This is a genomic window from Neptunitalea chrysea, from assembly GCF_027924145.1.
GTDB lineage: Bacteria > Bacteroidota > Bacteroidia > Flavobacteriales > Flavobacteriaceae > Neptunitalea > Neptunitalea chrysea.
Genome location: NZ_BRVP01000010.1, coordinates 1 through 57671 on the forward strand (window position 1 = coordinate 1; position 57671 = coordinate 57671).

55 protein-coding genes and 1 pseudogene (1 of these 56 running past the window's edge) are annotated in these 57671 nt (G+C 33.1%); 22 read left to right on the forward strand and 34 right to left on the reverse strand.

The genetic code is table 11. The features are described 5' to 3' along the window. Positions 1–22 precede the first annotated feature (22 nt). Positions 23–1075 carry an endonuclease/exonuclease/phosphatase family protein gene (locus tag NBRC110019_RS08385; protein WP_281753990.1) on the reverse strand — a complete coding sequence of 351 codons (1053 nt, stop codon included), beginning with the start codon at positions 1073–1075 and terminating at the stop codon, positions 23–25. Positions 1076–1198: 123 nt separating this feature from the next. Between NBRC110019_RS08385 and NBRC110019_RS08390 the strand changes: the two genes are divergently transcribed. The 6 genes from NBRC110019_RS08390 (at position 1199) to NBRC110019_RS08415 (ending at position 9255) form a co-directional block, all read left to right on the forward strand. Continuing rightward, positions 1199–4018 carry a carboxypeptidase-like regulatory domain-containing protein gene (locus tag NBRC110019_RS08390; protein WP_281753992.1) on the forward strand — a complete coding sequence of 940 codons (2820 nt, stop codon included), beginning with the start codon at positions 1199–1201 and terminating at the stop codon, positions 4016–4018. 16 nt (positions 4019–4034) lie between these two features. Continuing rightward, a complete protein-coding gene (locus NBRC110019_RS08395) occupies positions 4035–5387 on the forward strand; it encodes a DUF5689 domain-containing protein (RefSeq protein ID WP_281753993.1) in 1353 nt (450 codons plus the stop codon). A gap of 162 nt (positions 5388–5549) precedes the next feature. Then, on the forward strand, positions 5550–5921 hold the full coding sequence (locus NBRC110019_RS08400; protein ID WP_281753995.1) for a BlaI/MecI/CopY family transcriptional regulator: 372 nt from the start codon (positions 5550–5552) through the stop codon (positions 5919–5921). 7 nt (positions 5922–5928) lie between these two features. Further along, a complete protein-coding gene (locus NBRC110019_RS08405; RefSeq protein WP_281753997.1) occupies positions 5929–7389 on the forward strand; it encodes a M56 family metallopeptidase in 1461 nt (486 codons plus the stop codon). A 210-nt stretch (positions 7390–7599) separates the two neighbouring features. Next, positions 7600–8733 (forward strand): tetratricopeptide repeat protein, encoded by a 1134-nt coding sequence (locus tag NBRC110019_RS08410; protein ID WP_281753999.1) that lies wholly within the window; start codon positions 7600–7602, stop codon positions 8731–8733. A 45-nt stretch (positions 8734–8778) separates the two neighbouring features. After that, entirely contained in the window at positions 8779–9255 is a 477-nt protein-coding gene (locus tag NBRC110019_RS08415; protein ID WP_281754001.1) for a hypothetical protein, read from the forward strand. On the opposite strand, the gene NBRC110019_RS08420 is transcribed toward NBRC110019_RS08415, so the two are convergent. The 8 genes from NBRC110019_RS08420 to NBRC110019_RS08455 form a co-directional block, all read right to left on the reverse strand. After that, positions 9252–10247 carry a hypothetical protein gene (locus NBRC110019_RS08420; protein ID WP_281754003.1) on the reverse strand — a complete coding sequence of 332 codons (996 nt, stop codon included), beginning with the start codon at positions 10245–10247 and terminating at the stop codon, positions 9252–9254. The two genes, NBRC110019_RS08415 and NBRC110019_RS08420, sit on opposite strands and share 4 nt — an antisense overlap. 29 nt (positions 10248–10276) lie before the next feature. Further along, complete coding sequence (locus tag NBRC110019_RS08425; protein ID WP_281754005.1) at positions 10277–10891, reverse strand: hypothetical protein; 615 nt, start codon at positions 10889–10891, stop codon at positions 10277–10279. Between the two features lie 55 nt (positions 10892–10946). Then, positions 10947–11927, reverse strand: coding sequence for a hypothetical protein (locus NBRC110019_RS08430; RefSeq protein WP_281754007.1), 981 nt, complete (start codon positions 11925–11927; stop codon positions 10947–10949). A 291-nt stretch (positions 11928–12218) separates the two neighbouring features. Further along, positions 12219–12788 carry a Crp/Fnr family transcriptional regulator gene (locus NBRC110019_RS08435; RefSeq protein WP_281754008.1) on the reverse strand — a complete coding sequence of 190 codons (570 nt, stop codon included), beginning with the start codon at positions 12786–12788 and terminating at the stop codon, positions 12219–12221. Next, complete coding sequence (locus NBRC110019_RS08440; protein WP_281754009.1) at positions 12788–13816, reverse strand: SDR family oxidoreductase; 1029 nt, start codon at positions 13814–13816, stop codon at positions 12788–12790. Before NBRC110019_RS08440 ends, NBRC110019_RS08435 begins: the two co-directional genes overlap by 1 nt. 199 nt (positions 13817–14015) lie before the next feature. After that, positions 14016–14510 carry a hypothetical protein gene (locus NBRC110019_RS08445; protein ID WP_281754011.1) on the reverse strand — a complete coding sequence of 165 codons (495 nt, stop codon included), beginning with the start codon at positions 14508–14510 and terminating at the stop codon, positions 14016–14018. Positions 14511–14641: 131 nt separating this feature from the next. Then, the gene (locus NBRC110019_RS08450; RefSeq protein WP_281754014.1) at positions 14642–15040 is read right to left on the reverse strand and encodes a response regulator; all 399 of its coding nucleotides are present in this window, start codon (positions 15038–15040) and stop codon (positions 14642–14644) included. Beyond that, the gene (locus tag NBRC110019_RS08455) at positions 15027–16532 is read right to left on the reverse strand and encodes a sensor histidine kinase (protein ID WP_281754016.1); all 1506 of its coding nucleotides are present in this window, start codon (positions 16530–16532) and stop codon (positions 15027–15029) included. The genes NBRC110019_RS08450 and NBRC110019_RS08455 overlap by 14 nt, the downstream gene beginning before the upstream one ends. 681 nt (positions 16533–17213) lie before the next feature. Between NBRC110019_RS08455 and NBRC110019_RS08460 the strand changes: the two genes are divergently transcribed. Next, a complete protein-coding gene (locus tag NBRC110019_RS08460; protein ID WP_281754018.1) occupies positions 17214–18698 on the forward strand; it encodes a cellulose synthase family protein in 1485 nt (494 codons plus the stop codon). 86 nt (positions 18699–18784) lie between these two features. Here the strand turns inward: NBRC110019_RS08460 and NBRC110019_RS08465 are convergent, their stop codons facing one another. The 3 genes from NBRC110019_RS08465 to NBRC110019_RS08475 form a co-directional block, all read right to left on the reverse strand. Beyond that, positions 18785–19693: a geranylgeranylglycerol-phosphate geranylgeranyltransferase gene (locus NBRC110019_RS08465; RefSeq protein ID WP_281754019.1), complete on the reverse strand. Its 909-nt coding sequence runs from the start codon at positions 19691–19693 to the stop codon at positions 18785–18787. A gap of 54 nt (positions 19694–19747) precedes the next feature. After that, positions 19748–20686 (reverse strand): mevalonate kinase family protein, encoded by a 939-nt coding sequence (locus NBRC110019_RS08470; RefSeq protein WP_281754021.1) that lies wholly within the window; start codon positions 20684–20686, stop codon positions 19748–19750. Positions 20687–20755: 69 nt separating this feature from the next. Next, on the reverse strand, positions 20756–21841 hold the full coding sequence (locus tag NBRC110019_RS08475) for a diphosphomevalonate decarboxylase (RefSeq protein ID WP_281754023.1): 1086 nt from the start codon (positions 21839–21841) through the stop codon (positions 20756–20758). 282 nt (positions 21842–22123) lie between these two features. Between NBRC110019_RS08475 and NBRC110019_RS08480 the strand changes: the two are divergent. Next, a pseudogene (locus NBRC110019_RS08480) lies at positions 22124–22408 on the forward strand (DUF4260 domain-containing protein); the annotation flags it as partial. Then, entirely contained in the window at positions 22405–22740 is a 336-nt protein-coding gene (locus NBRC110019_RS08485; RefSeq protein WP_281754025.1) for an MmcQ/YjbR family DNA-binding protein, read from the forward strand. The pseudogene NBRC110019_RS08480 and the gene NBRC110019_RS08485, both read left to right, overlap by 4 nt. Positions 22741–23034: 294 nt before the next feature. Here the strand turns inward: NBRC110019_RS08485 and leuS are convergent, their stop codons facing one another. Beyond that, the gene (leuS, locus tag NBRC110019_RS08490) at positions 23035–25905 is read right to left on the reverse strand and encodes a leucine--tRNA ligase (RefSeq protein ID WP_281754027.1); all 2871 of its coding nucleotides are present in this window, start codon (positions 25903–25905) and stop codon (positions 23035–23037) included. Between the two features lie 219 nt (positions 25906–26124). Between leuS and NBRC110019_RS08495 the strand changes: the two genes are divergently transcribed. Beyond that, the gene (locus tag NBRC110019_RS08495; protein WP_373876996.1) at positions 26125–26340 is read left to right on the forward strand and encodes a patatin-like phospholipase family protein; all 216 of its coding nucleotides are present in this window, start codon (positions 26125–26127) and stop codon (positions 26338–26340) included. Between the two features lie 103 nt (positions 26341–26443). Further along, positions 26444–27280 (forward strand): patatin-like phospholipase family protein, encoded by an 837-nt coding sequence (locus NBRC110019_RS08500; RefSeq protein ID WP_281754028.1) that lies wholly within the window; start codon positions 26444–26446, stop codon positions 27278–27280. Between the two features lie 150 nt (positions 27281–27430). Here the strand turns inward: NBRC110019_RS08500 and NBRC110019_RS08505 are convergent, their stop codons facing one another. Then, the gene (locus NBRC110019_RS08505) at positions 27431–27871 is read right to left on the reverse strand and encodes a hypothetical protein (protein ID WP_281754029.1); all 441 of its coding nucleotides are present in this window, start codon (positions 27869–27871) and stop codon (positions 27431–27433) included. Between the two features lie 73 nt (positions 27872–27944). Further along, positions 27945–28283, reverse strand: coding sequence for a hypothetical protein (locus NBRC110019_RS08510; protein WP_281754032.1), 339 nt, complete (start codon positions 28281–28283; stop codon positions 27945–27947). A 298-nt stretch (positions 28284–28581) separates the two neighbouring features. Between NBRC110019_RS08510 and NBRC110019_RS08515 the strand changes: the two genes are divergently transcribed. The 5 genes from NBRC110019_RS08515 (at position 28582) to NBRC110019_RS08535 (ending at position 32039) form a co-directional block, all read left to right on the forward strand. Continuing rightward, a complete protein-coding gene (locus NBRC110019_RS08515) occupies positions 28582–29463 on the forward strand; it encodes a cell division protein FtsX (protein WP_281754033.1) in 882 nt (293 codons plus the stop codon). Positions 29464–29482: 19 nt separating this feature from the next. Further along, the gene (locus NBRC110019_RS08520) at positions 29483–29740 is read left to right on the forward strand and encodes a DUF3098 domain-containing protein (protein WP_281754034.1); all 258 of its coding nucleotides are present in this window, start codon (positions 29483–29485) and stop codon (positions 29738–29740) included. A 39-nt stretch (positions 29741–29779) separates the two neighbouring features. Beyond that, a complete protein-coding gene (locus tag NBRC110019_RS08525) occupies positions 29780–30565 on the forward strand; it encodes an undecaprenyl-diphosphate phosphatase (protein ID WP_281754035.1) in 786 nt (261 codons plus the stop codon). Beyond that, on the forward strand, positions 30566–31258 hold the full coding sequence (gene truB, locus NBRC110019_RS08530; RefSeq protein WP_281754036.1) for a tRNA pseudouridine(55) synthase TruB: 693 nt from the start codon (positions 30566–30568) through the stop codon (positions 31256–31258). A gap of 67 nt (positions 31259–31325) precedes the next feature. Further along, positions 31326–32039, forward strand: coding sequence for a hypothetical protein (locus NBRC110019_RS08535; RefSeq protein ID WP_281754038.1), 714 nt, complete (start codon positions 31326–31328; stop codon positions 32037–32039). A gap of 37 nt (positions 32040–32076) precedes the next feature. Here the strand turns inward: NBRC110019_RS08535 and NBRC110019_RS08540 are convergent, their stop codons facing one another. Both NBRC110019_RS08540 and NBRC110019_RS08545 read right to left on the reverse strand, forming a co-directional pair. Beyond that, positions 32077–32682 carry a thioredoxin family protein gene (locus tag NBRC110019_RS08540; protein ID WP_281754041.1) on the reverse strand — a complete coding sequence of 202 codons (606 nt, stop codon included), beginning with the start codon at positions 32680–32682 and terminating at the stop codon, positions 32077–32079. A gap of 122 nt (positions 32683–32804) precedes the next feature. Continuing rightward, complete coding sequence (locus tag NBRC110019_RS08545) at positions 32805–33044, reverse strand: hypothetical protein (RefSeq protein WP_281754043.1); 240 nt, start codon at positions 33042–33044, stop codon at positions 32805–32807. Positions 33045–33168: 124 nt separating this feature from the next. Here NBRC110019_RS08545 and NBRC110019_RS08550 point away from each other — a divergent pair, with 124 nt between their 5' ends. After that, the gene (locus NBRC110019_RS08550) at positions 33169–33735 is read left to right on the forward strand and encodes a DNA-3-methyladenine glycosylase I (protein WP_281754045.1); all 567 of its coding nucleotides are present in this window, start codon (positions 33169–33171) and stop codon (positions 33733–33735) included. Here the strand turns inward: NBRC110019_RS08550 and aat are convergent. Continuing rightward, positions 33725–34372, reverse strand: a complete 648-nt coding sequence (aat, locus tag NBRC110019_RS08555) for a leucyl/phenylalanyl-tRNA--protein transferase (protein WP_281754047.1) — start codon at positions 34370–34372, stop codon at positions 33725–33727. The two genes, NBRC110019_RS08550 and aat, sit on opposite strands and share 11 nt — an antisense overlap. Before the next feature lie 233 nt (positions 34373–34605). Next, on the reverse strand, positions 34606–34989 hold the full coding sequence (locus NBRC110019_RS08560) for a DUF3127 domain-containing protein (protein ID WP_281754049.1): 384 nt from the start codon (positions 34987–34989) through the stop codon (positions 34606–34608). Positions 34990–35131: 142 nt separating this feature from the next. Between NBRC110019_RS08560 and NBRC110019_RS08565 the strand changes: the two genes are divergently transcribed. Next, entirely contained in the window at positions 35132–36301 is a 1170-nt protein-coding gene (locus NBRC110019_RS08565) for a sensor histidine kinase (protein ID WP_281754051.1), read from the forward strand. Positions 36302–36309: 8 nt separating this feature from the next. On the opposite strand, the gene NBRC110019_RS08570 is transcribed toward NBRC110019_RS08565, so the two are convergent. The 5 genes from NBRC110019_RS08570 to greA form a co-directional block, all read right to left on the reverse strand. Next, positions 36310–36798 carry a hypothetical protein gene (locus NBRC110019_RS08570; protein WP_281754053.1) on the reverse strand — a complete coding sequence of 163 codons (489 nt, stop codon included), beginning with the start codon at positions 36796–36798 and terminating at the stop codon, positions 36310–36312. Then, positions 36771–37199, reverse strand: a complete 429-nt coding sequence (locus NBRC110019_RS08575; RefSeq protein WP_281754055.1) for a hypothetical protein — start codon at positions 37197–37199, stop codon at positions 36771–36773. The genes NBRC110019_RS08570 and NBRC110019_RS08575 overlap by 28 nt, the downstream gene beginning before the upstream one ends. A 545-nt stretch (positions 37200–37744) precedes the next feature. Continuing rightward, complete coding sequence (locus tag NBRC110019_RS16895; protein ID WP_373876997.1) at positions 37745–38479, reverse strand: MBOAT family O-acyltransferase; 735 nt, start codon at positions 38477–38479, stop codon at positions 37745–37747. Positions 38480–38733: 254 nt separating this feature from the next. Further along, positions 38734–39123 (reverse strand): HIT family protein, encoded by a 390-nt coding sequence (locus NBRC110019_RS08585; protein ID WP_281754058.1) that lies wholly within the window; start codon positions 39121–39123, stop codon positions 38734–38736. Between the two features lie 72 nt (positions 39124–39195). After that, positions 39196–39672, reverse strand: coding sequence for a transcription elongation factor GreA (gene greA, locus NBRC110019_RS08590; RefSeq protein ID WP_281754060.1), 477 nt, complete (start codon positions 39670–39672; stop codon positions 39196–39198). 165 nt (positions 39673–39837) lie between these two features. On the opposite strand from greA, the gene NBRC110019_RS08595 reads away from it, so the two are divergent. Next, positions 39838–40281: a hypothetical protein gene (locus tag NBRC110019_RS08595; RefSeq protein ID WP_281754062.1), complete on the forward strand. Its 444-nt coding sequence runs from the start codon at positions 39838–39840 to the stop codon at positions 40279–40281. Between the two features lie 148 nt (positions 40282–40429). On the opposite strand, the gene NBRC110019_RS08600 is transcribed toward NBRC110019_RS08595, so the two are convergent. After that, entirely contained in the window at positions 40430–42610 is a 2181-nt protein-coding gene (locus NBRC110019_RS08600) for a TonB-dependent receptor (protein ID WP_281754064.1), read from the reverse strand. 272 nt (positions 42611–42882) lie between these two features. Between NBRC110019_RS08600 and NBRC110019_RS08605 the strand changes: the two genes are divergently transcribed. Beyond that, complete coding sequence (locus NBRC110019_RS08605; protein ID WP_281754066.1) at positions 42883–45348, forward strand: ATP-binding protein; 2466 nt, start codon at positions 42883–42885, stop codon at positions 45346–45348. Here NBRC110019_RS08605 and NBRC110019_RS08610 read toward each other — a convergent pair. The 6 genes from NBRC110019_RS08610 to NBRC110019_RS08635 all read right to left on the reverse strand — a co-directional run bounded on the left by NBRC110019_RS08610 (position 45330) and on the right by NBRC110019_RS08635 (position 51165). Continuing rightward, positions 45330–46694 (reverse strand): sigma-54-dependent transcriptional regulator, encoded by a 1365-nt coding sequence (locus NBRC110019_RS08610; RefSeq protein WP_281754068.1) that lies wholly within the window; start codon positions 46692–46694, stop codon positions 45330–45332. The two genes, NBRC110019_RS08605 and NBRC110019_RS08610, sit on opposite strands and share 19 nt — an antisense overlap. Before the next feature lie 114 nt (positions 46695–46808). Then, a complete protein-coding gene (locus NBRC110019_RS08615) occupies positions 46809–47105 on the reverse strand; it encodes a hypothetical protein (protein ID WP_281754070.1) in 297 nt (98 codons plus the stop codon). 183 nt (positions 47106–47288) lie between these two features. After that, complete coding sequence (locus NBRC110019_RS08620) at positions 47289–48854, reverse strand: DUF4301 family protein (RefSeq protein ID WP_309297644.1); 1566 nt, start codon at positions 48852–48854, stop codon at positions 47289–47291. Between the two features lie 309 nt (positions 48855–49163). Then, the gene (gene pnuC, locus NBRC110019_RS08625; protein WP_281754072.1) at positions 49164–49781 is read right to left on the reverse strand and encodes a nicotinamide riboside transporter PnuC; all 618 of its coding nucleotides are present in this window, start codon (positions 49779–49781) and stop codon (positions 49164–49166) included. Between the two features lie 5 nt (positions 49782–49786). Continuing rightward, positions 49787–50533 (reverse strand): geranylgeranylglyceryl/heptaprenylglyceryl phosphate synthase, encoded by a 747-nt coding sequence (locus NBRC110019_RS08630; protein ID WP_281754074.1) that lies wholly within the window; start codon positions 50531–50533, stop codon positions 49787–49789. Next, complete coding sequence (locus NBRC110019_RS08635; protein WP_281754076.1) at positions 50533–51165, reverse strand: 4'-phosphopantetheinyl transferase family protein; 633 nt, start codon at positions 51163–51165, stop codon at positions 50533–50535. The genes NBRC110019_RS08630 and NBRC110019_RS08635 overlap by 1 nt, the downstream gene beginning before the upstream one ends. 104 nt (positions 51166–51269) lie before the next feature. On the opposite strand from NBRC110019_RS08635, the gene ahcY reads away from it, so the two are divergent. Next, entirely contained in the window at positions 51270–52586 is a 1317-nt protein-coding gene (ahcY, locus tag NBRC110019_RS08640; RefSeq protein ID WP_281754078.1) for an adenosylhomocysteinase, read from the forward strand. A gap of 407 nt (positions 52587–52993) precedes the next feature. Further along, entirely contained in the window at positions 52994–53488 is a 495-nt protein-coding gene (locus tag NBRC110019_RS08645; protein ID WP_281754080.1) for a DUF6646 family protein, read from the forward strand. Between the two features lie 442 nt (positions 53489–53930). Here NBRC110019_RS08645 and NBRC110019_RS08650 read toward each other — a convergent pair whose 3' ends face one another. From NBRC110019_RS08650 to NBRC110019_RS08660, 3 genes are all read right to left on the reverse strand, one after another. Beyond that, positions 53931–54926, reverse strand: coding sequence for an IS30 family transposase (locus tag NBRC110019_RS08650; protein ID WP_281754083.1), 996 nt, complete (start codon positions 54924–54926; stop codon positions 53931–53933). Positions 54927–55206: 280 nt separating this feature from the next. After that, complete coding sequence (locus NBRC110019_RS08655; protein WP_281754085.1) at positions 55207–56742, reverse strand: RagB/SusD family nutrient uptake outer membrane protein; 1536 nt, start codon at positions 56740–56742, stop codon at positions 55207–55209. Positions 56743–56753: 11 nt separating this feature from the next. Next, positions 56754–57671: the 3' end of a SusC/RagA family TonB-linked outer membrane protein gene (locus NBRC110019_RS08660; protein ID WP_281754087.1), read on the reverse strand. 2211 nt of this gene lie beyond the right edge of the window; the window shows 918 of its 3129 coding nt (coding positions 2212–3129); the start codon falls outside the window, past its right edge; its stop codon occupies positions 56754–56756.

The following is a 57671-nucleotide window of genomic DNA, read 5'->3' on the forward strand; positions in this document are numbered from 1 at the left end:
ATATTGTATACTTAAAATGTTATTATTTTACCTCTTTTACTATAAATATATACACTGGAAAGTGGTCACTATATCCTCCTGTATAATTACCATTAGAATAACTTCTAAACGGATAGCCTTTATATCTTCCCTCTGCCTGAATCAAATATCTTTTATTATAAATATGTGCTTGCCAATATCTAAAAGTACTCATGTCTTTCTTTAACAATTCAGCGGTAAAAATTATCTGATCAAATAAATTCCACCCATCTCTATAGGCTAAAGACCCTAATCCTTTTTTAAGCATAGACTCCATAGGATTGTAAAGATCTTTACCTTTAGCTTTATCTCTATTTCCTTTTGTTCTTAATATTTTTTTCAAACTAGAATTAGTAGGATCGTCATTAAAGTCACCCGTACTAAAAATCTTACTATGTGGATCGATATCTTGTAAAGAATCAATAATCTTTTTGTTTAAAGCTGCCGCTGCCTCTCTCTTAGATCTACTCTTAGCCTCTCCACCACTACGAGAAGGCCAATGGTTAACAATAAAATGTAACTGCTCATCATCCATGATACCTGTTACCAATAACTGATCTCTAGTATAATCATTACTTCCATCAGGGTCTTTTAAATGTAACGGAATATTATCAAAGCTTAACGGTGTAAATACATTCTTCTTATACAACAAAGCTACATCAATCCCTCTCTCATCAGGAGAATCAAAATGAACTATACCATAATTATAAGGTTTCAATTGTGGATCATTTATCAAATCCTGTAACACTTTTTCGTTCTCAACTTCAGCCAATCCAATCACATCAGGTGCCGATCCGGTAACATCCTTTCCTATATCAGAAATTACCCGAGCCATATTTTTAATCTTATCATTATAAATCTCCTGAGTCCAATGGTCTTTTCCTTCAGGTGTTCTATCATCATCATATTTATGAGGGTCATTATAGATATCGAACAAGTTCTCTACATTATAAAATGCAATAGTTCTTGGTAAATACGATTTTTCTTGAGCAGACAGTTTGTATGTTCCTATTATTACCAAACAAAATAAAATTGGTAAAAGCTTTATTCTATTCATTACTTCAATTGTTACGTGTATGTTATAAAACATAGCAAAAGTAAATAATTCTGTGAATTTTACTACATTTGCCGCGTTAACATATTTTTATGATTTAACAAAATAATAATTAATAATTTATCTATGAAGAAAAGACTAGCATTTCTTCTCCTCACTTTATTTACCACCATTGTTTTTGCTCAAAGCGGAGTATTAACCGGTACTGTGGTAGATTCTCAAGGAAAAGAACCGTTGCCAAGTGTATCAGTAACAGTTGAAGGCACAACTTTATCAGTGTCAACCAATGAAAACGGGACCTTCACTATTAATGATGTACCAACCGGAGAAGTAGTACTTGTAATTAGTACTGAAGGGTTTCTTGTTAACACTCTTACTATAAAGATGCCTGAGCAAGGACTTGATTTAGGAATGGTATTTTTAGAAAAAGACCTAAAAGAAGAACAAGCAAACAATTTAATCTCTTTAACAGAAAGTAATCTTACCGATGAAGGTAATGGTGCCGATGTTACCTCTGGTATATTACAGGCTTCGAGAGATACGTATTTAAATGCTGCTGCATTTGATTTTAGCCCATCTTTCTTTAGGGTTAGGGGATTAAATACCGACCATGGTAAGGTTCTACTTAACGGTATTGAAATGAACAAACTTTACAATGGTAGACCCCTTTGGACTAACTGGGGTGGTTTAAACGATGTTACTAGAGATCAAGAATTTAGTAACGGACTTACTCCTTCAAATTATAGTTTTGGTGGCTTAATTGGTACTACGAATATTAACTTAAGAGCTTCAAAATACAGACCTGGTGTTCGTGTAGCATACTCAAACTCTAACAGAAGTTATGCTAACAGAGCTATGGCAACCTATTCGTCTGGATTAATGGAAAGCGGATGGGCTTATACCGTTGCTGCAACCAGAAGATGGGGTAATGAAGGGTTTAACCAAGGTACGTTTTACAATGCCAACTCATTCTTTACTGCTGTAGAATATCAGTTTAACGATAAGCATAGCTTAAACTTTACGGCTATGTATGCTCCTAACAGAAGAGGTAAATCTTCTCCTAATACTCAGGAAGTTTTCGATTTAAAAGGTATTGATTATAACGAATATTGGGGATACCAAGATGGTGAAAAACGGAACTCTAGAGTAAAAGATGTTCAAGAGCCAATTTTTATGTTAAACCATTACTGGAACATTAGCGAGAATACTTCTTTAAATACAAACGTAGCTTATCAATTTGGTAAAATTGGTAATAGTCGTATAGATTATAACGGAAGTAGATTAAATGAAGAAGGTATACCAGTTGGAGGTGGTTCTAACCCAAGTCCAACATATTACCAAAAATTACCTAGTTTTTGGTTAGGTTTAGATGAAGGACCAAACTATACTAGAGCGTATTTAGCTGAACAAGAATTTCTAAATAACGGACAAATTAACTGGAACGATCTATACGCTAGTAATTACAATCATGATGAGCCTTATTCTTCTTATGTTTTATATGAAGACAGAACAGATGATAAATTATTTACTGCAAATACAATTTTTAAGTCAGATATCTCTGAAAACATTATTCTTAATGCTTCTGCCACTTACAAGCATTTAAAATCAGAAAACTTCGCAGAAGTTATCGATTTACTAGGTGGTAAATATTATTTAGATGTTGACACCTATGCTGAAAGTGGACATATAGAAAATCCTGATGAAAGTGATTATTTAGACGTAATACAAAACAATTTATTAAACCGTAACAGAACAGTAGCTCAGGGAGATAAATTTAAATACAACTACAACATTTATTCTGATGTAGTTGAAGCGTTTACGCAAGTACAATTTAAATACAACAAAGTAGATTTTTATATTGGTTCTAATGTTACGCAAACTACTTACCAAAGAGAAGGGCTATACCAAACAGGTACATTTCTAGATAACTCATTAGGTAAAGGAGAAAAATTAACTTTTAACGGTTATGGTGCTAAAGGAGGTTTAACTTATAAAATAACAGGAAGACACCTGTTAGATTTTAATGCAGGATATATTAAGAGAGCTCCAAACATTAGAAATACCTATTCTAATGCCAGAGAAAATCAAAATATAGTAGATGGCATTAAAGAAGAACTTATTACCTCTTTTGATTTTTCTTATATTTTGCGTTTACCTAAAGTAAAAGCAAGGTTAACCGGTTACTATAATACTATTGAAGATGCAAGTGAAATTTCTTTCTACTATGCAGAAGGAGTTTCTTTCTCTACAACAGTACAATCTGACTCTAATGCTTTTATTCAGGAGGTACTAACTGATATTGACACTAGAAACATTGGTGCAGAGATTGGTATTGAAGCACAAGTAACACCTACCATTAAGTTAAAAGGAGCTGGATCATTTATGGAAAGCGTTTACAAAAACAACCCATCTTTATATTTAACAGATGATTCTGGTAACAAATCTCAAACGTATATTTCATACCTTAAAAATTATAAAGTAGCAACAGGACCACAAAGAGCTTTCTCTGCTGGTTTTGAATATAACGACCCTGATTACTGGTGGATTGGTGCTACCGCTAATTTCTTCTCTAATGCGTATATTGATGTGAGTCCGCTACCACGTACTTCTAACTTCTATACAAATAATGATGGGCAAGTTTATAATGATTATGACGCAACCATTGCAGAAGAATTACTAAAACAAGAGAAGTTTAACTCATATATGACCGTTAATTTAATTGGTGGTAAATCATGGAGAATTAACTATAAATACTATATTGGCTTTTTTGCCAGTATAAATAACTTATTTAACGAAGAATATAAAACAGGTGGTTTTGAACAAGGACGTAACGCAAACTACAGAAGTTTGAAAGAAGACAAAGCCAGATCAACACCTATATTCGGTTCTAAGTACTGGTACGGATACGGAACCACTTATTTCTTAAATGTTTACTTTAGATTCTAAACTCAAAAAAAAAATAATGATGAAAGCAACAAAATTTTTAAAATTATTACTTCCGGCAGTAGTGGTTGCCCTTACTATTGCCGCTTGTACCGAAGATGGAGATTACACCTTCCCAGAAATTAGTTTATCTGAACCAGAGGTTGACCCTAACATAGATATTAATTTAGTTAAACAAACTAACAACGGAGGAGTTGTAGATTTTGCTGATGTAGTTAATAACTACTCAGGCGAATCATTAGTTTTTGAAGGATATGTAGTTTCAAATGATGAAGCTGGTAACTTTTATAAAACCTTAGTAATTCAAGATCAACCTGAGAATCCAACAGCTGGTATTCAAATTGATATTGATGATGCATCTCTTTATGAATATTACAAACCAGGTCAAAAAGTATATGTACTTCTTTACGGAGCTAAAGATAACAATGATAACTTATTACCTGCATTAGGTATGGAAGAACAATATGGTGTTTTACACATTGGTGCAATTGAAGGTACCGAAGTAGCTAGAATTGCTGCTACTGAATATTTATATTACATTAAAAGGTCCACAGAGGTTGCGGATATCGTTCCAACGGTTATCAGCCATTCTGATTTTGATGATAGCATGATTAACACTTTAGTTCAGTTAGATTATATGCAAATTACAAGTGACGAACTTGGTTCTGCATATGCAAACGCAGGTGATACGTATAGCGTTAACAGAATGCTTAAAAGCTGTGAAGATAACACCGAAGTAATTTTAAGAAATAGTGGATATTCTTCATTTAAATCACAATTATTCCCAGAAGGTCAAGGTTCTATAGTTTGTGTATTTAGTAAATATAGCTCAGACTATCAGTTATATATTAGAGATACCGAAGATATCGATTTTACAGACTCTAGATGTGACCCTCTTTTTGAAGATTCTTTTGCTGATGGTGCACTTGCTAACTGGACAACTTATAGCGTAACAGGTTCTCCTGAATGGGGCTATAGCTCTTACGGAAACAGTAGTGATAGCGCTTACATTTCAGGATACTCTAGTGGGTATATTGAAAACGAAGACTGGTTAATTAGTAACGCTATTGATTTAAGTGCGGTTTCTACAGCTACTCTATCTTTCCAAAGTGCTAAAAGATATTCTGGTAACGATTTAGAATTATACATGTCTACAGATTATGCAGGTGGTGACCCTAACACTAGTGGAACATGGACACAATTATCTGCTACCTGGGATACTGATACTTCAACGTGGTACTCATGGACAGATTCTGGAGACATAGACGTTTCTCCGGCTGCAGGTGGTACTTTATACATTGCATTTAAGTACACCTCTACTACTTCTGAAGGTGCTGCTTATGAAATTGATAATGTAGTTATAGAGGAATAGTAAAACTCATATATCTTAAAGATATTGAAACCCCGCCCATAAGCGGGGTTTCTTATTTTACAAACCTTTCATTTGTTAAAGTTTTATTTTTTCAACTAAAAAATTAGTTTGAACTAAAAAATTAGTTATATTTGAAGTGTAACTAAAAATTTAGTTGGTAAAATGAAACAACTTACAAAAGCAGAAGAAGAAATTATGCAGGTACTATGGCAGCTTGAAAAAGCTACTGTGAATGAAGTTATAGCAACCCTACCCGAACCTAAGCCTAAATACAATACTGTATCCACTATTATACGCATTTTAGAAAGTAAAGACTTTGTAGACCATGAACAAGAAGGAAAAGGATATAAATATTTTCCTAGTGTAAAAAAGGCAGATTATAGTAACCAGAGTCTAACCAAACTAGTTGACAACTACTTTCAGGGGTCTTTTAAAAGCATGGTATCATTCTTTATGAAGAAAAACGATATTAGCCTGAACGAAATGGAAGAAATCTTAAAAAATGTAGAACAGGAGGATTCTCTGGAAAAATAAATTAGCCATGGTACAATATATTATTCTAGTGATAACTTGTCAGGTACTATTTTTAGCTTTATATGATATAGTGTTAAAAAGAGCTACGTTCTTTAATCAGAATAGAGCGTACTTATTGGTAACCTCTTTTATTTCATTTATTTTACCTTTTATACAAATACAACGTTTTTCTAAACTTATACCAGCAACACTTACGATACCTAATATTGTATTAGATACTAACACAGGGGTTACTCAACTTTCAGAGGTTACAGTAACTGCTCACAATACACTTTCTTGGTATGAGCACATACATTGGTTAGTATGGTTATTTATTATAGGGGTAGTTGTTAGTATCACTCTTTTTATAATAAAGCTCATTAAGCTTTATAAAATTAAGCATGCAGGCACATCTTTCTCTAAACAAAATTACACAGAGGTAATTGTACCCAAATCATCCTTAGCTTTTTCCTTTTTTAAATACATGTTTTTGGGAGACAAAGTAAAACAAAAACCGCATGACCACATTATAGCCCATGAAATGGTGCATATACAACAAAAACACAGTGTAGATTTAGTGTACTTTGAGGTATTAAAAGTCCTGTTGTGGTTTAATCCTTGTATTTATATGTATCAAAAGCGTATTACGGAATTACACGAGTTCATTGCAGATGATAAAACTTCTGTAAACGGCAAAAAACAACAATATCAGTGGCTGTTACAAGAAGCCTTTCAAACTGAAAATATATCATTCATCAATCAATTTTTCAATCATTCATTAATCAAAAAACGAATCGTTATGTTACAAAAATCAAAATCGAAAAAAGCAGATTTACTGCGCTATGCGCTTATGCTACCAATATTAATTGGTATTACTGTATATGTATCTTCATGTACCAAAACAGAAGATTATGAGATAGAAGCAGCCCAAAAAACAGAAGTATTAGAGGTTGTAGAAAGTACGCCTGTTACATTACAAGTACAAAGTCTTTATAATTTAAGTAATGAAGAAACAGAAGCTAAAAATAAGTTAGTAAAAGATCTTATTGAGGGTTACTATTCTGAAATAACCATTATAGATGCATCTGGAAACAAATTTACTATCAATAGTTCTACAATAGCTAAAACAGAAAAAACTGTAGATGTACCTTTTACAATGGTAGCAGAAAAACCTATGTTCTCCGGTTGCGAAAGTGCTAATTATAAATCAGAATGCTTTAAAGAAAAACTGGATGAACATGTACGCAATACATTCCGATATCCGGCAGATGCACAGGCTCGTAAAGTACAGGGCAGAGTATACATTAACTTTAGAATTAACACCGACGGTTCTGTAACCATTATAGGTATTCGCGGACCCGACAAATCTCTTGAACAAGAAGCACAACGTATTATAGAGGCATTGCCTACCTTTATTCCAGGTAAAAATATTAGCGGCGAAGCGGTTAGCGTAACCTTTGCTTACCCAATAGTATTTAAACTAATATAACCATATAGTTAATAAAAAAATGAGTCTCCTTAATACAACCGAGGCATTTACTTTTATAAACTGGTAGATATTAAACAGTTCATACAAAAAATACGTAGTTAGAAAAAAAGAAGATGGTTACACTATTTCTAGCTAAGTTTTATAATTTACAATAAATACATTGTACTACAAAACATAGCAATCACTAGACATAATTCCATCAACATTACTATGAAAAAATATATATTCACCATTATTGCCCTGCTATCTATTTATATAGTATCTGCCCAAAAAACAAAGGCCGATAAGTTTTATCAACTAGGTAATTATACCAGAGCTATTAAAGCCTATAGTGCAGATACTACCAAGGCTTATAACCAGAAAATGATAGCTAAATCATATCATAACCTAGAGAATTACGATATGGCAATAGCCCATTATAAAAAGGCTATTGTTATTGATAGCACTATACAACTACAAAAATTTGAACTGGCTAAAATCTATTTTCAAGTAAAACAGTTTGAAACCTCGGCTAATTTATATAATAAGCTTATTGAACAAGATTCTATTAATCCTACATTCTATTTTAATTTAGGGCTAGTGTACGACCACATGGGTAAAAAACCGCTAGCTTATGCTAATTACGAGAAAGCCTACGAGGTAGATTCTAATTATCTAAAAGCAAGTTATAAACTTGCCACTGCAGCACTGTTAAATCATAGATACGAACACTGTAAAGAACTTATAGAAAAAGGGTTAGCCATAAACCCTAACAACTTAGACTTTATAAACTTATATGCTGTTTATAACTACGACTTGTCTCATTACGAAGAGGCTATAAAATACTTTAAAATATTAATAAATAATAAGCAAACCTCTGCTACTATATATAGACGTTTAGGTATCTGTTATTACAATTCTAATATGTACATTGAAGCCTCTAAAGCTTTTGAGCAACAAAAGATAAGAGAACCTAGGAATCCTGAAGTTTATAATTACTTAGGATTATGCTATAATAAAATTGGTGATTATGAAAAGGCTCTAGAAAATCTAAACAAAGCTGTTATACTTAAAACATTAACATTTGAGGAAGAATACGAAGCATTAGCATTTTGCTATCAGCAAATGAAAGATTATAAGCAAGCCCTTAAATATTATGAACTAACACTTAAAGAGAATCCCAAAAAGTATATTCTTCATTATAAAATAGCCATTACAGCAGATAAGTGCTATACAGATCCTAAAAAGGTACTTCCTTATTACGAAAAAGCAGATCATCACTTTGCAGGCAACAATATGTTTAAACGAATGATTACTAAAAGGTTGAAAGAGTTAAACGCCGAAATTGTAGCCAACACCCCTTAGTTTTCAGTAAAAAATTGTATTTTCGGTATCTACTGAAGATGCATAATGAAGGAATTTAGCGCCATATTGATGTTACTATTTTGTTGCTCTTGCCAATGGGTACAGAAAGACAATATTTCTGAAACCGAACTGGTTAAGAAAAAAATGGCAGAAATTAATATGAATGAGGTAGATGTATATCCATTATTTGAAGATTGTGACGAAACTTCTAATAAACAACTTCAAAAAATATGCTTTGAAGACCACTTAAGAACACTATTTAACGACCTATTAGCGGCTCATAAATTTACTGTTGAAGAAGATATTAACGATACTATTTACCTTTATTTTGTGGTAGACAATACCGGGAAAATTCAATACAGGCGTACTGAAAAAAATAGTAAACTAAACTTACTATTACCAAACATAGATAGCTTACTTGAAGCCCAAACAAAAGAATTACCTACTATCTATCCGGCACAAAAACAAGGTATTAAAGTAGCCTCAAAATGTAAGTTACCTATCATCATTAATTCTCACTAATTTAGGTCTTTAACCACAGGAATCTTTTGACTGGTAATTACCGGCATACTCACTTTTTTTGTAATTACCGCTTCGGTTTCTATAACTGCCACTACTTCTACTGCTATATGAATCCCATGTAAATTATCGGGGTTACTAATAACCAAATACTGCTTCTCTTTATTTGTTTTCTTTACTGTAACTACCCCCGACTTATAATTTTCTCTCGATGCATCTATATTATAGGTATAATCCTCGTCTTCATTAAATAACTTAGCATTCTTTTCATCTACCATATAAATATCGCAGATTTCAGCACCCGGTGGTGAGGCCATACTAGATATTGCAGACTGTAAGTCTTTATCTTCCTTTATATATCCGCTTAAAGCCGATACAAAATTAAAACTATTCAGGGTTTGTTTTACCTCACTTTCATCCCTACTGGCAGTAAATACATAATACCATTCTTTAGTGTTTTCAGGTAAATTCACAGGGACTAACACACTATTTTTACCCCCCTTTAAATAAGCATTACTTCTACTATTTAAGTAAAATTTTTCGTTTTGCACACTAGTGGCTTCCAGTTTTTTAATTGTAGATAACTGTTCAGTTTTGTATGCATAAGTAGTATCTACCACCAGCTTATGGTCTAAAGTAACAGGGGAACCTGTATAGTTATTAGAAACAATCCTTACATCGTACATTGCTTCCTTATTGTCAGGATTACTTAATTTTATTATATAAACTCCTCGTCTAGTCACCGTAATAATTCGAGATAGTTTCTTAAAATTATCTTCGTGAAAAAAGGGCCTACGCGGATAAATGGTTACCTCCATATCTATTTTACTACCACTAATACGATCCAATTCAATGTGTATGGCATCTCCATCTGCTCCTGGTACTTCATAAACCTTTTCTTCATGAGTCAACAAGGTTATTTTCTCTTTATAAGTAGTTTGCCCAAGTGCTTTAAAGCCAAAACCTATAAGTAATAAAAAAAGTATTCTTGTCATATCTTATTTTTTATTGTTAGGTCGGTAATTTATTCTTCTACTATAGGAACAGTATAATATTCTTCAGGTAATATTTTCCCATAAATGCGTTCCATTCCATCTAAATCTACCGCCAAAAACTTCCAGTTTATTTTATTTGATGAAACTGCATAAGCTTCGTTGCTCGTTTTAATTTCAAATTGAGAAGCCTCTTCATTAAACATCACATTTTCTGCTCCGTAAGTATCCTTAAAAAATATTTTAACAGTACTTAATTTAGTTCTGCTTTTTTCAGGTGAGTCTCCTTTTTTAGCATGGTACTCAATATCTTTCATACAGCTGTAAGTAATCGTAGCATAATACATTTCCCCTACTTCCTGAATATCACCAATCACAATATCCTCAGCTGGATGTATCGTTATGTTCATACCTGGGTTTTCATAGATCTCTCCCATCATTTTTAAATACTGATCCTTTGGCATCGACTCAAAAAAACTAGGCACAATTGCATTTGCCGCATTCTCAAAATCTTTCTTTGCAACATAACCATCATAGGCTACAAACGCATCCTTTACAATTTCTTTATCATCTTTTTCTTCCTGAGAAAACATAAACTGTGCCATAAATAAACAAATGACTATGGCTAAAGATGGTCTTATTTTCATGTACTAAAATTTAATTGAATGACTAATGTAACTAAAAATTCAAGGGTTACTAATACTAATTAGGTTCTTTAACAAATTCTTTCTTTTTAAACGATCCTTTGTTATTTATAGCTATATAATATACATACTTACTGTCTTTAGTGATCCCTTTACAAATACTTTCCATAACATTGTGCATTGCTGTATTTTCATTCGTCGCCTTAATAGAATCATTTAAATCTACAGATGTATAATACTTTATAACTGGGTAATACTCATTATCTAAACGCTTTAAACTAATATTAATTATCCGGGGTTCTGTTTCTAACGTATCAATAACTATCGGAAACTTATAGGTTTTATTAGCCTCCTGTAATGTTTTGGTATAAAATGCTTTTATCTCCGGAGCCTTGCTATATTCCCAAATACTGCCACCAGGATATGCAACACGACTACTTAGCAACAAACTATTTACAGCATCTAACAAGTATCCTTCGTTATGCTCTTTTAACGATTTTTCATACCATTCTATAGCTGTTTTATACCCTATAGTATATTCACCAAAGTGCATGGTATTCAGTTTCCACTCACCATCAACCTTACCATAGCCATTTATTAAAAGAAAATAATCTTTACCATTATCTACTAATAATAACGACATAAAATTCTCTTTAAACGGCATGTATACCGAAAGTGAATATGTGTTTACGCCTGCATCTTTTGAAGTTACCTTCAACGAATCGGTCTCTTTTTTAATAATGTAGTACTGAGTAAAAACTTTATGGTCTGGTTTAATTCCAGCTATCTGAAAATCTTTATATAGGGTATCTATGGCTCCTTTAGAAGCTTCTTTAAATTCATTTGTCATAAAGATTTCCACTAACCCTCTATCATTAGACAAAAGACTGCCTATTACCTTATTATCTAACTTTGAAATTACAGCCTTAAGCTCTTCATTAATTTCAGCATCTCTTGCTGTCTTCTCTGCACCAGTACACCCAATAAAAAGTAACAAAAAGAAGGTTGCACTAAACGCAAATATTTTCAAAAACTTCATTCTATTCGTAATTAATTTTACAATGCGAAAAATTACTAATTAATTGGCTATGGTTTCAAATGTTTCTCTAATTTTTTTGTCTAGTGATTAAAATACCACCCTCTATAACACCTGTTTTGCCAGTTGCAATAGCTCTTATTAACGAAGTTACATTGTACGCTCTATTACCTTAATCTACATTAAATTTTACATCGGTATCATCTGTATATTTTACAACCATACCTTCTATATTAGCCACATTGAAATTATCATCATTACATAAAGTAGATATGGTAGATCCTCAGGTTCCGTTTAGTCTAAACTAGTTCTAATTCTGCTAAGTGACTGTGGAGTTATTTTTAGATAGGAAGCTATATATTGTTGCGGTACATATTTAGCCAAATTAGGGTATCGTTTTATAAACTCAAGATACTTTGTTCTAGCATCTCCAAAGTTTAAAAAATCGTTATCCTTTATTTTATTTAGTAACTGTGCTTCGGTAATACTTTTTATAAATATATACATATTAGGCACCTCTTCTGCAAGTATATCAAGATCTGTTTTACTTACCACATACAGTGTACTGGGAATAACCGCCTGTATAGCATCTTTACCCGGACTCTGAGTATAGTAACTTTCTAAATCTACCGTAAACTGGTTTTCTCTAATAAAATACTTAGTTATCTCTTTACCGTTTTCATCTACATTATACATTCTTAAAATTCCTTCTTCAACAAAACCAACTTTACTTGCTATTTTGTAGGCTTTATGAAAATGCTCTAAACTTTTCAAATCAATTTTCTGAAAATACGTAACAGCATACTTTATACTCTCTTCTGAGAGGATACCGCCAAAACCTAACACTTGCTCTAAACGTTTCATTATGATTTAATTATACCTTTTTCAAAGATACTTTTTGCACATGAAATAACCGCCTCATCTACAGAAATAGGCTCCCAGCCCAATTCCTTTATAGCTTTTGTATTATTCAACTTTCGGGTTACTCCTAAATCTACTAATATAGGTTTTAATGTTGTATCTATATTAGAAAACAAGCGCACTACCCAATTTGGTAATTCTCTTTTAGGAATTGTCCGCTTAGGAAATTGTTTTTGAAGAATTGCTCCTATCTCTTTAAACATGCTATAACCAGCAGAAGCCACATAACGTTTACCCGAACTAACCGATGATTCCATTGCCAATATATGCAAATTAGCCACAGACCTAACATCTACAATTTCAAATCCTATTTTAGCTAAGGCAGGCGAACTTCCATTTAACAATTTAATCACAATATTCGCAGAAGTACCAAAATCCTTTTCTAATACCGGCCCCAATATTGCTCCCGGTAATATGGTAGTTAATTCCATTTTTGTGCCTAAAGTATTCATAAAATCCCACGCCGCCCTTTCTGCAATGGTTTTACTTCTAAAATACGGCGTAGTATCCTTACGGTTGCCAACATCTGTCCAGTCATTCTCATCCATTTCCACTCCTAACTCAGCTTTGGTCTTACCATATATAATAGAAGCTACAGAGGAAGTCATCACCACTTTTTTCACCCCATTATTACTGGCGGCTTTTAGCACATTTAAAGTCCCTTGTCTGGCAGGTTTTACTAAATCAATCTCATTTTTGGGTAGTTTTCTCGGAAAAGGAGATGCTATATGCAATACGTAATCTACACCTTTGGTTAGTTCATCCCAAATAGCAACATCTAATAAATCGGCTTCAACAATAGTTAGCAATTCCCAATTAGTGGTATGTGCTTTAATAATACTTTTAATTTCTTCCGATCTACTTTGATTTCTAAGCGTGCCAATAACTATGTATCCTTTATTCAACAACTGAATAGCAGTATGCGATCCTAAGAAGCCGGTAACTCCGGTAAGCAATACTTTTGATTTCATGATTTTATTTTTCTCAAAAGTATATAGGCTATAAAGAGCAACAATTACCAAATGGTAATAAATGAAGTTCTAGATAATGGTAGAAAAAAAGAATTTCCAAAAATCCCTCTGACACATGTAAGTTACTCAAAAGTTATAATTCAGAGATTCTAGGAAATTCTTTAAATTTAAGACTCTTAATTATGAGTCTTTATAGATTTTAATTTATATCTGCAATTCTTATGGTTACCGTAGTAGTTGGTATTTCTACTTCGGTTTTTGTATATGGTATTACTTCTTCTTCTGTATTTACTTCTACCTCATTAGATATCACCATAAAATCGTCTACAAGGTTGTCGTCAGGATTGAACAGTAAAAATAGTTTTGTAACATTTTCAGAATTCTCACCCAATTGAAATACTAGTACGTAAACGTTTTCATTACTTAAATCAGCAGAAATGGTAAACGTTCTTTCTGAATATGAAAGAAGTTGTGATTGAAAGTTTTTTAATTCCCCTATATACTCGTTAGACAGCGTATTAGAAAAATAGGCATTGTAATCTGTTTGGCTATTAGACTGAGCTAAATCGTTTGCGAAAGCAATACACGTTTCAGTAAAACGTTTTCGTTCTGGACTAAACATTTCTTCCTCTGAAACCACTGACTGACCAAAGGTTACCAACGATGTAAATAACAATACTATAAAACTCTTCATAATCTCTCTTTGTTAAAATCGACGATTTCTAAATCCTCAATTTCTATAATTATCTTTGGCAATTTACATTTTTTTACATACAAAACCTACTTATTTCACAATCTACTCAAATTTCATGAAATTTATCAGGTTTAGGGAGTAAATTCTTTTAAAATATGCTTTAGCTTTTCAACCGTAACTGGCTTTACAATAAAATTACTAACACTTGAGTATTCTTCGGCTTTGTTAAAATCGGTAGGGTCTATTGAGGACGAAACTATATAAATAGTTACCGGCTTAGGTATTTCTATAGCCATTATTCTATCTAAAAACCCCCAGCCATCCATAATAGGCATGTTTATATCAAGCAATATTAATTCGGGTAAGCTGGTTTCACTTTTAATTATAGCCGTTAATGCATCTAATGCTTCTTTTCCGTTATTGTAAATTAAAATGCCATTACAAAAATTGGCCATTTCCATAATACGTCTGATACCAAATACAAAAATTGGATCGTCATCAATAATACAGGCCAGATTAATTTTCTTCATGCTTACTCAAATAAACTTTAAAAATACTTCCTTTATTTACTTCACTTTCCACCTCAATTTTTCCCCCCATAGCCTCTACTTGGTTTTTGGTAAGAAACAATCCAATACCCCTACTATCTTTATTTACATGAAAAGTTTTATACATACCAAATAAGGCATCTCCGTACATTTCAAGATCAATACCTAATCCATTATCCTTCACGTTCAATACTAAAAACGTCCCTTTCTCTTCGGTAAATATATTTATTTCAGGTATACGCTCATCAGATCTGTACTTAATGGCATTACTAATTAAATTTAGCAGGACACTATCTAGATATGCCGGATTATATTTTACCTTTAAATCTTCAGATACATTTACCACTACTTTACAATGTGTTTCTAAAATAGTTCCTGTTAACACACTAAGAACCTTGTCAATATAAGACTTTAAATTTAATATTTCCAAATCATTCCTACGATCGGTATGTACCTGAACCACCTCGTTAAGGTTACTTATGGTCTCGCTAAGATCTATAACGGCTTTATTAATGTAAGTCACTATTTCATTAGCAAAAATGTTAGGATTTTGCTCCTTAATCAAATCCATGAGCATCGTAAGATTTCCTGAATGCGATCTTAAATTATGCGATACAATATGCGCAAAATTTAATAAACGCTTATTCTGATCTGAGGTAACATCTAACAAAGACTGGATCTTCTTCTCTGCTTCTACTCTGATAGTTATATCTGTAACTTGAACTACAAAGAACAACGGATTCCCTACATGATCATTTATCATTGAGGCAGAAAGCAACCCGTAAATTACGCTCCCTGATTTACTTAAATATCGTTTTTCTATTTTAAAGTCTTTAATTTCACCCGAGTAAAACTTCTTAATAGAAGCTACACTCTTCTCAAGATCATCAGGATGTGTAATATCTCTAAAAGACTTTCCTATAAGTTCTGTTTCCGAATATCCGAATATCTTGCAAAGGCTTTGATTTACCATAATGAATCTACCGGTCACATCACTTACGCCCATACCCGTAGAGCCTTCATAAAAAATCTTCTCAAAAACCTCCTTTTGCTTTTTATTTATATTCTCACGAATCCGCGTATCAGAGAAATCATGAATTAAACCATATATTCGTACACACTCCTTTCCTTCAAAAACAGGAATACCAACAACTCTAACCCATTTCTTATTTTTCTTTGCAGTAGTTAGCTCTACAAATAAATCATAACGCTCATTACTTACAAGCGCTATTTGAAAATGTTCCTGTAATATTTCTAATTGATCTCCCTCAAAAAAACTAAAAGCTTCTTCTAAAGTAAGCTTTACATCCTGCGAAAGCTCATGTATAGCATACGTTTCTTTACTCCAATAAATTGTTTCATTTACTAAATCTATATCCCAACTGCCCATAACAACATCACTATAGCTAGGGGAAGATTTTCCACCATCTACATTACCCCAAGAAACAGGATTCATGTCTTCAGATTCATTCATTAAATTTATATTTAAGTACTAATAGCTAATTGAAAGTACAATTTTTTTTTGAAATATAATATAACCTTATCACAAAGTGCTTCTTAGTCTCTTTCTTAAAGCATCTATAATATCCCCAAATTCCATTTTTTACTAGAAGCGCTTCATATTCCCAATCACACTATTCTGTAAATAATCCTTTAGAATACATAGGAAATGGCATGATAAAACTCCACTTTTTTCACATCTCTAAAATAGAACTAACATTTTTTATAAAAATCTATCGATTTGATAGTAAAATGGTCAAGACATGCCCTAATTTCAGAAAAACCTAATGTGGAAAATTTTTGCAAAGGTTGTCCGTTATTCATTTTTTGGAAGTATTCACTTACCAATACAAACAAAGTGAACTCTATTAAAAAAAAATTAGGTCTATCCTTAAAAATAATTTCATTTTTTAAAAGTTAAATCTATTCCCAATTTCACAAAAAATGAAGTTAGCATAATGATTATTAGCGATATAAAATTAAAATCTTAAAAAATTCTTAAAATACTCCAACAAATAAACAACCATCCGCTATTTACACCGCCATTTCACCTGCCATTCTTCACAAATTAATAACCTGGTAAATCACTCCTATTCATAAAAGATACTATATTTGCATCAATAAAACCTATTTATAACTAATAATCTTCAGGTAAATGAATTTAGCTATCTCCTACATTATCATTGCTATTTACTGTTTTTCTTTAATGTTAATTTTTTTCTACAGTTTAGCACAGCTAAATCTTCTTATTAACTACCTTGGTTTTAAACGAAAAACTGATGACGCCCCAAAGTTTAACCTTTTGGATCCGAATGAAATACCTATGGTTACTATACAATTACCTCTTTACAATGAGAAGTATGTTGTAGAACGTTTATTAGAAAATATCTCTAAAATAGAATATCCTTTAAATAAATTAGAGATTCAGGTTTTAGATGATTCAACAGATGAATCTGTTGAAGATACCGCAAAATTAATTGCCGATTTACAAGAAAAAGGAATCGACATTCAACACATAAGAAGAACCAACAGACAAGGTTTTAAAGCAGGCGCTTTAAAAGATGGTCTTGCAATTGCTAAAGGTGAATTTATTGCCATTTTCGATGCCGACTTTTTACCAGATAGCGATTGGTTAAAGAAAACCGTTATCTATTTTAAAGATTCTGAAATTGGTGTGGTGCAAACCAGATGGGGACATATTAACCGTGATTATTCTGTTTTAACAAGAATACAAGCATTTGCTTTAGATGCTCATTTTACCTTAGAGCAAGTTGGTAGAAACTCTAAAGGGCACTTTATCAACTTTAATGGTACAGCTGGTATTTGGAGAAAAGAATGTATTATCGACGCAGGAAACTGGGAAGGTGATACATTAACTGAAGACTTAGATCTTAGTTATAGAGCTCAATTAAAAAATTGGAAGTTTAAATATCTTGAAGACGTAGAAACCCCTGCTGAATTACCGGTAGTAATTAGTGCTGCACGTTCTCAGCAGTTCAGATGGAACAAAGGTGGAGCTGAAAACTTTAGAAAAACGGCTAGTAGAGTACTTTCTGCTAACGGTATCGATTTTAAAACTAAGTGCCACGGAATTATGCACTTACTAAACAGCTCTATGTTTTTATTTGTATTTGTGGTGGCTATTTTAAGCATCCCTATGCTCTATATTAAAAACTCTTTTGGTCATTTGGGTTGGGTATTTGAAATGACAAGCTTTTTTATTGTAAGTACTATTATCTTATTTGTTTGCTATTGGTTCACTTATAAGAGCATTCAGGGTAGCAGTTTTGATAGCTTTATAGATTATATTAAATTGTTCTTTACCTTTTTCTCTGTTGCCCTTGGTTTTTCGTTACACAATTCTGTAGCGGTTATTCAAGGACACATGGGCAAACGTAGTGAGTTTGTAAGAACTCCTAAGTTTAACATTAACAATCTTAAAGATACTTGGAAAGGCAACAAATACATTAATACCAAATTGTCTCCTAACATGATTTTTGAGGCTATTTTAATGTGTTACTTTATGTTTGGTATGTACAGTGCTACACAATTAAACGACTTTGGTATGTTCCCATTTCACTTTATGTTATTTGCTGGTTTTGGATTTGTTTTCTATCAGTCGTTAACTTCTAAAGTATAAGCTAAAAAAATTTATATAACCATAATATAAAACAACGGACGCCTTTTTAAAAAGGCGTCCGTTGTTTTTATAAATAAGGTATTCTATTAAAATATCCTACTAATACCCACAGTAGTATCTACTAATAAAATACTAAACACCCCACTTACAATAATAAACTTTAAAATGTTATGCAGTAAAAGGTATCCTTTTTTATCATGTGTCTTCCAAACCAACACCATAAATAACACCAATAAAATAGTGGTAAAATAGAAGTAGTACTCCATTTTTCCTATATTATAGTATTGTATTAGCAACACCCCGGGAATAAGTGTTAATCCCGTTGTAACAGTAATAACCCACTTAGAGATACGTTCTCCAAACTTAACCGGTATGGTTTGATAATCGGTTAATAAATCTCCTGTTAAGTTTTCTAAGTCCTTAACAAATTCTCTCAATAAAATAAGTAAGAACAAAAAGGTTGCATGTACAAAAATCACCAAATCAAAGTTGTTGTAATGCACAAACACCGCAAAGAAAGGCATAATAGAAAGTACAGAAGAAATAAAATTACCTACAAACAACACCTTCTTTAATCTATGCGAATAGAACCATATCCAGAAAATATACATAGAAAAGAATACCACCGCTCTAAACGACACATAACTAGCCGCTATAATGGCCATAAAATTTAGTAAAAAGTACACCACAAGCTGGGTGTTTTGCTTTACTAAACGATCTATCTTAGACTTTAAAGGCTTGTTAATAACATCCTTCTCTGCATCGTAGAAATTATTAATAATATAACCACCAGCAATTGTCAATGCAGACGCCGTTACAATCATAAACAGATTCGCATCAAATAACACATTTCGCAATGACAAGGTATCAGGAGCCAATATGAATATAGAGGCTAAATACTGAGCTAAAGTAATAATAAGAATATTATACCCTCTAATAACAGAAAACAAACTAAGTAGCTTTAAAAAAGCCATTTTACGGACACTTCTAGCCATAAAAGTTTTGTGTTTATATTAAGGGTCGGCAGGCCTTTACCTCAACATCATGTATCAAAAGTTGTAAATCACTTTTAATTGGTGTCCTTCTAGAGCTTTTTGAGCTTTTTCTATATCTTCAGTAAAACCTAAGATATATCCGCCGCCGCCAGAACCACATAGTTTAAGATAATAATCGTTAGTATCAATACCTTTTTTCCAAAGCTCATGAAAAGTAGCCGGAATCATTGGTTTAAAATGATCTAACACTACATGAGAAAGTTTCTTAATATTTTTAAACAACGATTTCACATTCCCTTTTAAGAAATCATCAATACAGGCATCGGTATAGATAACAAACTGATCTTTAATCATTTTTCTAAAACCATCTTGCTTCATGTTTTCCATAAACATTTGCACCAACGGAGCCGTTTCACTTACAACTCCACTATCTAATAAAAACACCGCTCCTTTACCCCCTTCTCTCTGAGAAGGAATACCTGCAGGCTCAATATGGTCTTTAGAATTTATTAGTATAGGAATGCTTAGGTAGCTATTTAAAGGATCTAAACCACTCGATTTTCCATGAAAATAACATTCCATTTCAGAGAAAACAGCTTTTAACATCAATAGTTTTTCTCTAGTAAGATTTTCAAGTACGGTAATCTTATTATGGGCATACTGATCGTAAATAGCAGCTACTAACGCACCACTACTGCCTACTCCGTATCCTTGCGGAATGGTACTATCAAAATACATCCCTTCCGTTATATCTTTCTTAAGCGCTTTTAAATCAAAAGAAACCAATTCTGGCTTTTCCTTTTGGATTTTCTCAAGATAAGCTGTAAACGCTTGTAAGTTTTCATTTGATTTTAATGCAGCTTCAGATGTATTACCATCATTCTTTAAAGCTCCATTATAAAAGTTATATGGCACCAATAATCCCTTAGAATCTTTGATCATACCATATTCTCCAAATAAAATAATCTTCGAATAAAATAAAGGTCCCTTCATAAATCAAACTTTCCTCGAAAATCGAGATGTAACACTTTAGGCTTACCACCTAAAATTTTTATTTTATAATTATAGCTTAGTAGCTCCCTTTCCTACCTGATCGCAAATATACTGCTGATTTTCACAAAATTGCGCCAATTCCTCCTTAATAAATGCCAAAACCTCCGTTTTTTCATTTTCAGGGTATAAAACGTGTACATTTGCACCAGCATCTAAGGTAAAACAAACATGTAATTTGGTTTTTTTTCTAAACTCCCAAATTTTATTAATAACCTCAAGTGTATTAGGTTTCATTAAAATAAAATAAGGCAAGCTAGTCATCATCATTGCATGCAAAGTTAACGCCTCACTCTCTACCAATCTAATGAATGCTTTTAAGTCTCCTTTCTTTAAAACCCCCTTTAAAGTACTTATATTTTTTTCAGCTTGTTTAAATCGCTTTTTAGCAAACGGATGAAAATGCATTAAATCGTGCCCTACCGTACTACTAACTGTTTTCTCCCCTTTGTCTACTAACAAAATAGTATCCTGAAAGTTATGAAACACCTCATGTATACTGTGCGGATGTTTAATTGCATATTCATTACTACTCCCATTAATATCTTCGTTCTGTCCCCAAACCATCATTGGCCCTTTAAGACTTCTACAAGCACTCCCCGAACCTAATCTGGCAATAAACGAAGCTTTCTCCATAAAATAGTCAGACTCCATTTTCTCTTTCACCAATTGCTCTTCCATACTCATAAGACAAAGTGCCAAAGCACTCATTCCACTCGCAGAAGAAGCTATCCCACTACTATGCGGAAAAGAATTGGAGGTTTCAATGGTAAACTCATATTCTTTAAGAAATGAAAAATATCCATCTATGTTATCAAAAAACTTTTTAACTTTAGGCTCAAAGCTTTTTTTACGCTCTCCTTCAAATACTACTTTAAAGTTAAAATCTTTTGCTCTTTTTTCTAAATACCTGTAATGCAATGTAGTGGTGGTTGCACAAGTATCTAATGTAAAACTAATAGAAGTGTTAGCAGGTAACTGCACAGGTTTTTTACCCCAATATTTAACTAAGGCTATATTGCTAGGCGATTTCCAAGTAACGCTCCCTTCTAAAGCCTTCTTAGAATACTTAGAAGGCGTGAATTTTTTCTTAGACATTCCAGAGTTTTATATTTGTCTTTGACCTGAAACAAATATACAAGGTTTCCACTAATGTCCTGCAGTTTCAATATTAAATTTGTTGAGATAAATAAGACTAAAAAATAATTATTCTAATTTTCTTATAAAAATGTACGTCTTAATTTCAAATATCTTACATTCAATATGTAACATAACTAGTTTTAGTATAACTTATACCCAAATACCAAAACCATGAAATTACTTTTACAACTTGAAGAACTAGCCATGTTTATAGTAGGAGGCTAATTATTTTATTTACAAGACATTCCATTTGCGTGGTTTTTTCCTCTTTTATTACTACCAGACATTGGTGCCTTAGGGTACCTTATTAATAATAAAATAGGAGCAATAGGCTATAATATTTTTCACCATAAAGGTATTGCTATCCTATTTTATGCAGCTGGATTTTATTATCAAAACAGTACACTAACCATTATTGGAATTGTTTTGTTTACGCATTCCTCTATGGATCGTATCTTCGGATACGGATTAAAACACAACAAAGGGTTTAAGTTTACACACTTGGGAAATTTAGGTGCTAAATGAATATAGAACAATTATATAACTTCTGTTTATCTAAAAAAGGCGTGACAGACAGTTTTCCGTTTAATGAGGATACGCTAGTTTTTAAAGTAGCCGGCAAAATGTTTTGTCTAACTTCTTTACTAGACTGGGAATTAGGAACTCCTAAGCTAAATCTAAAATGCGATCCTGAAAAATCTGAAACACTCAGAGCTACCTACGAAGCCGTTAACCCTGGATTTCATATGCATAAGAAATATTGGAATACTGTAACACTGCATTCAGACTTGAGTGACATAGAAGTAACAAAATTAATAACCCACTCTTACGAAGAAGTAGTAAAAAAAATTACCTAAAAAGAGGCAATCTACTATATGAGTAGACTTTTATCGTGATAACTCTGCATTATAACGTTATTTTTAGGAATCATCTCAATCATATTATAATTTAGCCTTTAGGTGAACAGCCTAAAATAGTTTTACAGGTTTTGACACCCCCAAAAATTAAAAGACCAAATGAGTCATTTGGTCTTTTTTCCATAATAAAAAAGCACACATTTTAAGTTAGGCATCGTGTGCTTTTTTTATACCCATATATGAACTGCTTTGTGGGTAAGCCTACAAAGCAGTTCATCTCAATTTTCTAGTCTACTATCCTACGATATTAATAATTTTCCCTGGTACTATAATTACCTTTTTAGGTTCTCTACCATTTAACTGTGCCTTGGTACGCTCATCTGCTAAAATGATCTCTTGGATTTCAGGTACTGAAAGCTCTAAAGACAATTCTATTTTAAAACGCATTTTACCATTAAATGATACAGGGTATTCTTTGCTGCTTTCTACTAAGTATTTTTCCTCAAATTTAGGATAGGCAACCATAGCAATAGAACCTTCATAACCTAAACCTGCCCAAAGCTCTTCTGCAATGTGCGGTGCATACGGAGAAACCAATACCGCCAAAGGCTCTAAAATAGCACGGTGGTTACATTTTAATTTCCCTAACTCGTTTACACAAATCATAAACTGAGACACTGAAGTATTAAATGAGAAATTCTCAATATCTTCTGTCGCTTTTTTAATGGTTTGGTGTAATACCTTATACATTTCTTTAGTAGGCTCTGCATCGGTTACTTCAAACCCGTTATCGGTGGTATACAAACGCCATAGTTTTTTAAGAAAACCTGAAACCCCTGTCATACCAGCAGTATTCCAAGGTTTAGCCTGCTCTAATGGCCCTAAAAACATTTCGTACAAACGCAACGTATCTGCCCCATACTCAGCACAAATATCATCTGGGTTTACTACATTGTATTTAGATTTCGACATTTTCTCTACCTCTCTACCTACAATATATTTTCCATCTTCTAAAATAAACTCAGCATCTTGATAGTCTTGATATAATGGATGCGCCTTAAACGCCTCGATATCCAACTCGTTAGTTACATCATTTATGACAGTTAAATCTGCATGAATAGGGTATACAGTTTTATCACCTATAAGACCTTTAGACACTAAAGTCTTAGCATCTTCAGTTCTATACACAAAAGCACTATTCCCCAAAATCATTCCTTGGTTAATTAGCTTCTTAGCATACTCATCTACCGGCACTACTCCTTTGTCAAATAGGAATTTTTGCCAGAAACGAGAATACAGTAAGTGCCCTGTAGCATGCTCACTACCTCCTATATATAAATCTACATCTTTCCAGTAGTTTAACGCCTCTTGTGATGCAAACTCCTCGGTATTACCTGCATCCATATAGCGGTTAAAATACCAGCTACTACCAGCCCAACCCGGCATGGTATTAAGCTCTAAAGGAAATACCGTTTCATGGTCTATTTTATCGTTAGCCACTACCTCATTATTAGCAGTATCCCAAGCCCAAACTGTGGCGTTTCCTAATGGTGGCTCACCTGTTTCGGTTGGTAAATACTTTTCTACCTCCGGTAATCTTATCGGTAAATGCTCATCGGCAATCATTTGCGGCATTCCGTTTACATAATATACAGGGAAAGGTTCTCCCCAATAACGTTGACGGCTAAATACGGCATCACGTAAACGATAGTTTACCTTCGCTTTACCAGCACCAATGGCTTCTAGTTCTTCAATCACTTTTTGTGTAGCCTCCTTGTACCCTAATCCATCCAAGAAATCAGAACATTTTAAAACAAACCCTTGCTTAGCCGCAAAAGCTTCCTCCTTAATTACCTCATCAGAAGTATCGATTTCCCCATTAGCGGTTAGAGGACTAAAAATATTCTTAATCTCAGGCATTCCGTTGGTTCCTTTAAAGAAATTGGCAAACGCATAATCACGCTCATCTCCACATGGTACTGCCATTACAGCTCCGGTACCATAACCTGCCAACACATAATCTCCAATCCATATAGGAATAGGTTCTTTAGTAAACGGATGCTCTGCATACGCACCAGTAAATACCCCCGAAATGGTTTTTACATCGGCCATTCGCTCACGCTCGCTACGCTTTGCGGTTGCTTCTATATAAGCTGCTACCTCAGCTTGTTGTTCCTCAGTAGTTATTTGTGCTACTAAATCGTGCTCTGGTGCCAATGTCATAAACGCAACTCCAAAAATAGTATCAGCTCTGGTGGTAAATACCTCAATAGTAGCATCGCTTTGCTTAACATTAAAAGTTACACTAACTCCTACCGATTTACCAATCCAGTTACGTTGACTCTCTTTTAACGATTCGGTCCAATCAATTCGGTTTAACCCTTCTAGTAAACGCTCTGCATAAGCAGAGATACGCATACTCCATTGAGTCATTTTTTTACGAACTACTGGATGTCCTCCACGTTCAGATACCCCGTTTACTATTTCATCATTTGCTAATACTGTACCTAAAGCTGGACACCAGTTCACTTCGGTTTCCGCTAAATAGGTTAAACGGTATTGTAACAGTATTTTTTGTTGTTCTTCTCCCGTAAATCCGTTCCATTCTTCTGCTGTAAAAACAGCAACATCCTCATCACAAACAGCCTTTACACTTGCGTTTCCTTCCTTCTCAAAAACAGTAATAAGGGTAGTTATATCTTCAGCTTTATCGGCCGTTATGTTGTACCATGAATTAAACAATTGGATAAAAATCCATTGTGTCCATTTGTAATATTCAGGATTCGATGTACGCACCTCTCTGTTCCAGTCAAAAGAAAATCCAATCTTATCTAATTGCTCACGGTAACGCTTAATATTCGTCTCGGTAGTAATAGCAGGGTGTTGCCCTGTTTGAATGGCATATTGCTCTGCTGGTAGTCCAAACGAATCATACCCTTGTGGGTGTAATACATTAAAACCTTGATGACGTTTGTAACGGGCTACAATATCAGAGGCAATATATCCCAGCGGATGCCCCACGTGTAACCCTGCCCCTGAAGGATAAGGAAACATGTCCAGCACATAATACTTTGGTTTATCGCTGTTGTTAGAAGCTTTAAAAGTCTGGTTTTCTGCCCAATATTGTTGCCATTTGGCTTCAATTTCGTTTGGATTATAGTTCATTACTGTATGTTTACTAATTACCTGAATATTCTATTAAAAATCGGTGTCAAAGGTAATTATAAAAGTTAAGTTAACAAGCCTGCCTAGCTACGGAGTTTACAACTAAAGACTTTACCACAAGTACATATACTAAAACTATCATAAACCTATTTGACAAATACAGCTAAAATTGTAATTTATAAATACTTTTTACAACCAACCAATAATAACTTTTTCTGAATGACTAACAAGAACATTGGTTTAGTACTATCGGGCGGTGGTGTACATGCATTAGCACACGCAGGTTTTTTAAAAGCATTAATTGAAAACGGTATTCAACCAACACACCTCTCGGGTACTAGTGGCGGAACACTTATTGCTGCCCTATATGCCACCGGATATCAACCCGATGAAATGCTGGCTTTTTTTAAGAAAACGCCTTTGTTTAGTTTTTAATTAACTAAACAGACCTATCTTAATGAAATCTAAAATTGTACTTTTGGTTAAATCAATACTAAATAGTCAGTTACTCTAAAAATAGCACCACAAAAAGAACACTATGGGATTCTTTAATATTTTCAACAAAAAGAGACAAGTTGAACCCAATTACAAATTAGGGTTGGTACTATCTGGTGGTGGTATAAGAGCATTGACACATGCCGGTTTATTAAAAGCCTTAGATGAGAACGGGATTCAGCCTGATTGTATCTCTGGCACTAGTGGAGGTGCACTTATTGCGGCGCTATATGCTACAGGTTACTCTCCCGAAGAAATGATTACGTTTTTTAAAGAAACTCCTTTGTTTAGTTTTTCGCTGTTTGCTCTTAACAAACCCGGGTTGGTTGATAGCGAAAAATACGAGCACCTTTTAAAGAAGTTCTTTTATAAAGAAAATTTTGAAGATCTGAATACCCCCATTACAGTAACAGCTACTAATTTAAACACCGGCAAACTAGAGTTTTTTGACTCTGGTGAATTAATAAAACCTTTACTGGCTTCCTGTGCGCTACCTCCTTACTTTTCTCCGGTTTCTATTAACAACCATTTATATTCAGATGGTGGACTATTGAACAACTTTCCGTACGAACCTCTTGTAGATACTTGTGACTTTACTATGGGTAGTTTTGTTAACCCAGTTGCGGAAGTAGCTAACAAGGATATTAACAACACCTTTAAATTATTACAAAGAGTAATTACCATAAGTATGGACGCTAATTACTATCATCAATTTAGTCAATGCCATTATGTTTTTTTACCCCCTGAAATATATACCGTTGGTATATTGGATGTAAAAATGATAGTGAAAGCGTTTGAAATTGGTTACGAACATGCCCAAAACGAAATGCCTAAAATTTTAGAGTTGTTAAGACAACAAAATGAACTACTGAAGGCCTAAGATAATTTATTCACGCTTTCAAAAAAGGATTTAGAAACATTACTAATTAAAAATGATGTTGCCTATGGCAGGTATAGCTTCATTTAAGTATTGCGCATAAAAAAGCCTGCAATGAGTTGCAGGCTTCTATACTATAAGGGGACTACCCTACTATTCTTCTTTGAAAAGAGCTTCTGCTTTAGCAATAGCAGCATCCATATTCTTCTGAACCTCCTCTATTTCTTTGTTGTAAGGCTTAAGAGATTCTGTTTCTTTTATAATTTCATCATCCGTTTTATCATGAAGTCTATCCTCTTCATACGGAAAATCATCACTAAAACGATGCATCCATTTCATCATACCACTATGCGCCTTATTTAATTCTTGTAGGGTAAGTTTGTATTTTGTGACATCTTCCTCAGCACCCATTCTAACTTTCACTTCACATTGCATTTGATACTTAGCTATAACACCCATCTTAGCCATAGCTTCGTCATGCAATTTGATCGTTTTATCAAATAAGGTATTAAACTCTTTTTTATAATCTATTTTTTCCTCACAGCTTACCATTACTAAAACAGCCGTTAAGAACATTAAAACTTTATTTCTCATTTTTCTTTTATAAATATTTAAACATAAAAGTTTCTTCTTGAAAGAATACTTTATTAATTATTACCAAATACTACTAAACAATAATTGGTGGTTTTAAACACTGCTTCTCATATAAAAACTGATACTGCTCTGAATTTGAAAACCTACTTAATTCTTTATTTATCATTACTAAAGGTTCAGAAGGTATTTCATAAGATGATACTTCTATAAAGAAAACAGGAAGTTCTACTTTTTTAAAATTGACTTGTTTAGAGTCTTTACTCTCATCTGCCACCTTTTTCGCTAACTCCTTCTTAAGATAACACATTCCATTGCAATGCATCTGAGGTTTTTCTTTGTTAATACAAAGCTCGTTAGCTATATAATCATAGTTCACCACATAATCCAATACCGGAACTAATGGATTTGCCAAAACAAAAAATGATATTATTAGCCATACATACCTCACCTTGCAAATATAACAAGAAAGTATCCCATTTACATTTCAAAATTGCGCCTTCAGATACTAAAACCGAATTACCATGTAAAAAACTAAGCTCAAAATACAATATACCTTAGTAGTAGTTGTTTACATATAATAAACAAGGATAGAGATAAGTCTATAAATATTTAATTCAGATTATCTCGTAAAGAGCTCTTAAAGTTTTATATCTTTAATTTTACTTTAGTACTTTTACAAAAATTTATATTTAGATTACCAGCATCATTCTATGAGTACAACATCATTTGATAAATTTCAAAAGCGTAAATTAATTTCATCGTATTTCTCAGTTACTCTGAGTATTGCCTTAATTCTTTTTTTACTAGGTACTTTGGCGTTTGTTGTTATCAACTCTCAAAATCTGGTAAATCATATTAAAGAAAACTTAGTGGTAAATGTGTATCTGTCTGCAGCTGCTAAAGAAACCGAAATCAATCAGTTTCAGAAAACGCTTGCCATGAAGGAATACACAAAATCAGTTACTTATGTTTCTAAAGAAGAAGCGGCAGAAGATTTAATGAAAACGTTAGGTGAAAACTTTGTTGCCTATTTAGGAGACAATCCGCTACAAAATTCAATAGACTTACATTTGAAAGCCGATTATGTTACCGAGGAACAACTGGCAGATATTGCTATTGAAATTAAAGGAGCTACATTTGTAGATGAAGTAGCTTACGATATTCCGCTTGTTAGTTTGTTAAACGACAATATAAAAACCATAAGCTATTATATGCTTGGTGGTTGCGGATTTATCTTATTTATTTCTATACTGCTTATCAACTCTTCTATTCGTCTTTCTATTTATTCTAAGCGTTTTATTATTAAAACCATGCAAATGGTTGGTGCTACTAAGCGTTTTATTAGAAGACCTTTTATATTTAACAATATTAAATTAGGCATGATTGGGGCTGTTATAGCCATTGCAGCATTAACTGCCTGCATGTCGTTTCTGGATACTAAATACCCTACTATAAAATTATTGAGTAATGTACCTATGGTAACAGCTATATTTGGAGGTATTTTTATATTTGGAATACTTATTAGCTGGTTGAGTACATTTTTTGCTACCTCCCGCTATTTAAACTTAAGAACAGACGATTTATATTATTAATACTTGAAGATCATATAAAATGAAAACGAATAAGCCCACGAAACAGAACTTTATCTTTCAGAAAAAAAATTACCGGTTAATGTTAATTGGTTTGGCCGTTATAGCCCTTGGGTTTATTTTAATGAGCGGTGGTGGAAGCGATGACCCTAATGTTTTTAACGAGGATATTTTTAGTGTTAGAAGAATACGTATAGCACCAACCATGGTTTTAATAGGGTTTGCAATTGAGGTAGTGGCTATACTATACAACCCAGACAAGAAGAAAAAAGAAGAATAGTTTTCTATATCAAAACCATCAACTAACTAATCCATAGATATGAACTACCTACAGGCCATTATATTGGCAATCATTGAAGGCTTAACAGAGTTTTTACCGGTTTCTTCAACCGGACACATGATTATTGCGTCATCATTTTTCGGAATTGCATCTGAAGATTTTACTAAGTTATTTACGATTGTTATTCAGCTTGGTACTATTGTATCGGTAATTGTATTATATTTTAAACGATTCTTTCAAAGTATTGATTTTTATCTTAAACTTTTTGTAGCATTTATACCAGCTGTAGTTTTAGGACTAACATTGAGTGATTTAATCGATAGCCTTCTGGAAAATCCTATAACAGTAGCAATTTCATTAATTATTGGAGGACTCTTCTTAATTAAAGTAGATGACTGGTTTGGTGATGGAGAAGAAACCGAAATATCATACCTTACGGCATTGAAAATTGGATTTTTTCAGTGTTTAGCAATGATTCCGGGTACCTCTAGAAGTGGAGCTACGATTGTTGGAGGTATGACACAAAAACTATCAAGAACAGTAGCTGCTGAGTTTTCATTCTTTTTAGCAATTCCTACAATGTTAGGGGCTACACTAAAAAAATCATACGATTATTATCAGGAAGGATTTGTCCTTAACCAAGAACAGATTAACTTATTAATTATAGGAAATGTTATAGGCTTTATTGTAGCTATGATTGCTATTAAGTCGTTCATAGGATATTTAAGCAAGCATGGTTTTAAAATGTTTGGTTATTATAGAATTATTGCTGGGGCAGCCATTTTGATTATTCACTATGGTATTATGAAATTAACCATTGTATAAGTGCAGTTAGAAGATTTTAAAGAAGGACAACTATTATTAATAGATAAACCCCTTACATGGAGCTCATTTAATGCTGTAAACAAAATTAAATGGGCCATCTTAAAAAAATATAAACTCAAAAAAATAAAGGTAGGACATGCGGGAACATTGGATCCGCTAGCCACTGGACTTTTACTTATTTGCACTGGTAAGTTTACCAAAAAAATACAAGACCTACAGGGACAAGTAAAAGAATATACAGGCACCCTAGTATTAGGAGGTACCACGCCTTCGTATGATATGGAGACCGAAGTAGACCAAACTTTTGAAACTACCCATATTACGGAAGACTTAATTTACGCTACTACAAAACAATTTTTGGGTGATATTATGCAATATCCTCCAATTTTTTCCGCTTTAAAAAAAGACGGTAAGCGTTTATATGAATTTGCTAGAGAAGGTGAACAAGTTGAAATTCAACCTAGGCAAATTACCATTAACGAGTTTGAAATAACTGGAATTACCTTTCCTGAAGTTCATTTTAGAGTGGTTTGTAGTAAAGGTACCTATATACGATCTTTAGCACACGACTTTGGAAAAGCACTTAATTCAGGTGGGTATCTTTCTGCTTTAAGAAGAACCAAAATTGGAGAGTATAGTGTAGATAATGCCATCTCTCCTGAAGAATTTGTAACAGAACTGAATGCTTTATAATTTTTTTATAGATAAATTAACTAGTTGTAAAAAAAGTATTTACGTATTGTTTATTAGGTTTCGCCGCATGAACAGTTATAGATACGTTGTATCTGCATGCCTATCATTTTCCATTCTTTTGGTTATGCTTTTATGCGTTGGTGCTATTCATTTTAAAAGCTATACGTATACCGAGGAGCATTTTATTGAAATGACTACCGAAAAAAAGAAAGAAGAAGTTGAAAAGAAAAAAGCAACAACTAAAAAGCTTTCTAACCACAAGGGAAAAATTACCCATAAAACCTATAACGATAAAATTAAAAGTGAGCTAACGGAAGAAGACAATCATCAAACGTTAAAAGAATTTTTAGCCAAGATGGATAAAAAATATTCCAAACCTCTAGCCGATAACCAAACAGCAGAAAATCTAAAAAAAGCAGAAGAGACCATTAAAAATACCAGAGAAGCAATAAAAAACTCTAAAGATAAAAACATCAGCGTACAAAATAGAAATACCGAAAAAATGACTACGGTTACCTACTCATTGGAAAACCGAATTGTAATTGGGGAAATACCCAACCCCATTTACACTTGTATCGCGGGAGGTGTTGTAGTAATTACTATAAAAGTAAACGGTAATGGTGATGTTATCGCTGCAAAACAAGATACCGAAACCTCTAACACCAAAGATGGTTGTTTGGTTGAAAATGCAATTACTTATGCAAGGAGCACAAAATTTAATGCCAACCCGCAAAATAAATCACAAGTTGGCACTATCACGTACGTTTTTCAATCTAAATAAATGTATTTATATCGTATAGCTTAAAACTTAAAATACATTAAACAAAGAGTTTCAATAAATCTTTTACAATACTCTTCCCCCTATCTTTATTATACCACAACTGTAGATATTGTTTAAAATCGGGTGTTAATTTACCGTACTGTTCTCTAAAATCTTCTACTAAATTAAGTGCAGCCTCGGGCCTTGGTCCAAAACTATCTATAATGTTATAATCTTCATCTACCACTAAAATTTTCGGTATAGAGCGTGTTCCATTTGTTAGGCACAGATCCATTAGATCTAAATTCTCATCTCTTAATACCAACCTGAAGGTAATATGATTACTTACTTCTACCACTTTATTAACCACAGGCAAAATTTGAGCAGCATCACCACACCAACTCTCCGTTATTGCTAACCAGGTAACTTTTTTGTCATACGTAGAAATAATTTCTCTATACTTCCCATCTATATTAATGGTTTTGTTTAACCTAAGCATTCGTTTATAATTAAGCTTTGTAAACAAGGTCATTTCTTCTGAAGGAACAGGTGAGCTAGATGCTCCGTCAGCCATCAATTTAGCCATAAGAGAAAGGTACTCTTGGTAACTCATTCCCTGTGCTATACTGTTTTCTATTATACTATTTACCTGTAAAGTATGCATCACATTATAATTTGCTTAAATCAAATATATAGGTCTTTTAATTTTAAAAACCTGACAATTGTCAGGGAGAAAAATAAAAAACACTAGATACCCATTTTTTTTATACCACAAACAATTAAAAATTAGTTGTTTGCACCTATACCTCCTTGAGCTACAAACGTTGCAAAATCTGAATCACTATAGTATATATTTACACAACTGTTAACTATAATAGCATCTTCGTACCTAAAATAAGTACCATTATCTAGCATACTAATGTTTATTTTACCCATACCACTAACAACATCTATATTGGCAGAAAGATCAAATGTTGCAGAAGCTAAAGGCATATCATCATCCATATCACATGAAATAAAAAACAAGAGATACCATCATTAAAGTAATTTTTAAAGTTTTCATAGCATTATTTTTAAATTAATAAGTTTCTTTGCTTTATGCACGGAAGAATAAATAGTATAATTTTATTAAAAAGAAATTAAGCATATTATGAAAAGATGCGGCTGGTGTGTAGGTGATATACTATACGAAAAATACCATGACGAAGAATGGGGAGTCCCTATACATGATGATGATAAACTCTTTGAATTTTTAATACTTGAAACTTTTCAGGCAGGATTAAGCTGGATTACAATTTTAAGAAAAAGAGAAAACTTTAGAGCCGCTCTTGACCAGTTTAATTACAAGAAAATAGCGCTTTACGACAATCATAAATTCGAAGAACTGTTGCAAAATGAAGGTATTATTAGAAATAAACTTAAAATAAAAGCCACTATTACCAATGCTCAAGCTTTTATAAAAATTCAGGAAGAATTTGGCTCTTTTAGTAACTATATCTGGAGCTTTGTAGACCATACCCCTATTATCAATACTGTAATCAATTATAAAGATGCTCCGGCAAATACTCCGCTGTCCGATGCGATTAGCAAAGATTTAAAAAAACGAGGATTTAAGTTTGTTGGAAGTACCGTTATCTACGCACATATGCAAGCAACCGGAATGGTTAACGATCATGAAGTAGATTGCTTTAGATACAACGAAGTGATTACAAAGTAGTATATCCGGGTAACTTGCTTAAAAATTCCATACGAGGTATTTCAATAGCTCCTAAACTGGCCAAATGATCTGTATACACCTGACAATCAATTAGGCTATAATTTTCTGCTTTTAGTTTTTGTACTAGTTGTATAAAACCAAATTTTGAGGCATTACTAACTTTACTAAACATACTTTCTCCACAAAAAATAGTGCCTAAATCTATTCCGTAAAGACCTCCTACCAAGGCCCCATCTAACCAAACCTCAACAGACTTAGCCACACCTTCTTCATGTAATTTACAATAAGCATCTACCATGTCGTTGGTAATCCATGTACCATATTCATCTTCTCTTTTAACACCTGCACAGTTTATTATAACCTCCCTGAAACATGTGTTAAAGGTTACCTTAAAATGCCCATCACGAATTACTTTACGCATACTTTTAGAAACTTTCAAATCATCTGGAAAAAGAACCATTCTAGGATCTGGAGACCACCATAAAATTGGCTGTTCTTCATCAAACCAAGGAAAAATACCTAGCCGATATGCCAACAATAAGCGTTCAGTAGATAAATCTCCTCCAACTGCAACTATACCTTCAGCAGAAGCTTCCTCAGGATGTGGAAATTGTAATACATCTGTTAAAAATCTCATATTCCGTCAAAATTATTTTTTTTATCATCAAAAAGTAATGTTATTTCTTTTTTATTTGACAAAAAATCGACAAATTTGTTATGTCTTTACAACTTTTTTTATTTCATCATTGCTTTTTGAGTTTGTTGTAAAGACAACCTAAAACCACAGAACTTAAGTCCCGGATACTCCGGGACTTTTTCATAAAAAAAGGTGCTTAAAAATAAGCACCTTTTTTATATCTTCTCATTCAGTTAGAATGGTAAGTCATCGTGATCTTCTTCTTTAAAATCATTAGCAGGCTCAAAAGCATCCATTGGAGGTACTGGCGGCATATCAGGTGCCCCACCAGACTGTTGTGGCATCATAGATTCTATTCTCCAGCCCTGAATAGAGTTAAAATACTTCGTTTCTCCCTGCGGGTTTGTCCACTCTCTACCTCTTAAATTGATACTAACTTTAACAGGCTGTCCAATTTGAAACCCATTTAAAGCATCACATTTATCCTGAATAAACTCAACAAGAATATGCTGTGGATATTGCTCTTCGGTGGTTACTACAAGTTCTCTTTTTCTAAAACCATTGTTACCAAAGGTTTGTGTATCACCAACTAATTTAATTTTTCCTATTACTTCCATAACTTTAGTATCGTATTACAGCTGTTAAAATTACAATTATTGCAAAACTACGTATTCTAGGTTAGTTACTAAAATGTTTATCCGTACAGACAATAAAATTCTACTATTTACTTTATATTTAAACAGATTTTGAAAACAGAGCATGTTTCTACAGAAAAGAAATACCATACGTTGGATTTTAATTGTATCCTCTTTTATTATTGTTAGTTTAATACTTTGGAATACGTATAATTTTTTCCAAAAGTTTAAAAACGAGGAACGTACTAAAATGGAAATCTGGGCTAATGCACAACAAACACTAATTAATGCCCCCACTACCACCTTTTCCTCTAATGGAGAAAGTGTTGATTTAGATTTACCATTAAAGATTTTACGTTCTAACAAATCGAATCCCATGATTTTGGTGAGCATTGATGGCTCTATACAGACCCAAAATCTTGATGAAAAAGAAGCAGAAGATAGTCTATACATACAGCAAAAAATTAAGCAGTTTGAAAACGAAAACCAGCCTATAGAGGTACTTGACAATGGTGAAAAGTTATCTACACTATATTATGGCAACTCTGATCTTTTAAATAAGCTGAAATACTATCCAATGGCCTTACTGCTCATTATTTTCCTTTTCGGTAGTGTTGTTTACTTTTTTTATAGAACAGCTAAAATATCAGATCAAAATAAGCTATGGGCAGGGATGGCCAAAGAAACAGCACACCAGATAGGGACACCTTTATCATCGCTTTTGGGGTGGACTGAGCTATTGAAAAGCATGGATGTTGATAGTAGTGTTACCTCTGAAATTGAAAAAGATATTGACCGCCTACAGACTATTACAGATCGATTCTCTAAGATAGGATCCATACCAAAGCTAGACCTTACCAACATTATTAAGGAAACTGAATCTTCTTATCTTTATTTGCAATCTAGAAGTTCTAAAAGGGTACATTTTTCTTTTGAAGCCCCAAATAAAGAATTATTTGTTCAGTTAAACTCACAACTCTATAGCTGGACAATTGAAAACTTGGTCAAGAATGCTATTGATGCTATGAGAGGTTCGGGTGAACTTAAAATTGCCATTTCTGAAACTGAGCAGCATGTAAAGATTAAAGTTACCGATACCGGAAAAGGAATTCAGAAACAAGATTTTAAAAATATTTTTAAACCTGGTTTTACCACCAAAAAACGTGGATGGGGTCTTGGATTATCATTAGTAAAGCGTATTATTGAAGACTACCATAAAGGCCGTATTAAAGTACTAACCTCTGAACTAGGCAAAGGTACAACCATGCAGATAAGTCTTAAAAAGGAGGGGTAATAAAATGATTATAGATTAGAAAAATCTCTCTTCAAAATTAATCCAATTTTTTTTGAAAACTTTTTACTCCCATTCCCGTTTAAATGAGCTGAATTATAAAAATTTGACATATGATTGGCCAATGAATCTTCAGAAAAATTCAAATAGTTAACTCTTTCGTTAATCTCATAAGATTCATATAGACTATCTAAATATTTTTTATTTTCAGCATGAAAATTAGAAAACTCAATATAATAAGGCGACCATATCATTAAAACCTTAACATTATTTATATCGGCATAGTGTAAAATTTCTTCAAAAACATCTATCCCTTTTTTATAAATATTACTATTAAAAGGTACCGTATCATTCTCTAGCAATTTTTGCATCGATTTATAATCTTTCTCGATCCATTTCTTGTCAACCCCAACATAACCGTTGCATATGTTTTCCCTTTCTGATTTTTTATTAACAAACTCTCTAAAAATTTTCATTTCATACCCTCTATATTTATACATAGGGAGGTATTTTCATATATAAATTCAGAATCAATATCTCCAATTACATTTTCGTATTCAGGCATATTTAAATAAGGTAAATACTCAAACTTATTAAAAAGCTTATTACCCGAACCCAATATAATGGCATCAACATCTAGTATTAGCAACTTTGGTGGTAAGTTATGGTTAACATAAGCATCCCATCTTATTTTTAATAAATTCAACGGTGTGCCACTTAATCCAATATTGTAACATGAAAACCCAGATACATCCTCTATTATACATGGGTCATAATGAGCAACTGCTCTAGAGTTTACAAAAACAACAACTTCGCTATTAATAGCGCCCTCAAAAACTTCATACCAAACATTATCATCGCAAACATTGTTCTCCCTAATTGCAAAATCGATACCAACCATCAATATCCATAGTACTATATAGATTATGACAAAAACTTTAGTAATATTTGTAAAAAAACGTTTCACCTTTAAAATTGAAAATAAATAAAACTTTGAGAATTATTTTTAATACTCAATAAAATAGCTAACACAGTCAAAGAAAACAGCGTATACTTTAACAATCTGGAATTCTTGTAAAACTTATTAAACACTACATCCTCATTACGATAAAACCATTCTATAATAAGAAAGAAAATTAGATAAACAAACAAAGGGATTATACTAACTGTATGTATTTGATAAGATGATATTGACATGTCATAATTGGTTACCATTCTTTTAATAAATCTAAGAGCATCAGATATTGAAGCTGCTCTAAAAAATATCCAAGAAAAACACACAAGTGTAAATGTAAATAACATTCTAACAACATCTGACCAAGTTGGTAGTAATCTATTTTTACTAATCTCCCCTAAAAATCTTCTATTTTTTTTCCATAATAATAATGGTAAAAAATAAATGGCATTTAAAAAACCCCAAAACAAAAAAGTCCAATTGGCTCCATGCTAAAAACCACTAACTAAAAAAATAATAAATGTATTCCTAATAACTTTAAGCAAAGTTCCTTTAGAACCACCTAAAGGAATGTATAAGTAATCCCTAAACCAAGTAGACAACGAAATATGCCATCTCCTCCAAAATTCAGATATATCCCTTGAAAAATAAGGGAATCTAAAATTTCTCATAAGATCAAAACCAAATAATCTTGCAAGACCTATTGCAATATCTGAATACCCCGAAAAATCACAATAAATCTGCACGGAAAATAGAACAACCCCTATAGCTAATGTAATCCCCGAATAACTTCCATAATTGGTGAAAATATCATCTACGTATATACTACAGTTATCAGCGATAACAATTTTCTTAAAAAACCCCCATAAGATCTGTTTACACCCTTCTACAGCTTTTGAGTAATCAAAAATTCTCTTTTTATAAAATTGCGGAAGTAAATGAGTTGCTCTTTCAATTGGTCCAGCAACTAATTGCGGAAAAAATGAAACAAAAGCCGAAAAATCTACAAAGCTCTTGGCAGGAGTAAGTTTTCCCCTATAAATATCTATAGAATAACTTAACGTTTGAAAAGTATAGAAACTGATTCCTACAGGAAGTAAAACATGCAAGTAAAACGAATCTAAAGTAAAGCCCAAAAAAGAAAAACCTGTAACAAAAGATTCAACAAAAAAATTGAAATATTTAAAAAAACCTAAGATTCCCAAATTAGAAAAAAGACTAATCATTAAATAAGTCTTCTTAATCTTAGGCTTAGAGCTCTCATATATTTTTTCCCCAATAATAAAATCAATAATGGAACTCAATAAAATCAAAAATAGAAATCTCCAGTCCCACCAACCGTAAAAAACATAACTTACAATAACAAGAAATATATTTTGAAATCTTAATGACTTATCTAGGACAAACCAATAAATCACAAAAACTATGAGAAAAAAATATACAAACTCTACCGAATTAAAAAGCATGCCTTATATTATATCTACAAATATGTTTGAATAGCTTTTGCTATAGCCGTAAACTCTTCTTTTTCCAACGGTACATTTTTCGCAAAACTCATATCACCCATTTCATTTAACGGAATTAAATGCACATGTACATGCGGTACTTCTAAACCTACCACAGCCATTCCTACACGTTTACATGGCATTGCCTTTTCTACAGCAATTGCAATCTTTCTAGAAAAAGCCATTAACCCCATATAGGTTTCTTCATCTAAGTCAAAAATCTTATTCACCTCTATTTTAGGAATACATAGCGTATGCCCCTTAGCATTTGGACTAATATCCAAAAAGGCTAAAAAATTATCATCTTCCGCTACTTTGTAACAAGGTATTTCGCCGTTTACTATTTTGGTAAATATAGTTGCCATAAATCTTCTTTTAAATAAAAAAATCCTTTGCATAAAGATACAAAGGATTTGGTATTTTATACTATTAAAAAATTACGCTCTGGTAATCTCTAAAATTTCCATTTTAAGAACCCCATTAGGAACTTTAATCTCTGCAATATCTCCAACACTCTTACCTAGTAGTCCTTTACCAATAGGTGAGTTAACAGAAATTTTTCCTGCTTTTAAATTCGCTTCACTCTCTGCTACTAAGGTATACTTCATTTCCATACCATTAGCTGCATTCTTTAATTTAACTGTTGAAAGTACTAGTACCTTAGAAGTATCTAATTGAGATTCGTCAATTAAGCGAGCATTTGCAAACGTTTCTTCCATCTTAGAGATCTTCATCTCTAACAAACCCTGAGCTTCTTTAGCAGCATCATACTCCGCATTTTCAGACAAATCTCCTTTATCTCTAGCTTCTGCAATAGCCTGGGAAGCACGTGGCCTTTCTATATCCTTTAACTGATTAAGTTCTTCTCTTAATTTTTTTAATCCTTCCGCTGTATAATATGATACTTTACTCATAGCTTCATCTATTTATAAATACAAAAAATCCCCTTGCTTTCTAAGAGGATTCAAAAGCAAATATAAGAATTTTTTAATTAATACGATTTCGTAACTTGCAAGTCTTGTTAAATTTAAAAATAATTTAGCAATTACATCGTTATTAGCATATATTCCTATTTGAAAATGAAAAAAATTATTTGGTTTTGTACGGTATCGTTACTCTTAATTGCTTGTTCTGATAACTATAGCAGCAGAAATCCTTATTTATCTGAAGTAAGCTTTACCAAAACCATCAACCTAAATTTACCTTCCTACAACAACTTAACAGTTGCGGGTAGCGGAATGCTTATTGAAGATGCTACTGCTGGCATAAAAGGTATCTTAGTTATTAACCAAGGCTTTAATCAATTTTTGGCATGGGAAGCTAGTTGCCCCAACCATACACCTAGCTCTTGCTCTACTATGGAAGTTACCGGAAATATCTATTGTCAATGTGATTGCGATGATTACAAGTACAGCCTATATACCGGTAATATTATTGAAGAAACAAATGACGGTAATGCCGAATACAGCTTGTTATACTACCAAACTAGTGTAAACGGTAATATACTTACCATATCTAATTAAAAAACTACAGCTATACATAATGTACAACTGTAGTTTATTGCTTAAGTAAACCACTTCAAGTATACTACTTCGGGGCAAGCCCATGAAGCATTTAATCTCAATTATTGAGTAAAATTCTCGAAGCCTATAATCTCGAGTATCGAGTAGTTTAAAAATTTAAGGTTGCTCCTAGCAGATAGTTAATCCCTGCTTGCGGATAGTAACCTGTACCTTCAATGGTAGTAGTACTTCCCGGATTAGACCAAGTATCATTATACGTATAGAAATATCCGTTAGATATATATTCTACATCAAATACGTTATTTACCAAACCAGTTATTACTATAGATTTAAATACCTTATTGGTTTTTATCTCATAACTTACATTAAAATCGTTTATAAAATAACTATCTAGTTTAGAAGCTTCGGCATCTATATTCCCCATATACTGCTCTCCTACGTACTTAGACAATAAAGACACCTGGAAAGATGAAGACGGCATATACGTTATAATATTACCGGCAACAATGTCGGGTGAATACGAAATATTAGTATCTCCTAAATTGGTCAATTCTCCATCTCTTTGAAAATAGAAGTCTTTGTTTTTATTAGTGCTTAACGCAACATTAGGTCGTACTAACAATTTATTACCCACTACTATGGTAGCATCAACTTCTAAACCTAATCTGTAACTATCTCCACTATTGGCACGCATAGGAGACCCTACATTATCTAACTCTCCCGTTAACACCAATTGATCTTCATATTTCATATAGTAAACATTCGAGTTTAGTTTAAACTTAGGAGACTTATACCTCCAACCCAACTCAAAATCGTTTAATCTTTCCGGTTTCGGATTTCCATTCTCATAGTCGGTTCTATTAGGTTCTCTATTAGCTCTGGCATATGATAAATACAAAATAGAATTGGCATTCACTTCAAAACTCACCCCTGCCTTAGGGTTAAAGAAATTAAACGCATCATCTACACCTCCCGTTTCAGGAGCATCAGCCGTGTATCGTACTTTTCTATATTGCATATCACCATAAATACTCCATTTATCAGTCAATTTATAGTTTACCTTAGTGTAAACGTTCAAATCGTTCTTCATAGAAGTATCATCGTAATACCTATCTCTTATTTCACTATCAGAAGCATATTGGGTCCAAATAATCTCTCCGAAATGTCTTCCCAAATATTGGTTTACACCTCCACCCATTATCACAGATATTCTATCCTTTTCATAAGTAGCAGAAAATATAGCGCCGTAGAAATCATTATCCAACCACTTTCTTCTAATAAGGTCGGTGGTACTAATGGTTGTCCCCGAAATATCTATTGGAGTTAATCCATAGTCTCCAAAAGCCTCATCTTCTTTATATTGCTCGTAAAAACCACGCCCATACGTATAGTGTAATGCAACGTTAGTACTCCAGTTAGCAGACCATTTCTCATTCCAGATAAGTTGTGCATGATCTTGCTTATAATTATCTACTTCATTATCATAAAAACGAACATTCCCATTATCATCATAATACATTCCCGCAGTATTAAAGGTTCTGTCATTTTCAAGCAAGTCTAAATCCTCTAAGCCATTCCAAGACTGATAGGTAATTTCATGACCTCCAAAAACCAATGCCTTAATAAGGGTATTCTTATCCATGTAAGCTCCCTGCAAAAAATACGATTTTAAATCTGATGATGCTCTGTCTATATAACCATCAGAAGCAATTTTTGACAATCTTCCTGAAACTTCAAAATGATCATTCAATGTTCCTGTAGAAAATTTTAATGTATGCTTATGCGTATTAAAACTACCATATGAATTAGCTATTTGTCCATACGCTTCTTTAGAAGCTGCATCGGTTAGCAAATTCAAACTAGCACCAAAAGCACTAGAACCATTGGTAGATGTACCTACCCCTCTTTGTAACTGAATGTTCTCTACAGAGGAAGCAAAGTCTGGCATATTCACCCAATAAGTACCCTGACTTTCTGCATCGTTATACGGAATACCATTAATCGTTACATTTACTCTGGTAGCGTCACTACCACGTACTCTAATCCCTGTGTAACCTACACCCGCACCGGCATCAGAAGTTGTAACAACACCAGGTAAATAATTCATTAAAATAGGAATATCTTGTCCTAAATTCCTTTTCTTAAGTTCTTTCTTAGAAAGATTAGAAAACGTTACAGGTGTTTTATCTGTTACACGTGTAGCAGATACCGAGACCTCCTCTAGTTTTACAGGTTCTTTTTTAGTTGCTAAAGAGTCCTTTTCTTTTTCTTGTCCCCAGAGTATACTCATTGAGCATACCATAAGACCAAAAGCGAATAAATTTTTCATCCGTAAAAAATTTTACGAATAAAAGGGGTAATTATTCTGTGTTAATAAAATAGTTTGATTAAAAAAATAGTCCAATCACACATCTTTCACTAGTAAAAAGATGTCTGTTCTTATCCCTAAACAGCATTACCTGTTCCAGGTTCATTGGGTATAATCTCAGCCCTTTGTAAAGAGCACCCCTTTGAGATGGTGCAAACATATAAAGATTATTTAAATTCGCCTTATCTTTTTTAAAAATAAATAAGAGAACAAAGATTTCCTATCTTTAAACTATGATGAACACATCTAAAAGAAAAATCACTTTTAAAGTTTTTATAAGCTATGCAGCTATTTCTATATTAGCCGTAATAGCCGGAAAAACCATACTTGGAGAGATTAAAAAACTTACCGAAATTAAAAGTGAGCAAACTCAAGATACCGCTAAAATATTACAGATTGGTAATATACTTACTCTAATGTATGAGGGCGAAACCATGGGGCGTGTAGCCATTCAATCTGAAGATCAGGAATCGTTAGAAGAATATTTAAAAAAAAATGAGACCTTACATAATGAAATAATACTTCTAAAAAACAAAGTTGCTACCCCAAATCAGAAATCATTATTAGATAGTGTTAGCGCACTTGTAGATGTGAAAATTAGTAACATACGAGACCTTAGAAAAATTAGAAATGACGATAGCGCAGAAACAGGTATCTTAGACGCTATTCAGATTCTTTCTAATCTTGAAAACTATATGGGTAGGTTAACCATTGAAAATTTTGTTGCCAACCCAGATGAATTAGACAAACAAACCAGAGAAAATTTAAAGGAATATCTAAAAATATTAAGTAAATATACTCCTACTGAAGCCCCTTCAAAAGAGGATCGCTATGAAATGGATTCTATCATCCTTACCTCAAAAAGCCTATTAAAAAAAATACATTTAAACACAGCTTCTCAAAAACGAATCCTTAAGAAAAAAGAGAATGAGCTCATGGAAAATGATTTGGCAGTTTCAAAACAGCTAAAATCGATGCTTACTCAATTAGAGTTAGATGTTTTAAAAACTGCGAAAGAAGTAAACGCCAGCAGAAATGCAGTACTTGAAAAAAGCAGATACACGCTAACCGGTGCTGCTTTTATAGGCGTATTACTTATTATTATTTTTTCCATTGTTATTTTAAATGACTTTTGGAAAGCCCAACATTTACGAGAAAAACTGGAAAGGGCCAATCAATATAGTAACTCGCTTTTAAAGAGTAGAGATCACTTAATTTCAATGGTGAGTCATGACCTTAAAACACCTTTAAACACCATAATTGGATATACTGAACTCATAAGTAAATCTATAGACAGCCCTAAAGAAAATCATTATTTGGATCATATTAAAAATGCATCCCGATTTGTTTCACAGCTGGTAGATGAACTGTTAGACTATTCTAAATTAGAAGCAGGAAAAGTACAAATTGAGAAGGTTCCATTTCAATTAGTTGAATTAGTAGAAGAAACAGCTCTTAGTATACAATCTATTTACCCTAAAAAAGAAATTGATTTATTTTTTGAAATAGCTAATAACTGTAATAAAACCTTTGTTGGAGACTCATATCGTATTAAGCAAATATTATACAACCTAATTGGTAATGCCTATAAATTTACTGAAAACGGAAGCATTACCATTGGTATGGAGTTAAGTGAAACCGGCAATAATCTTACTATTTATGTTGCAGATACAGGTATCGGGATTGCAGATGAAAAACAACAACTCATTTTTGAAGAATTTCAACAAGCTGAAGATAATACTGTTAAAAAATTTGGTGGTTCAGGGCTCGGATTACATATCTCTAAAAAACTGGCTTTACTAATGGATGGCGACTTAAATGTTAAAAGTAAGTTACTGGAAGGAAGTACATTTACCTTAACCATTCCGGCAACCTTTACTACGCTAGCAGTGCCATTAGTTAACGCGAATGAAAATGCTGAAGTAGAAAAATTACCAAGTCTAAGAGCTTTAGTTATAGATGACGATGAAACATTGTTACAACTAAGTGAAGAACTTTTAACCGGCTCAGGTATCTTAGTAGAAACGTTTACAAATGGTAAAATAGTTTTAGAGAACATTTCAAAACTCACATTTGACTTTATTATCACCGATATTCAATTACCGGAAATGAATGGCTTCCATTTTGTAGAAATGCTACATCAAAAAGGAATAAACAAACCTATAATCGCAGTTACCGGAAGAAAAGATATGCCTGAGAATTTTTATACCGAAAATGGTTTTACAGCAGTATTGTTTAAGCCTTATAAATCAGAAGATTTATTGCACGTCATTTGTTCGCTGTTTTCAGATTCAGCTGTAATTCCAAAGAAGAATGTGGATTCTACTGTTCCTACAAATACAACCTCTACGGTTTCCGAAACCAATTTTAACTTGAAATCTATTGCTGGATTTGTAGGTAATGATGATGAAGCATTAGCAGCTGTAATAAAACTTTATGTAAAAGATACTACTCATAATATAGAGAAGTTAAACATATACTACACCAATAAAAACTACAAAGGCATAAGTGATTTAAGCCATAGAATGCTTACTATGCTAAAACAATTTCAAATAGTTAAAGAAACCGAAATCTTACTTCAATTAGAAAAAGCAGCACATTTAGATGACAATACCATCACTGCGCTAATGAACGAGTTTAATAAACATATTAATATAACATTACAACAACTTAAAGCATATTACGAATCTAAACCGTAAGCTTTTAACTTATTGTATAGTGTTTTTCTACTCACATTTAACAACTTAGCAGCTAATGTTTTGTTATTATTTGTTTTTTCTAATGCAGCAATAATAAGTGCTTTTTCGTTATCTTTAGTAGATAATGACGTTATAAAACCTACATCCTCTACTCCTGAATTTTCAAATAATTCAGATGGTAGTACCCCTTCCGTAATATAATTTCCAGACGTTAATAACACAGAACGCTTAATTACATTTTGTAACTCTCGTAAATTACCCGGCCATGCATATTGCTGAAAACATATAATAGCATCTCTATCAAACCCTATTACTTGCTTACCCAATTGTTTATTAGCACTAGCTAAAAAATGCTCCGCAAAAATCATCATATCTTCCATCCTATCTACTAAAGAAGGCACTTTAATAGAAAATTCATTTAAACGGTGGTATAAATCTTCTCTAAACTCTCCATTTTCTACTGCCTTAAGCAGGTTTTCGTTAGTAGCAGACAAGATGCGTATATTTACATCAATCTCTTTAGAGCTACCCACAGGTTTTATTTTACGCTCCTGTAAAGCTCTTAATAGCTGGATCTGATTTTCGTACGAAAGATTCCCTACCTCATCTAAAAAAATGGTTCCTTCGTTAGCTTCTTCAAAATGTCCTTTTTTATCGGAAACAGCTCCTGTAAACGAACCTTTTACATGCCCAAAAAATTCGCTAGAAGCAATTTCTTTAGGGATAGCTCCACAATCCACTGCTATAAAAGGAAATTCCTTTCTACTACTTTGCATATGAATAGATTTGGCGACTACTTCTTTCCCGGTTCCACTTTTCCCTGTTATTAACACAGACATATCTGTAGGCGCCACTAGCCCCACGTATTCAGCTAATTTTTTAGATGCATTGCTAATTCCAAATACCATTTCGGCATTAGTATTTTTATCTGAAATAGCTACTACACTAGTTTGTAGTTCAGGAGTTTTAGTAACTACGGCTGAACCATCTGTTTGTTTGGTTGCATTCTCTATAACATTTAAAACAGACTCTTGCTGAAATGGTTTAGAGATATAGTCGAATGCTCCTTTTTTCATAGCACTAACTGCAGAAGCTACCTCTGCATAATTAGTCATAATAACAACAGGTACTTCTGGACTTTCCTCTTTAATTTTTTCTAGAAACGAAATACCATCACCATCGGGTAATCGTAAATCTAAAAAAACAATATCAAAAGTAGATTTGAATATGGTAGCAGCTTCTTTAAGACTATGACATACAGCAACCTTATGCTTGTACCTCACTAAGAAGCGCTCCAAAAGAGAAGAGAAAGTTACGTCGTCATCAATAACTAGTATTTTAGCCATAAAGTAGGTGGTTGAAACACAAAAATACTATCCTAAATTAGAAATAGGCATAAAAAAATCATAAAAAAAAGCTGCCGTGATAACGGCAGCTCAATGTCATGAAGAATAAAAAAATTATTCTTCAATCCATTCACCCTTTTCGTTTGCATAAAGCGTCGTTGTAGACTCCGGCGTTGTTACGCTTAGCTTATATTTCATTTCTTCATTCACATAAGCTTTGGTAATCGTTGAATCCGGAAAATCTTTAGCAAAGGCATCGGTAACTGCCTTTGGTAATTCAGACACTTTTATTTCTTTATAATCCTGTATTACAACAACCGTTTCATTAGTTGTAACAGGTACTAAAGGATTCATGGCAAATGTTGAGAAACTACCCAACAACATACTTGCAGCAATAACAAACTTTTTCATAGCAATTTTATTTTTAATTTTTTCTATACTATACATTGAAAAAAAGATGCCATACCATAAAAAAACGCTGATTTATATATAAAAACATATAAATCAGCGTTTTGTATTTTAAAAAGTATTTACCTACCTGTGTATTAGCTGTATAAGCTTATAATTTTCGTGTAAGAATTACACGGCAACACCTTACACAAGTTTCACCTGATGCGCAGGTTTTAAAAGGTCTATAACTGTTTTAACCGGATTAAAAGTACTTAAAGGTACTTCTACAAAAATAGTATTCCAGTTAGCCATAGCACCATTCCATAATCCTGGTAACTCTAATGCCTTTAATTCTTTTCCTTCGCGTGTTTTATTTGTAATAAATCCTTGTTTTGGATCTACAAATGCCGTTAAGTCAAATTTTTCACCTTTGTAATTCTTAACACTACACACAATATCTACCGGATTAAAATGCGTAGACTTCATAAGAATGTTACGTTGCGATTTGCTTGCCATATCAATTTGAGCAGACTCTATAATCTGTAAAGAAATTTGAGCATCGTCTCCCTTTACCCAAAAAGGTCCGCCTCCAGGTTCACCTTCATTCTTCACCATTCCACAAATACGAATAGGTCTATCTAAAATCTCCTTCAAATATTCTATCTGATAAATCTCTTTATACCTCTTAAAATGTGGTGTAATAGCTACGCTCAATTTCTCTTCTAAAAAGGTTTTAATCATATCAATATCGTTAGAATATACCAATGGTTCGTCTAACAGTCTACGGTACTCATAAGCCTTTTCTTGTATTTTCAATAGCATTCCTGCCAACATTTTTTTGTATTCAACAAGGGTATGCTTATATCGCATTACCACCACATTATCAATATTTTTAATAAAGATAACATCTGCCTCTACATCATTTAAATTTTCTATTAAGGCACCGTGTCCACCTGGTCTAAATAAAATACTACCATCATCTTCTCTAAACGGTTGGTTCTCCATATCTACAGCGATGGTATCGGTAGATTTTTTCTGATAAGAAAATGAGATATCAAACTTCACATTTGTTTTACTCTCAACATGTTCCCTTACTTTTTCATATTCATCCTCAAATTTACTTCTATGTTCCTCAGAAATTGTAAGGTGCAACTTTGCCAAACCATTAGATGTTGCATACAATGCAGCTTCATATAAATGTTCTTCAAAAGCTGTAGAAGGGTGTGTTTTATAACGGTGAAAAGGAAGCGCTCCTTTAGGATAACTTCCATAATTAAACCCATCTTCTAACAACAATTCTCTCACAAAATGATATTTTTGATAATCATCTGAAAGATCTTCATAGTTTGGTATTTTCTCTAAAAGGTTCTCTTCTATCTCCTTATAAAAAGGAAACTTCTCTAATCCAATAAAAAACGTATTCATATCAAACGCCTTCTCACGATTTACATATGAATTAAACGTTTCTTCTTGCGGATCATATTCATTAAAAAACTTAAAAACCGATTTAAACATTCTTGAAGCGGCCCCTGAAGCGGGTACAAATTTTAATAAGGAAAGCTCATCCATTTTATCCTCATATGCTTCAATATACTTGCCCTTATTATCTTCAGAAATAACATGAATCCCGTTTTCGTAAGTTGCCGGCGCAACCAGATTCACAAATGGAATTCCCTCCTCAAAAATTTCAAGCTGTTTCTCAATAGTCTCTGCAGGTATGCCTTTTTCTGCAAATAAATCCTTGTCGGTTTTCGTCAATGTTTCCATCATGTTTTTAGTAAAGTATTAATTCAAAACTACTTAAGAGATGTTAATTATTTTCTTAAGCTTTTTCAATCTTAAAAATTAAAAGTTTTATGATTTTATCATAGATATTCATAAAAAAGGGGGATTCTAATATACATTAAAAAATGTAATTAAGAGTTTATGATTACAGTAAATTTATGTAAAATTGATATGTTATCTATGGTATTAGCAGAAATTTATGCATCCTTAAAAAAACTTACAGAAAATTCAAGGTATCCCAATATTCACTAGTATAAATAACAAATAACTGTTTCGGATATATTAGCACTTGTTTTATTTTATGTTTTTCCTCCATGCATAATACCCCTGAATAGCTAAAATGGTAAAAATCACATATTGAAAAGATAACATCCCCATACCTCTATGAGCATACAAAGGCACGGTAATTAAATCTGCAAAAATCCAAAGTGTCCAATTTTCAAGTTTTTTAATTGCCATATACCACATAGCAGTAAAAAATACCCCAGAGGTAAACACATCAATATAATTAACCATTTCAAGTTTGTACCCAAAACATTTGTACACGAAATAGGTTACAATCATTGTAGCTACAAACATTATAAATCCAATAATTTTTTCTCTCATATTAGTTCTTGTAATATGAACTACATGTTCCTCACTATCATTTTTCCGAGCCCAATTATACCACCCGTATATACTCATTACCGAGTAATAGAAATTCATCATCATATCGCCATAGTACGCAGCCTGATATAAGAGATAAACCGTTATAATAGTAGCTACCAAACCCGTAGGATATACCAAAATATTCTCCTTTTTAGAATAGTAGACACTGGCAATCCCAAAAATGGTAGCAACAGCCTCTAAAATAATTTCAAATAAAGGTTTATGGTAATAAGGTTCAAAGAAAAAATCTAAGACTTCGTTCATGGCTCTTAAATGGTTTTAGAGATTACTAGGTTTTGTAAGGTTTCAAAAAAATTGATATCCTGCTCAAAGGCAGTTCCTATTACAATCATATCTGCTTTACTTTTTATAGCTTCAAGCAAAGCTGCTTCGGTACGTATACCTCCTCCTACAATTACAGGAATAGAAACCTCTTCTCTAACAGCATTTATAACTTCACTAGGTACTGGATGATTGGCGCCACTGCCAGCCTCTAGGTATAATAATTTATTTCCTATTAACTCGCCGGCCTTAGCCGTATCTTTAATTAATTGTATATCTGTTAGTGGTAACGGATGTGTATGAGTTACTTTCATCGTAGCTGTTTCTTTACCTCCATCTAATAAAATATATCCGGTAGAGATAACCTCTAAAGCTGAATCTCTTAAAAAGGGTACCGATGCTATTTGCTGCCCAATCAAATACTCTGGGTTTCTACCCGACAATAACATTAAAAAAAGTAATACATCGGCCTCATTGGTTAACTGATTGACATCTCCAGGAAATAAAAAAACCGGATTCTGCGTATGCTTCTTAAGTGCTTTTACCAATGGCTCTGTAACACCTTTGAGTACTGTACTACCACCTACCAATATTATAGAGACAGGACTCTTATGCATTTTCTCAACAAATGCCGGCACCTGTTTAACGTTCATTTTATCAGGATCTATAAGCACCGCTAATAAAGGCGTATTCTTTTCTTTGTTTTGTATGAGTAGATTGTAATAAGACATCATTATATATAAGGTAAGGCGTATGCACAGGTGAAACCATCAAACTCTAAAAAATCTATATGGTAATCTGAAACTTTACCATCATAGGTTATTCTTCCGGTAGAAGTACTCCCCACCACTTCAAAATTATTCACATAAATATGTTGCAGAAAACTAAGACCCGGTGTAGCATACAATTTGTACAACGATTCTTTAGCACACCATACTTTGGTTAGTTTACGCACTAAAGCTTCTTTAGTCTCCAAATCTTCATAATCTTTTAGTACAGTAAACTTATTGGCTATTCTACTAATTTTATCGCGCTGCATTTCAATATCAATCCCTACTTCAAAGTTGCTCACCACTACAGCCGCATAGGTAAACGAGTGTGTTATAGAAATATGTTTATCATCGGTAAGGTGAGGTTTGCCATTAGCATCATAATACAAATCGGCTGCTGTGTAGCCAAACGCTTGTAGCAAATGGCGCACACTTAAAAAACCTCTTCTGTGAATATCCGACTTCATACCAGCTACTCTCTCCTCACAATTAGGTGTTAACTTTAATCCTTTATATAGCGACTCAAAAGACTCTTCTATCTTCCAAATCAACACTTTAGTATCTTCTGTAACTGTTATAGTTTTGTAAAGCGGCATTCGTTTTTAAAAAGTTATTGCTTACCTTTGCCCCCATTAAATACAGGAACACATTTAACCTACTGCCAAAAAGCAGTATTAATTGTAAAAATAAGTAAAGTAATATGAGTACAAAAACAATTCCGTATGTACCTTATAAAGTAAAGGACATTTCTTTAGCAGAATGGGGAAGAAAAGAGATTGAGCTTGCTGAGGCAGAAATGCCCGGATTAATGTCACTAAGAGAAGAATACAAAGAAGAACAACCTTTAAAAGGTGCCAGAATTGCAGGGTGTTTGCACATGACCATTCAAACTGCTGTGTTAATTGAAACCTTAGTTGCTTTAGGTGCCGATGTTACCTGGAGTTCTTGTAACATATTTTCTACTCAGGATCATGCTGCTGCTGCTATTGCTGCTGCCGGGATTCCTGTGTACGCATGGAAAGGCATGAATGACGAAGAATTTGACTGGTGTATTGAGCAAACTTTATTTTTTGGTGAAGAGCGCACGCCCTTAAATATGATTTTAGATGACGGTGGCGATTTAACCAATATGGTATTAGACCAATACCCTGAGTTAGCTGCTGGTATTAAAGGTTTATCTGAAGAAACTACTACAGGAGTACACCGCTTATATGAGCGTGTAAGCAAAGGTACATTACCTATGCCTGCTATTAACGTAAACGACTCTGTTACCAAATCTAAATTTGACAACAAATACGGATGTAGAGAAAGTGCTGTAGATGCTATAAGACGTGCTACCGATGTTATGCTTGCTGGTAAACGTGTAGTGGTTTGTGGTTATGGAGATGTTGGTAAAGGTACAGCCGCTTCTTTTAGAGGTGCTGGTTCTATTGTTACTGTTACTGAAATTGACCCAATTTGTGCATTACAAGCTGCTATGGATGGTTACGAAGTTAAAAAACTAGAGTCTGTTCTTGGAAAAGCTGATATTGTTATTACTACCACTGGTAATAAAGATATTGTAAGAGGTGAGCACTTTGAGGTAATGAAAGATAAAACCATTGTTTGTAACATTGGACACTTTGACAACGAAATTGCTGTAGCTTGGTTAAATGAAAACCACGGAGCTACTAAAATTGAAATTAAACCTCAGGTAGATAAATACACTGTTAACGGTAACGATATTATTTTATTAGCAGAAGGTAGATTGGTAAACCTTGGTTGTGCAACAGGGCACCCAAGTTTTGTAATGAGTAACTCATTTACCAACCAAACCTTAGCTCAAATTGAGTTATGGAAGTTTGCTGATAAATACGAAAACAAAGTATATATGTTGCCTAAACATCTTGATGAAAAGGTCGCTAAATTACACCTTGCCAAAATTGGTGTTGAGCTAACAGAGCTTTCTGAAGAGCAAGCTGAATATATTGGTGTTACGGTTGAAGGACCATTTAAACCTGAATATTACAGATATTAAGAATCTTTTTAAATGAAGATATAAAAATGGCATTCTTTTCAGAATGCCATTTTTCATTTTAGCTTATTAAACTGATTCGCGCTTTTATATTACAACTCGCTTACGGAGAAATTTAAGGAGCTATCATTCTTCCCTGAACCTACAGATAATTTTTATCGCTACCTCCTATTACGTCATACACTCAGTCTATATACTTCTCTTGCATTCATACAAACCCACAAGGTAGTTACCCCTCCTTCATATCTGTTAATTCCCCAACATTCTGATATTCAACAAAAATCACTCAAAAAATTAATTAAAAATACTTCTCGCAATAGTAAATCTCACTTATAACATGAAGTTTTTAAATACTTTTCCTTAAAAAATCTATTTATTTTATACCTTCGCGGATTAAAAAAATAAGAATTATGAAAAAAATATTGACACTTATCGTTCTTCTAACTTCTTCATATATGGCCAACGCTCAGGCATACACTGGAAAAGGAGATACTAAAATTCAGATTGGGGCTGCCATACAAGATCTAGCTACCGGTATTAATGCTACTTATGATATTGGAGTAGGACAAAATATTTCATTTGGTATTGCTGCTAGCTATTTGTTAGATGTAAACGAATACGTTGATGCCGATTTTGGAGATCGATTTGACATTAAGGGTAGATTCAATGCTAACTTACAAGATGTTTTAAACATTTGTGATTGTTTTGATTTATACCCTGGGTTAAATATTAGTTTACGAAATTTTGGAGGCCATTTAGGAACCCGCTACTTTTTTACTGATGGTTTTGGTTTGTACGCCGAAGGTAATTTTCCGCTTGCGAAATACAACACCGATCACCTAACTCCGGCTGAACATTTAAACAATCAGTTTGTACTAACTTTTGGAGCTAGTTTTAATTTTTAATCATAAATTCTTGATTAAAAATAGGTTGACATCGATAATTCTGTTCTTATTTATTTTTATCTTGTAATAAGGTAATTAAAAAACACAAAAATATAGACATTTAGAGATTGAATTCAAATTAACTCATAAAGTTTGCAGTAACCCAATAGACCAAATATTCTCACCATTAATACTTCATTATGAAGGTATATAAACATTAGAACTATATATCGACAAGATAATCAGTCGTATCTTCTAAATTGTTTCTGCAATCTTAACATAAGAATTGACCTATTTGAATTATACCCCATAATAAATAAGAACACATCTTCAATAAATACGCTAATTCCTTGGTGCATTCAAGGCCTTAACGCAACAAAAGTTGCTAATTAGTTATGGTACAATTTAATTTTTTCTTTCCAAAAAACCTAGATTTTACTGAAGGCTTTTCGGAAAGAAAAAATTAGACAGAGTTTTGTGCAATTACTTCTAAAGGCGTTTTATATCCCAACACCTTTCTGGGTCCATTATTGAGTTTATATTGAATGATTTTTAGTTGATTATTATTTATGTTTTTAAAATCTGTTTTCTTAGGTAAAAAACGTCTAATAAGTCCGTTAGTATTTTCGTTAGTTCCACGCTCCCAAGAAGCGTAAGGATTTGCAAAATAGATGTCTATTCCGGTATTTTCTGCGAGCCATTTATGGTCTGCCATTTCTGTACCATTGTCATAGGTCATTGTTTTTAAAAGTTGTTTGTCCAACCGATTTAGTTCTTTAGCAAAAGCTCTTGTAACGGACTTAGAGGTTCTATCTTTAACAGGTATAATGAGGGTATATCTAGACTTACGTTCCACGATTGTTCCAATGGCAGATTTCTGAGCTTTACCAATTACAAGATCACCTTCCCAATGCCCAATTTCCTTTCTATTTTCAATATGTTTGGGTCTTTGAGATATATTTATCTGGTCTTTTATTTTAGATCCTTTTTTACGTCTAGGTTTGGGTTTTCTACGTCTTGATTTTTGATATGGCAGGAGCTTAATAAGTTTTTTGTTTAGGCGAGCTTGCGGATGCGAATAAATGTGCATATATATTGCTTCGTGTGATATTGTCATCACAGAATCATTTGGAAAATCAATTTTAATTCGACCAGAAATCTGTTCAGGCGACCAGTTTTTTAACAGTCTTTTATAGACATAAAAACGTAGTAAAGAATAGGTTTCTATTTTATCTAAATTTCGCTTGTTCAGATAGTCATCTTTAGCGAGCCAATCGGTAAGAGACGCATCGTATTTATCGCTAGGGTCTGAGACCCATTTATTGACTTCTCTGGTAATGGTAGAACGTGAGCGATTAAGCTTTTTTGCTATGAAAGATTTGGATTTATTCTCTTCCAAAAGTGTCTGGATAATGACACGTTCTTTAAGTGATAATCGTTTATGCTTATTTGTGTTCATACAACAAATCTAAAATTTTGATTTGTTGCGTTAAGTTATTGAATTCGGACTTTTAATGAATACTATAAAAAAAACCCTTGCTATAAAAGCAAGGGGTTTAACACATGAATTTATAAAACAACACTTTATTGTAGTCTAATTTTATAATCAAAACAATATTATTTGTAGCTTTTCAAATAATTCTAATTTTTTATCACAAGTAAAACATCGTTTAAAAAAGGGGGTAGCTTAATGGGCAGACCCCTTCTTAATTCATTCCAATGTTTAGTAGATTCCTGTATTAATAACTAGGATTTTGAACAAGATTCGGATTTGCATCCATTTGTTGTTGAGGTATTGGCATGATATCTTTTCCTGCAGGAATGGTTATACCAAAATGTTCAAAAATATAGTCTTCGTGTTCTCCAGATCTTCTTAGTAACCACCATGTAGAGAATTCACCACCAAACTCATGTCTATATTCTTCTAGAATAGCGTCTAACAAATCTCCACTAGGTAAATTAGTTAAACCTGCACGGTTTCTAACTTGCATTAAATACTGCTCTGCAGTACTTGTATTACCTAAACGATAATGTGCTTCTGATAAGCTTAATAAAACATCTGCGTAGCGCAATAAAATAAGATTCTGATCACTAAAAATATTACCTTGACTAGCATCTATTAATGGATTTCTCCAATATTTAACTAAGTAGTAACCACTTCTAGTTTCTGGCGCCCACGGATTAGCAGAAGTACCACACGTATTAATACCTCCATAATTCGCCTGAACCATAGGGTAATCAGATATATTAATATCTGGATCTGGATGTTCCATATCAGGTCCTATTAACGTAGCATCTCTTCGTGTATCTCCTGACTCAAAAGAATCGAAAAAAGCTTCAGTTGGTACCGTATACCCACCATAAGTCTGAATCTCTATAGGCATTGTAAACCACTGGAAGAAGTTCATGTTATCATCATTACCTCCCCAGTTAGCAGCACCACTTGAAGAGTACATTTGAATTTCAAAAATAGATTCAATACCATTACGGTTATCATAATCATGAATATTCAAATAATCTGATTCTAAAGTGTAATGCCCATCTAACGTTTCATAAGCGGCTATAGCATCACTATAATTTCCTTGCCACATGTAAGCATTCCCCAAATAAGCCTCAGCAGCTCCTTTGGTGATTCTTCCTATGTTTTCAGCTGTGTATGACCAAGGTAATAAATCAACTGCAGCTTCTAAATCTGATACAACCTGTTGAAAAACTTCTTCTTCTGTACTTCTTGCTGTATACAAACTTTCTTCAGAAGTAGATGTAATACCTGTTACTAAAGGTACCCCTCCAAAGTTAGAGGCTAATATACTATAATACACACCTCTAAGTGCCAAACTTTCACCTACCAATCTGTTTCCTAAATCAGCATCAATATTACCAGCTTCAATCATATTTTGAATATTGTAAATTGCATTATTTGCAGATACAATACCAGAATACATTTTAATCCATAATTGGTTTAACCCACCAAAATCTGTTGGCACCTCATACGTATTATAAAAGGTATCACTACCTATATTATAAAAGTCTAATGTAGAATACGTATTAGGATAAAGTAACCCTTTCATATTCCCCTCTACAATATCCATCTGTAAAGCATCATAAATAGAAGTTACAGTAGCTTGTGCTGTAGTAGGATCTGAATATACAATATCGGAAGTTAATCCATCGTATTTCTGATCTATTAAATAATCATCTGAACATGATAGCGAGGTTGCTAATAAACCTACAGATACTATCTTAAAAATATGTTTTTTATTAAACTTCTTCATTTGTCAATTTTTTAGAATTGTAAGTTAAATCCAACTGTAATTGTTGCAGAATTTGGATACGCTCCAAAATCAATACCTCTGGTTTGTACACCTCCATTACCGTCAATATCAGTAGCCGTACCAATTTCAGGATCAAGACCACTATAATTTGTAATAGTAAATAAGTTCTGACCACTTATAAAGATAGTAGCTTTAGAAGCACTAAACTTGTCTAAAAGTGATTGTGGTAAATTATAACCTACTTTAATGTTTCTAAGTTTTACAAACGATCCGTCTTCAATAAAGTAATCAGAAATTCTTCCGTTACGGTTGGTATCTTCTACCACCGCTCTAGCGTATGTATTAGAAGGGTTATCCGCTGTCCAACGGTTATCATAATATTCTTGACTTACGTTTGTATAAACAGAGTTATAACCATAAGCACCTAAACTCTCGTTTTGACTCTTAATAAAGTTAAGAATTTCGTTTCCATAAGTACCGTAGAAAGCTACTTGGAAATCCCAATTTTTATAAGAAGCACTAAAATTAAGTCCACCATAGAAATCTGGCACAGGACTACCAATAACTTCTCTATCTTCTGCAGTAACCTCACCATCTCCATTTAAATCTTTAAATCTTCTATCCCCAGCAGCAATAGGATTTAAACCATATGCTGGTTGGTATTCACCATCAGGAGCATTGGCGTTCAAAGCATCGATTTCTGCCTGAGATTGGAAAATTCCGTCTACTCTATATCCGTAGAATGCACCAACATTACCACCTACATAAGATCTTGTAAATCCAGACCAGCTAGTGTTAAAGCTAGGTGTAAAGTTAGATGGGTACGTTACGAAATCTTGATTTCCTAAATCGGTAATCTCATTATTAATGATACTTACATTAGCAGAAACATCCCAAGTAAAATCTCCTTCTGTTTTTCTGTAACCTAA

Bases quoted from the DNA above. Each gene is read 5' to 3' on its own strand.
- NBRC110019_RS08385 (WP_281753990.1), bottom strand. From the start codon at position 1,075: ATGAATAGAATAAAGCTTTTACCAATTTTATTTTGTTTGGTAATAATA.
- NBRC110019_RS08390 (WP_281753992.1), top strand. From the start codon at position 1,199: ATGAAGAAAAGACTAGCATTTCTTCTCCTCACTTTATTTACCACCATT.
- NBRC110019_RS08395 (WP_281753993.1), top strand. From the start codon at position 4,035: ATGATGAAAGCAACAAAATTTTTAAAATTATTACTTCCGGCAGTAGTG.
- NBRC110019_RS08400 (WP_281753995.1), top strand. From the start codon at position 5,550: ATGAAACAACTTACAAAAGCAGAAGAAGAAATTATGCAGGTACTATGG.
- NBRC110019_RS08405 (WP_281753997.1), top strand. From the start codon at position 5,929: ATGGTACAATATATTATTCTAGTGATAACTTGTCAGGTACTATTTTTA.
- NBRC110019_RS08410 (WP_281753999.1), top strand. From the start codon at position 7,600: ATGAAAAAATATATATTCACCATTATTGCCCTGCTATCTATTTATATA.
- NBRC110019_RS08415 (WP_281754001.1), top strand. From the start codon at position 8,779: ATGAAGGAATTTAGCGCCATATTGATGTTACTATTTTGTTGCTCTTGC.
- NBRC110019_RS08420 (WP_281754003.1), bottom strand. From the start codon at position 10,247: ATGACAAGAATACTTTTTTTATTACTTATAGGTTTTGGCTTTAAAGCA.
- NBRC110019_RS08425 (WP_281754005.1), bottom strand. From the start codon at position 10,891: ATGAAAATAAGACCATCTTTAGCCATAGTCATTTGTTTATTTATGGCA.
- NBRC110019_RS08430 (WP_281754007.1), bottom strand. From the start codon at position 11,927: ATGAAGTTTTTGAAAATATTTGCGTTTAGTGCAACCTTCTTTTTGTTA.
- NBRC110019_RS08435 (WP_281754008.1), bottom strand. From the start codon at position 12,788: ATGAAACGTTTAGAGCAAGTGTTAGGTTTTGGCGGTATCCTCTCAGAA.
- NBRC110019_RS08440 (WP_281754009.1), bottom strand. From the start codon at position 13,816: ATGAAATCAAAAGTATTGCTTACCGGAGTTACCGGCTTCTTAGGATCG.
- NBRC110019_RS08445 (WP_281754011.1), bottom strand. From the start codon at position 14,510: ATGAAGAGTTTTATAGTATTGTTATTTACATCGTTGGTAACCTTTGGT.
- NBRC110019_RS08450 (WP_281754014.1), bottom strand. From the start codon at position 15,040: ATGAAGAAAATTAATCTGGCCTGTATTATTGATGACGATCCAATTTTT.
- NBRC110019_RS08455 (WP_281754016.1), bottom strand. From the start codon at position 16,532: ATGAATGAATCTGAAGACATGAATCCTGTTTCTTGGGGTAATGTAGAT.
- NBRC110019_RS08460 (WP_281754018.1), top strand. From the start codon at position 17,214: ATGAATTTAGCTATCTCCTACATTATCATTGCTATTTACTGTTTTTCT.
- NBRC110019_RS08465 (WP_281754019.1), bottom strand. From the start codon at position 19,693: ATGGCTAGAAGTGTCCGTAAAATGGCTTTTTTAAAGCTACTTAGTTTG.
- NBRC110019_RS08470 (WP_281754021.1), bottom strand. From the start codon at position 20,686: ATGAAGGGACCTTTATTTTATTCGAAGATTATTTTATTTGGAGAATAT.
- NBRC110019_RS08475 (WP_281754023.1), bottom strand. From the start codon at position 21,841: ATGTCTAAGAAAAAATTCACGCCTTCTAAGTATTCTAAGAAGGCTTTA.
- NBRC110019_RS08485 (WP_281754025.1), top strand. From the start codon at position 22,405: ATGAATATAGAACAATTATATAACTTCTGTTTATCTAAAAAAGGCGTG.
- leuS (WP_281754027.1), bottom strand. From the start codon at position 25,905: ATGAACTATAATCCAAACGAAATTGAAGCCAAATGGCAACAATATTGG.
- NBRC110019_RS08495 (WP_373876996.1), top strand. From the start codon at position 26,125: ATGACTAACAAGAACATTGGTTTAGTACTATCGGGCGGTGGTGTACAT.
- NBRC110019_RS08500 (WP_281754028.1), top strand. From the start codon at position 26,444: ATGGGATTCTTTAATATTTTCAACAAAAAGAGACAAGTTGAACCCAAT.
- NBRC110019_RS08505 (WP_281754029.1), bottom strand. From the start codon at position 27,871: ATGAGAAATAAAGTTTTAATGTTCTTAACGGCTGTTTTAGTAATGGTA.
- NBRC110019_RS08515 (WP_281754033.1), top strand. From the start codon at position 28,582: ATGAGTACAACATCATTTGATAAATTTCAAAAGCGTAAATTAATTTCA.
- NBRC110019_RS08520 (WP_281754034.1), top strand. From the start codon at position 29,483: ATGAAAACGAATAAGCCCACGAAACAGAACTTTATCTTTCAGAAAAAA.
- NBRC110019_RS08525 (WP_281754035.1), top strand. From the start codon at position 29,780: ATGAACTACCTACAGGCCATTATATTGGCAATCATTGAAGGCTTAACA.
- NBRC110019_RS08535 (WP_281754038.1), top strand. From the start codon at position 31,326: ATGAACAGTTATAGATACGTTGTATCTGCATGCCTATCATTTTCCATT.
- NBRC110019_RS08540 (WP_281754041.1), bottom strand. From the start codon at position 32,682: ATGCATACTTTACAGGTAAATAGTATAATAGAAAACAGTATAGCACAG.
- NBRC110019_RS08550 (WP_281754045.1), top strand. From the start codon at position 33,169: ATGAAAAGATGCGGCTGGTGTGTAGGTGATATACTATACGAAAAATAC.
- aat (WP_281754047.1), bottom strand. From the start codon at position 34,372: ATGAGATTTTTAACAGATGTATTACAATTTCCACATCCTGAGGAAGCT.
- NBRC110019_RS08560 (WP_281754049.1), bottom strand. From the start codon at position 34,989: ATGGAAGTAATAGGAAAAATTAAATTAGTTGGTGATACACAAACCTTT.
- NBRC110019_RS08565 (WP_281754051.1), top strand. From the start codon at position 35,132: ATGTTTCTACAGAAAAGAAATACCATACGTTGGATTTTAATTGTATCC.
- NBRC110019_RS08570 (WP_281754053.1), bottom strand. From the start codon at position 36,798: ATGTATAAATATAGAGGGTATGAAATGAAAATTTTTAGAGAGTTTGTT.
- NBRC110019_RS08575 (WP_281754055.1), bottom strand. From the start codon at position 37,199: ATGGTTGGTATCGATTTTGCAATTAGGGAGAACAATGTTTGCGATGAT.
- NBRC110019_RS16895 (WP_373876997.1), bottom strand. From the start codon at position 38,479: ATGATTAGTCTTTTTTCTAATTTGGGAATCTTAGGTTTTTTTAAATAT.
- NBRC110019_RS08585 (WP_281754058.1), bottom strand. From the start codon at position 39,123: ATGGCAACTATATTTACCAAAATAGTAAACGGCGAAATACCTTGTTAC.
- greA (WP_281754060.1), bottom strand. From the start codon at position 39,672: ATGAGTAAAGTATCATATTATACAGCGGAAGGATTAAAAAAATTAAGA.
- NBRC110019_RS08595 (WP_281754062.1), top strand. From the start codon at position 39,838: ATGAAAAAAATTATTTGGTTTTGTACGGTATCGTTACTCTTAATTGCT.
- NBRC110019_RS08600 (WP_281754064.1), bottom strand. From the start codon at position 42,610: ATGAAAAATTTATTCGCTTTTGGTCTTATGGTATGCTCAATGAGTATA.
- NBRC110019_RS08605 (WP_281754066.1), top strand. From the start codon at position 42,883: ATGATGAACACATCTAAAAGAAAAATCACTTTTAAAGTTTTTATAAGC.
- NBRC110019_RS08610 (WP_281754068.1), bottom strand. From the start codon at position 46,694: ATGGCTAAAATACTAGTTATTGATGACGACGTAACTTTCTCTTCTCTT.
- NBRC110019_RS08615 (WP_281754070.1), bottom strand. From the start codon at position 47,105: ATGAAAAAGTTTGTTATTGCTGCAAGTATGTTGTTGGGTAGTTTCTCA.
- NBRC110019_RS08620 (WP_309297644.1), bottom strand. From the start codon at position 48,854: ATGATGGAAACATTGACGAAAACCGACAAGGATTTATTTGCAGAAAAA.
- pnuC (WP_281754072.1), bottom strand. From the start codon at position 49,781: ATGAACGAAGTCTTAGATTTTTTCTTTGAACCTTATTACCATAAACCT.
- NBRC110019_RS08630 (WP_281754074.1), bottom strand. From the start codon at position 50,533: ATGATGTCTTATTACAATCTACTCATACAAAACAAAGAAAAGAATACG.
- NBRC110019_RS08635 (WP_281754076.1), bottom strand. From the start codon at position 51,165: ATGCCGCTTTACAAAACTATAACAGTTACAGAAGATACTAAAGTGTTG.
- ahcY (WP_281754078.1), top strand. From the start codon at position 51,270: ATGAGTACAAAAACAATTCCGTATGTACCTTATAAAGTAAAGGACATT.
- NBRC110019_RS08645 (WP_281754080.1), top strand. From the start codon at position 52,994: ATGAAAAAAATATTGACACTTATCGTTCTTCTAACTTCTTCATATATG.
- NBRC110019_RS08650 (WP_281754083.1), bottom strand. From the start codon at position 54,926: ATGAACACAAATAAGCATAAACGATTATCACTTAAAGAACGTGTCATT.
- NBRC110019_RS08655 (WP_281754085.1), bottom strand. From the start codon at position 56,742: ATGAAGAAGTTTAATAAAAAACATATTTTTAAGATAGTATCTGTAGGT.